The sequence below is a fragment of the Loigolactobacillus zhaoyuanensis genome (assembly GCF_003946385.1).
In the GTDB taxonomy this organism is placed as follows: domain Bacteria; phylum Bacillota; class Bacilli; order Lactobacillales; family Lactobacillaceae; genus Loigolactobacillus; species Loigolactobacillus zhaoyuanensis.
This window is the reverse complement of the sequence record NZ_RHOE01000005.1, coordinates 1-57,671: the sequence shown is the minus strand read 5'-3', so window position 1 is coordinate 57,671 and position 57,671 is coordinate 1. Positions and strand designations below refer to the sequence as shown.

53 protein-coding genes, 3 tRNA genes and 1 pseudogene (1 of these 57 running past the window's edge) are annotated in these 57,671 nt (G+C 42.8%); 1 reads left to right on the top strand and 56 read right to left on the bottom strand.

The window, feature by feature from the left end; all coding sequences use genetic code 11:
- The 56 genes from EKM76_RS02055 to EKM76_RS01775 form a co-directional block, all read right to left on the bottom strand.
- A protein-coding gene (locus EKM76_RS02055; protein WP_125549011.1) for a galactokinase crosses the window boundary here: on the bottom strand, nucleotides 1–114 show its beginning. Its footprint begins 1,053 nt before the window's first position; 114 of the gene's 1,167 nt are visible here — the first part of the coding sequence; it begins with the start codon at nucleotides 112–114; its stop codon lies off the left edge, out of view.
- Between the two features lie 113 nt (nucleotides 115–227).
- Entirely contained in the window at nucleotides 228–1,649 is a 1,422-nt protein-coding gene (locus tag EKM76_RS02050) for a glycoside-pentoside-hexuronide (GPH):cation symporter (RefSeq protein WP_125549010.1), read from the bottom strand.
- 31 nt (nucleotides 1,650–1,680) lie between these two features.
- Nucleotides 1,681–1,923: a hypothetical protein gene (locus tag EKM76_RS02045; RefSeq protein WP_125549009.1), complete on the bottom strand. Its 243-nt coding sequence runs from the start codon at nucleotides 1,921–1,923 to the stop codon at nucleotides 1,681–1,683.
- Nucleotides 1,924–2,212: 289 nt separating this feature from the next.
- A complete protein-coding gene (locus EKM76_RS02040; protein WP_125549008.1) occupies nucleotides 2,213–2,917 on the bottom strand; it encodes an MgtC/SapB family protein in 705 nt (234 codons plus the stop codon).
- A gap of 26 nt (nucleotides 2,918–2,943) precedes the next feature.
- Nucleotides 2,944–3,297 carry a DUF956 family protein gene (locus tag EKM76_RS02035; protein ID WP_125549007.1) on the bottom strand — a complete coding sequence of 118 codons (354 nt, stop codon included), beginning with the start codon at nucleotides 3,295–3,297 and terminating at the stop codon, nucleotides 2,944–2,946.
- Nucleotides 3,298–3,517: 220 nt separating this feature from the next.
- Nucleotides 3,518–3,916 carry a DUF956 family protein gene (locus tag EKM76_RS02030; protein ID WP_125549006.1) on the bottom strand — a complete coding sequence of 133 codons (399 nt, stop codon included), beginning with the start codon at nucleotides 3,914–3,916 and terminating at the stop codon, nucleotides 3,518–3,520.
- 103 nt (nucleotides 3,917–4,019) lie between these two features.
- Nucleotides 4,020–4,952 carry a PTS system mannose/fructose/sorbose family transporter subunit IID gene (locus EKM76_RS02025; protein WP_125549005.1) on the bottom strand — a complete coding sequence of 311 codons (933 nt, stop codon included), beginning with the start codon at nucleotides 4,950–4,952 and terminating at the stop codon, nucleotides 4,020–4,022.
- 19 nt (nucleotides 4,953–4,971) lie between these two features.
- The gene (locus EKM76_RS02020; RefSeq protein WP_125549004.1) at nucleotides 4,972–5,781 is read right to left on the bottom strand and encodes a PTS mannose/fructose/sorbose transporter subunit IIC; all 810 of its coding nucleotides are present in this window, start codon (nucleotides 5,779–5,781) and stop codon (nucleotides 4,972–4,974) included.
- A gap of 28 nt (nucleotides 5,782–5,809) precedes the next feature.
- Nucleotides 5,810–6,781 carry a mannose/fructose/sorbose PTS transporter subunit IIA gene (locus EKM76_RS02015; RefSeq protein ID WP_125549003.1) on the bottom strand — a complete coding sequence of 324 codons (972 nt, stop codon included), beginning with the start codon at nucleotides 6,779–6,781 and terminating at the stop codon, nucleotides 5,810–5,812.
- A gap of 126 nt (nucleotides 6,782–6,907) precedes the next feature.
- The gene (locus EKM76_RS02010) at nucleotides 6,908–7,411 is read right to left on the bottom strand and encodes a PTS system mannose/fructose/N-acetylgalactosamine-transporter subunit IIB (RefSeq protein WP_125549002.1); all 504 of its coding nucleotides are present in this window, start codon (nucleotides 7,409–7,411) and stop codon (nucleotides 6,908–6,910) included.
- A gap of 28 nt (nucleotides 7,412–7,439) precedes the next feature.
- Complete coding sequence (locus EKM76_RS02005) at nucleotides 7,440–7,838, bottom strand: PTS sugar transporter subunit IIA (protein WP_125549001.1); 399 nt, start codon at nucleotides 7,836–7,838, stop codon at nucleotides 7,440–7,442.
- Between the two features lie 294 nt (nucleotides 7,839–8,132).
- On the bottom strand, nucleotides 8,133–10,970 hold the full coding sequence (locus EKM76_RS02000) for a sigma-54-dependent transcriptional regulator (RefSeq protein ID WP_125549000.1): 2,838 nt from the start codon (nucleotides 10,968–10,970) through the stop codon (nucleotides 8,133–8,135).
- A gap of 233 nt (nucleotides 10,971–11,203) precedes the next feature.
- The gene (locus EKM76_RS01995; RefSeq protein WP_125548999.1) at nucleotides 11,204–11,434 is read right to left on the bottom strand and encodes a DUF454 family protein; all 231 of its coding nucleotides are present in this window, start codon (nucleotides 11,432–11,434) and stop codon (nucleotides 11,204–11,206) included.
- A 173-nt stretch (nucleotides 11,435–11,607) separates the two neighbouring features.
- Nucleotides 11,608–12,360: an NADPH-dependent oxidoreductase gene (locus EKM76_RS01990; protein ID WP_125548998.1), complete on the bottom strand. Its 753-nt coding sequence runs from the start codon at nucleotides 12,358–12,360 to the stop codon at nucleotides 11,608–11,610.
- A gap of 140 nt (nucleotides 12,361–12,500) precedes the next feature.
- Nucleotides 12,501–12,585: transfer RNA gene (locus EKM76_RS01985), tRNA-Leu, on the bottom strand.
- A gap of 122 nt (nucleotides 12,586–12,707) precedes the next feature.
- The gene (gene thrB / locus EKM76_RS01980; RefSeq protein ID WP_125548997.1) at nucleotides 12,708–13,577 is read right to left on the bottom strand and encodes a homoserine kinase; all 870 of its coding nucleotides are present in this window, start codon (nucleotides 13,575–13,577) and stop codon (nucleotides 12,708–12,710) included.
- A gap of 147 nt (nucleotides 13,578–13,724) precedes the next feature.
- Nucleotides 13,725–15,002, bottom strand: coding sequence for a homoserine dehydrogenase (locus tag EKM76_RS01975; protein ID WP_125548996.1), 1,278 nt, complete (start codon nucleotides 15,000–15,002; stop codon nucleotides 13,725–13,727).
- Nucleotides 15,003–15,340: 338 nt separating this feature from the next.
- Entirely contained in the window at nucleotides 15,341–15,781 is a 441-nt protein-coding gene (locus EKM76_RS01970) for a SprT family protein (protein ID WP_125548995.1), read from the bottom strand.
- Nucleotides 15,774–17,936, bottom strand: coding sequence for a Tex family protein (locus EKM76_RS01965; protein WP_125548994.1), 2,163 nt, complete (start codon nucleotides 17,934–17,936; stop codon nucleotides 15,774–15,776). Before EKM76_RS01965 ends, EKM76_RS01970 begins: the two co-directional genes overlap by 8 nt.
- A gap of 145 nt (nucleotides 17,937–18,081) precedes the next feature.
- Nucleotides 18,082–18,852: an ABC transporter ATP-binding protein gene (locus EKM76_RS01960; RefSeq protein WP_125548993.1), complete on the bottom strand. Its 771-nt coding sequence runs from the start codon at nucleotides 18,850–18,852 to the stop codon at nucleotides 18,082–18,084.
- Nucleotides 18,845–19,744 carry an ABC transporter permease gene (locus tag EKM76_RS01955; protein ID WP_125548992.1) on the bottom strand — a complete coding sequence of 300 codons (900 nt, stop codon included), beginning with the start codon at nucleotides 19,742–19,744 and terminating at the stop codon, nucleotides 18,845–18,847. Before EKM76_RS01955 ends, EKM76_RS01960 begins: the two co-directional genes overlap by 8 nt.
- A complete protein-coding gene (gene trpX, locus EKM76_RS01950) occupies nucleotides 19,741–20,745 on the bottom strand; it encodes a tryptophan ABC transporter substrate-binding protein (protein ID WP_125548991.1) in 1,005 nt (334 codons plus the stop codon). Before trpX ends, EKM76_RS01955 begins: the two co-directional genes overlap by 4 nt.
- A gap of 356 nt (nucleotides 20,746–21,101) precedes the next feature.
- Nucleotides 21,102–21,542: a hypothetical protein gene (locus EKM76_RS01940; protein ID WP_125548990.1), complete on the bottom strand. Its 441-nt coding sequence runs from the start codon at nucleotides 21,540–21,542 to the stop codon at nucleotides 21,102–21,104.
- Nucleotides 21,543–21,562: 20 nt separating this feature from the next.
- A complete protein-coding gene (locus tag EKM76_RS01935) occupies nucleotides 21,563–24,268 on the bottom strand; it encodes a cation-translocating P-type ATPase (protein ID WP_191986896.1) in 2,706 nt (901 codons plus the stop codon).
- Nucleotides 24,269–24,519: 251 nt separating this feature from the next.
- Entirely contained in the window at nucleotides 24,520–25,347 is an 828-nt protein-coding gene (gene nadE, locus EKM76_RS01930) for an ammonia-dependent NAD(+) synthetase (protein WP_125548988.1), read from the bottom strand.
- Between the two features lie 186 nt (nucleotides 25,348–25,533).
- Nucleotides 25,534–27,000 (bottom strand): nicotinate phosphoribosyltransferase, encoded by a 1,467-nt coding sequence (locus tag EKM76_RS01925; RefSeq protein ID WP_125548987.1) that lies wholly within the window; start codon nucleotides 26,998–27,000, stop codon nucleotides 25,534–25,536.
- A gap of 58 nt (nucleotides 27,001–27,058) precedes the next feature.
- Complete coding sequence (locus tag EKM76_RS01920; RefSeq protein ID WP_125548986.1) at nucleotides 27,059–27,775, bottom strand: glycosyltransferase; 717 nt, start codon at nucleotides 27,773–27,775, stop codon at nucleotides 27,059–27,061.
- Between the two features lie 41 nt (nucleotides 27,776–27,816).
- On the bottom strand, nucleotides 27,817–28,596 hold the full coding sequence (locus tag EKM76_RS01915; protein WP_125548985.1) for a glycosyltransferase family 2 protein: 780 nt from the start codon (nucleotides 28,594–28,596) through the stop codon (nucleotides 27,817–27,819).
- A gap of 226 nt (nucleotides 28,597–28,822) precedes the next feature.
- Nucleotides 28,823–29,947: a UDP-galactopyranose mutase gene (gene glf / locus EKM76_RS01910; RefSeq protein ID WP_125548984.1), complete on the bottom strand. Its 1,125-nt coding sequence runs from the start codon at nucleotides 29,945–29,947 to the stop codon at nucleotides 28,823–28,825.
- Nucleotides 29,948–30,089: 142 nt separating this feature from the next.
- Complete coding sequence (locus tag EKM76_RS01905; RefSeq protein ID WP_125548983.1) at nucleotides 30,090–31,166, bottom strand: EpsG family protein; 1,077 nt, start codon at nucleotides 31,164–31,166, stop codon at nucleotides 30,090–30,092.
- A gap of 12 nt (nucleotides 31,167–31,178) precedes the next feature.
- Complete coding sequence (locus tag EKM76_RS01900; RefSeq protein ID WP_125548982.1) at nucleotides 31,179–31,802, bottom strand: YveK family protein; 624 nt, start codon at nucleotides 31,800–31,802, stop codon at nucleotides 31,179–31,181.
- Between the two features lie 9 nt (nucleotides 31,803–31,811).
- Nucleotides 31,812–33,014: a YveK family protein gene (locus EKM76_RS01895; RefSeq protein WP_125548981.1), complete on the bottom strand. Its 1,203-nt coding sequence runs from the start codon at nucleotides 33,012–33,014 to the stop codon at nucleotides 31,812–31,814.
- A 32-nt stretch (nucleotides 33,015–33,046) separates the two neighbouring features.
- Nucleotides 33,047–33,892, bottom strand: coding sequence for a dTDP-4-dehydrorhamnose reductase (rfbD, locus tag EKM76_RS01890; protein WP_125548980.1), 846 nt, complete (start codon nucleotides 33,890–33,892; stop codon nucleotides 33,047–33,049).
- A 98-nt stretch (nucleotides 33,893–33,990) separates the two neighbouring features.
- Entirely contained in the window at nucleotides 33,991–34,974 is a 984-nt protein-coding gene (gene rfbB, locus EKM76_RS01885; RefSeq protein WP_125548979.1) for a dTDP-glucose 4,6-dehydratase, read from the bottom strand.
- Nucleotides 34,975–35,541, bottom strand: coding sequence for a dTDP-4-dehydrorhamnose 3,5-epimerase (gene rfbC / locus EKM76_RS01880; protein ID WP_125548978.1), 567 nt, complete (start codon nucleotides 35,539–35,541; stop codon nucleotides 34,975–34,977).
- Between the two features lie 144 nt (nucleotides 35,542–35,685).
- Nucleotides 35,686–36,570 carry a glucose-1-phosphate thymidylyltransferase RfbA gene (gene rfbA / locus EKM76_RS01875; protein ID WP_125548977.1) on the bottom strand — a complete coding sequence of 295 codons (885 nt, stop codon included), beginning with the start codon at nucleotides 36,568–36,570 and terminating at the stop codon, nucleotides 35,686–35,688.
- Nucleotides 36,571–36,978: 408 nt separating this feature from the next.
- The gene (locus EKM76_RS01870; RefSeq protein ID WP_125548976.1) at nucleotides 36,979–37,815 is read right to left on the bottom strand and encodes a glycosyltransferase; all 837 of its coding nucleotides are present in this window, start codon (nucleotides 37,813–37,815) and stop codon (nucleotides 36,979–36,981) included.
- Nucleotides 37,816–38,715 carry a glycosyltransferase family 2 protein gene (locus EKM76_RS01865; RefSeq protein WP_125548975.1) on the bottom strand — a complete coding sequence of 300 codons (900 nt, stop codon included), beginning with the start codon at nucleotides 38,713–38,715 and terminating at the stop codon, nucleotides 37,816–37,818. It lies immediately after the preceding gene.
- 138 nt (nucleotides 38,716–38,853) lie between these two features.
- Nucleotides 38,854–40,383 (bottom strand): glucosyltransferase domain-containing protein, encoded by a 1,530-nt coding sequence (locus EKM76_RS01860; protein WP_125548974.1) that lies wholly within the window; start codon nucleotides 40,381–40,383, stop codon nucleotides 38,854–38,856.
- 174 nt (nucleotides 40,384–40,557) lie between these two features.
- On the bottom strand, nucleotides 40,558–41,259 hold the full coding sequence (locus EKM76_RS01855; protein WP_125548973.1) for a GntR family transcriptional regulator: 702 nt from the start codon (nucleotides 41,257–41,259) through the stop codon (nucleotides 40,558–40,560).
- 132 nt (nucleotides 41,260–41,391) lie between these two features.
- Nucleotides 41,392–42,540 (bottom strand): N-acetylglucosamine-6-phosphate deacetylase, encoded by a 1,149-nt coding sequence (gene nagA / locus EKM76_RS01850; RefSeq protein WP_125548972.1) that lies wholly within the window; start codon nucleotides 42,538–42,540, stop codon nucleotides 41,392–41,394.
- A gap of 134 nt (nucleotides 42,541–42,674) precedes the next feature.
- On the bottom strand, nucleotides 42,675–43,475 hold the full coding sequence (gene proC / locus EKM76_RS01845; RefSeq protein WP_125548971.1) for a pyrroline-5-carboxylate reductase: 801 nt from the start codon (nucleotides 43,473–43,475) through the stop codon (nucleotides 42,675–42,677).
- Nucleotides 43,476–43,652: 177 nt separating this feature from the next.
- Nucleotides 43,653–43,724 (bottom strand) — tRNA-Gln (locus EKM76_RS01840).
- 5 nt (nucleotides 43,725–43,729) lie between these two features.
- Nucleotides 43,730–43,810, bottom strand: a tRNA-Tyr gene (locus EKM76_RS01835).
- Between the two features lie 70 nt (nucleotides 43,811–43,880).
- Complete coding sequence (locus EKM76_RS01830; RefSeq protein WP_125548970.1) at nucleotides 43,881–44,708, bottom strand: metallophosphoesterase; 828 nt, start codon at nucleotides 44,706–44,708, stop codon at nucleotides 43,881–43,883.
- Nucleotides 44,709–44,863: 155 nt separating this feature from the next.
- Nucleotides 44,864–46,324: a peptide MFS transporter gene (locus EKM76_RS01825; protein WP_125548969.1), complete on the bottom strand. Its 1,461-nt coding sequence runs from the start codon at nucleotides 46,322–46,324 to the stop codon at nucleotides 44,864–44,866.
- 311 nt (nucleotides 46,325–46,635) lie between these two features.
- Entirely contained in the window at nucleotides 46,636–47,277 is a 642-nt protein-coding gene (locus EKM76_RS01820) for an NAD(P)H-binding protein (protein WP_125548968.1), read from the bottom strand.
- A 122-nt stretch (nucleotides 47,278–47,399) separates the two neighbouring features.
- Nucleotides 47,400–48,620 carry an ABC transporter permease gene (locus tag EKM76_RS01815; protein WP_125549025.1) on the bottom strand — a complete coding sequence of 407 codons (1,221 nt, stop codon included), beginning with the start codon at nucleotides 48,618–48,620 and terminating at the stop codon, nucleotides 47,400–47,402.
- Nucleotides 48,613–49,509: an ABC transporter ATP-binding protein gene (locus EKM76_RS01810; protein ID WP_125548967.1), complete on the bottom strand. Its 897-nt coding sequence runs from the start codon at nucleotides 49,507–49,509 to the stop codon at nucleotides 48,613–48,615. The genes EKM76_RS01815 and EKM76_RS01810 overlap by 8 nt, the downstream gene beginning before the upstream one ends.
- 187 nt (nucleotides 49,510–49,696) lie before the next feature.
- On the bottom strand, nucleotides 49,697–49,990 hold the full coding sequence (locus tag EKM76_RS01805; RefSeq protein ID WP_125548966.1) for a hypothetical protein: 294 nt from the start codon (nucleotides 49,988–49,990) through the stop codon (nucleotides 49,697–49,699).
- Between the two features lie 509 nt (nucleotides 49,991–50,499).
- A complete protein-coding gene (locus EKM76_RS01800; protein ID WP_125548965.1) occupies nucleotides 50,500–50,925 on the bottom strand; it encodes a universal stress protein in 426 nt (141 codons plus the stop codon).
- A 15-nt stretch (nucleotides 50,926–50,940) separates the two neighbouring features.
- Complete coding sequence (locus EKM76_RS01795) at nucleotides 50,941–52,515, bottom strand: Nramp family divalent metal transporter (RefSeq protein ID WP_125548964.1); 1,575 nt, start codon at nucleotides 52,513–52,515, stop codon at nucleotides 50,941–50,943.
- Between the two features lie 344 nt (nucleotides 52,516–52,859).
- Nucleotides 52,860–53,762 (bottom strand): LysR family transcriptional regulator, encoded by a 903-nt coding sequence (locus EKM76_RS01790; RefSeq protein WP_125548963.1) that lies wholly within the window; start codon nucleotides 53,760–53,762, stop codon nucleotides 52,860–52,862.
- Between the two features lie 118 nt (nucleotides 53,763–53,880).
- Nucleotides 53,881–55,650, bottom strand: a complete 1,770-nt coding sequence (locus EKM76_RS01785; RefSeq protein ID WP_125548962.1) for a CocE/NonD family hydrolase — start codon at nucleotides 55,648–55,650, stop codon at nucleotides 53,881–53,883.
- A 213-nt stretch (nucleotides 55,651–55,863) separates the two neighbouring features.
- Nucleotides 55,864–56,583, bottom strand: a complete 720-nt coding sequence (locus EKM76_RS01780; protein WP_125548961.1) for a glycosyltransferase family 2 protein — start codon at nucleotides 56,581–56,583, stop codon at nucleotides 55,864–55,866.
- 22 nt (nucleotides 56,584–56,605) lie between these two features.
- Complete coding sequence (locus EKM76_RS01775; RefSeq protein WP_125548960.1) at nucleotides 56,606–57,193, bottom strand: hypothetical protein; 588 nt, start codon at nucleotides 57,191–57,193, stop codon at nucleotides 56,606–56,608.
- A gap of 283 nt (nucleotides 57,194–57,476) precedes the next feature.
- Between EKM76_RS01775 and EKM76_RS01770 the strand changes: the two are divergent.
- A pseudogene (locus tag EKM76_RS01770) lies at nucleotides 57,477–57,671 on the top strand (IS21 family transposase); the annotation flags it as partial.

Genomic DNA, 57,671 nt, shown 5'->3' with positions numbered 1-57,671 from the left:
GTTATAATCGGTATGTTCACCGATCAAATTGATTCGGCCAGGAGAAAAGAAGACACGTTCTGGTTCAGTTTTAAAGTAAGCTTTGAATTCACTGCGTAAGTCTGTTGCGTTCATGGTAGAACCTCCTAGTTTTACTAAACTTCACTATATCTATGTGGCTAGTATAAAATAAAACGGTTACAAGTACAAGACTTGTATACCTGAAAAACAAATAAATTTATTCACTATTACTTATTCTGCGTTGCTTTTAGCTTGGTTTCTAATTCAGTCACGATCGTCTTATGTTTAGCTTCTGACAATTCAACTTTGAATAGGTAGACTAGCGCGGCAATGATGATCAATACGATCGGCGCAAAAAACATATAACTTCTGAAATTCAGTAACTGTCCCGCACTAATGCTGCTCGGCTTGGCGTTACCGATCATACCTGAATGCACCGCTGCTAAACCGACTACACTGTTGGCGATAGCACCAGCAACCTTATCTAACAATGGTCGTACCGACAAAGTAACGGATTCATTACGCGTACCATTTTTTAACTGACCATATTCAACGCTATCAGTGATCGTCATTAAAGCCGCCAAGAAAATCATTGGGTACGGAAAAAAGAAAATACCAACCGCGATCAAAACTGCAACGACGCTGTGCCCAGCAAGTAAAAAGATAGCGTATCCAATTAACATCAGCACAATACCACCAACATAAATTGCGCGCCGTTTGATCAGTGCGGCTAACGTAGGGAACAACGAAACGGAAACAATCCCTAAAATAGCTGTGATCACGCCAACTAACCAATAAGCATCAGCCCGACCTAGAACGTACTGGAAGTAATAAGCTAGTAGCGAATTAGTGACCACGTAACTTAAAGCAAACAAGAAATAAGAAAGTGACAACCACATGAGTTGATCATTTCTACCTAACACTTTGAAAACATCACGGAAACGTACTTTTTCGACATTATCACGAATCAAGCTCTTTTTTTCTTTAGTACCAAACGCCGTTGCCAATGCGCCTAAGAAAGAAATTAACGCGATCACTACGGCAAATCCGATCCAGCCTGCGTGAGTCTTAGTATCGCCATGAGTACCAGAAAAGTGTTGTGAGAAAAAGACGATCACTGGAAAGATAATGATCGGCACACCTTGGGCCCCTAAGGTAGAACCAAGCCGACCAATTGTGCCGAACTTAGCACGCACCTTGGAATCAACACTTAAAGCCGGTAGCATTGACCAAAACGAAATATCCTTGAATGAATAAAAAATATCTAAAATAACAAATGAAAGTCCGAATAAAACTAAATATAGCACAGGATTTTTCGTGGTTAAGCCACCAAAATCAGTAAAGACAATGACTAACATAATTGAACTGATCGCAGCACCAAGAATCAACCACGGTTTAAATTTACCCCAGCGTGTTTCTGTATTATCAACGGCGCCACCGATCAGTGGATCAAACATGATCTCAACTAACCGGATCCCAGTCATCAATAACGTTACATAACCGATCATGCGCGCATTAAACGCCGCATCGCTAGTATCAAATAGTTGACTCGTAATAAATAGCATCAAGTAAGTACTTAAGGTCTGATAGAATGCATCATGGCCAAACGCACCTAAAGCGTATGAAGTATACTGTTTTGCATGTTTCATTTTCTAAGTCCCCTTTACGTATTATTTTAAATTAATAACGTCGTTCAATGATTTTTTGTAAAATCTCATCACGTTGCGCTTGCTTGGCAACGTCAAATTGTGTTTTCTCTAAATCATTAAAGTCTTGCGCTAACATAAGCGCTTCCAAATTAAGCCGTAATTGACGCTTAATATAAACTAGATCATCTTCTTCGTCTTTTCTGGGACTCCCCGCAAGTACCATCTGGGCGAACTCTTTCGGATCGATGACGATTTTTTCATCTTTTTTTGTCATTAAACATTCTCTCCTATTCCACAGTTAAAGTTATTTACTAACAAAAGTTTGGTGCATCTGTTGTATATGCAAACGATTTCTAAATTATAATCTATTTTTAGTTAAATTTCAATAAAACTTTACTAAAAATATTTATGCACAAAAAAGCCTAGATATCGCTATCCAGGCTAGAGTGAAATATTAAACTGTAAAGCAACTAGTAAACTTATCAACTAAAATTCAAAAGAAATGCTGGCTTAAATTTCAGAAAACACTAATATTTTTTTCATTATTAACTGACGCAAAGCATTTAAATACTGATCAGCCGTACTTTCACAATATCTGGCTGCAACGAAATATCCTCAACAATTTGGGTATATGCCAACTGCCGCGGAACTTTGATTTTATAAATATTAGTGTAGACCACGCCTTGCGCAGATTGTTCAGTATTGAAAGTAACATCGTTGATCTTAATATGTTGCTCAGTAAAATACCGCCGCAAATAATCTTTAGTCACCAACTTATCGCGATACTTAACTTCAATTTTTTTCAACGTATCCACATGGATGATTTTCTGTAAAAACATCAGCACGCTAATGACGACGATCGCGCTGATAATCGCAATTTCATAATAGCCCATCCCAACAGCTAAGCCAAGACCTGCTGTCGCCCACAAGCTAGCAGCAGTGGTCAATCCCAGAATTGAATGATGAGTGACGATGATCGTCCCCGCACCAAGAAAGCCGATCCCACTGACTACCTGAGCAATCAAGCGCGCTTCATCAGCGCGTACCACGCCAGCATACTGTGGAAATGAGCGGGCAAAGTCGATTGCTTGAAAACCGATTTTTTGTTGGATCAGCGCAATGACACAGGCACCAACACAAACTAAAATATGTGTTCGGATGCCCGCTGGCCGATTTTTATACTCACGATCGTAACCGATCACACCAGCGATTACCACCGCCAATAACAAGCGGATCACGATTTCTAAGGTCGTTACTTTAAGTGCCATTTAATTCCTTCTCCCACAATAACTAACTATTTAGTGAAGATCCGTTTGATCGCACTTTTTAAATTAGGCGCCCGCGTTAACTTTTCTGCCCCAATATGATCGCGTATTAAGCGCAAAACTGCCTTAGCATCCTTTGACGCAAAAACGTAACGCACATTACGTGTACTTTGAATCGTGTAGCGCTTCACCTTTTTACCGGAAACTTCAGTGATGACCTGTTCAATTTCGGTCCACGGTAACTGAACAGAATTACGGTGTGCCTGTTTGTTAATGAACTCAAAGCCTTGCTCACCAAGTTGAATTTTACCATATTGTTGCGTGCCTAAAAACAACGTTGCAGTGACCGTTAAGTCAAGTTGCGTATTAATTGATTCGACCATTACTCTACCTCACTTTTTTCTAAACTTATTACTAATAATTATAGCATCTAGGCAACTGACCAGACGGTTGAAAGTAAACATTTAAAAAGTTAAGCGCGCTTGATATCGCGCTTGAACACTGATGAAGCCTTGCAAGTCTAGATTACCTAGGTCCAAAACACCTTCATTACACTAAAATGACGTTACACTCAATTAACGAGCGTAACGTCATTTTAGTAGACTATAGTTTCTTTCCTCGTCGACCGATCCAATTAAACAAACGACCAATACTGCGTTTGATAACATCGAAAAAGCTCAAAGAACGCACCATATGGCTTGGATCAACGTACTCGCGGATTCCGCGGAGTAAAGCCTTTGTTTTTTTAGCTGAAAAGGTATAAGTGCCATTATGCTTCGTGCGCATCGCAAACCGCGGAATCCAGCGTCCCTTAAACATCACCGATGCCAACACGTAATCTAGTTCTGCCCATGGTATCTGGATAAAATCACGCTTGTTACGATCATTAAAAAATTCAAATCCTTTGTCACCGATCATAATTTTGCCGTACTTGGCCGTTCCCATAAAAGATGTTGCATCGACGACTAAATCGACTTTGGTGTTAATTGATTGCACTGCCATCAGCATAACTCCATTTCTTTTTCATATTCTAAAAATACTAGCCACCTATAGTTTAACAAAAAAAGCCCGGGCGTGGAGACCCAGGCTAAGAAAATGCAGTTGATTACATAACGTGTAAGAGATGCAATACAACACCGACAACGAACAAGCCAAGGATAACGATGATTGGAGAAACTTTCTTCTTCAGTAACCACATGCATAAGAAAGTTAACAATAATCCAGCTAACCCTGGAATTAATTGATCCAAGTTGTCTTGCAAAGTTGTAACTTTGAATTTATCTAAAGACATACCAGAAGCTTGTTGCGTCAAAGCTTCTTTGATACCAGCAGAGCCTTTTGGTAATTTAGCCCAATCAATGAAGGCACCTTTAGCTTGTTCAATCGTCGAAACAACTGGGGTGAACTTAACAACAACCCAACGATTGATCAGGGAACCTAAGATGAACATACCTAAGATAGTTGCACCTTTAGTAACCTTTTGTAACAAACCACCAGATAGATCTTCAGAAATTGAAGAACCCGCTTTATAACCAAATTCTTGTGTATACCACATGAAGGCCATACGAATTACATTCCATATAACGAAATACAAGATTGGGCCCATGATGTTCCCACTGATTGCCAAAGATGCAGCTAAGGCACCTAAGATCGGCTTAACTGTGAACCAGAATACTGGATCGCCGACACCAGCCAAAGGACCCATCATACCAACTTTGACCCCTTGAATAGCAACGTCATCGATAGGAGCGCCATTAGCACGTTCTTCTTCAAGTGCCATCGTTACACCAATAATTGGTGAAGCTAGATATGGATGGGTATTGAAGAATTCCATGTGCCGTTTCAATGCAGCAGCACGGTCTTCTTTAGTTGTATAGAGCCGTTTCAATGCTGGAATTAAAGTATAAGTCCAGCCACCATTTTGCATACGTTCGTAGTTCCATGAACCTTGAAGGAAGGTTGAACGCCACCAAACTGAGATACGATCGCCTTTAGTTAAGGCTACTTTTTTTGTTGGTGCAATTTTATTATCTGCCATTTTTTATACGCTCCTTTCGTTAATAGTTATCTATGATATCGCCGAGTGGATCACCAGAGTTTGATGGACCACCATTGCTTGAGCTGCCACTCTTTTCAGAAAGAGCAAGGTAGATCAAGGCCAAGGAGATACCGATAGCACCAAGTCCAATTAATGTTAAGTCTTGAACTGTTGCTAATACGAAACCAATAGCGAAGAATGGCCATACTTCAGCAGTAGCCATCATGTTGATAACCATTGCATAACCTACGGCAACGACCATACCACCACCAATGGACAAGCCATCAGTTAACCAAGTAGGCATAGAGCTTAATAATTCTCTTACAGGACCAGCACCAACTGCTAAGATCAAAGCAGCAGGGATGGCAATACGGATACCTTGCATACAGATAGCGATAAATTGCCAAACTTCGATCCCACGGAAACTACCTTTTTCTGCATAACGGTCCATGATATGAACAATAGCTGTTGCAACTGTACGAGCAAGAATTGTTAATAACAATCCGGCTACGGCCAATGGTACGGCGATGGCAATAGCTGATGAAACGCCAGCTTTACCTTGGCCACCTAATACTAAAATAATTGCGGATGCGACTGCGGCTAAGGCTGCATCGGGTGCAACTGCGGCACCGACGTTAGACCAGCCTAAAGCGATCATCTGTAATGTACCACCTAAGATCATGCAAGGAACTAGATCTCCGGTTACTAAGCCGATTAACGTACATGCAATAACTGGCTGATGGAAATGGAATTCATCTAAAATACCTTCCATACCAGCGAAGAATGCCACGATAATGACTAATATAACTTGAATAAAGTTTAAATCCATGGTTGTTAATCCTCCGTTTCCTTTTTTATTAAGCTTGTTTGCTTAATTCGTCTTGTGCTTTTTTCAGGATATTATCCATGTTTTCTCCTGAATCACCAGGCACTTTACGAACATCAAACTTAATGCCTTTGGCTTTTAACTGCGCAAAAGTATCAATATCTTTTTGATCAAACGCTAACACTTTATTTGGTTGAACTTTACCCACTGAGTGAGCCATTGAACCAATATTAAGTGTATCGAATGGTACGCCACCTTCAACGGCACGCAATGCATCTTCTGGTGTTTCGAATAATAATAGTGCACGTTGACCACCAAAATGCTTGTCATCTTTAGCAATTTTAATCATCTGATCGATTGGCACAACGTGAGCTTTAACCCCAGCTGGTGCCGCTTGTTGAATTAAGTTCTTACGTAGATCATCCTTAGCAACTGAGTCTGAGACGACGATGATCCGTGTTGGATTAACCGACTTGGACCAAGCAGTAGCAATTTGACCATGTAATAAACGAGAATCAACACGAACTAAGACATACTTCAAGCTACCAGGTGAGCCTGCGCTAGCACCTGTTGTAGCAGCTGCTTTGGGTGCTTCGGCTGGTGCCAAATCTTCTGGCTTAACCTTGACCCCGTCTTTAGCTGTTTCGATAATATGCGATGCGATCTCATGCGCACTGTTCATCGAAAGCCGTGATGCATAAGCTTCGATCAACATTGGCAAGTTCAATCCAGCAACGATCGCCCACTTGTCCTTATGTTCTTCAAACAAAGTATTTGTTTGATTGAACGGTGTGCCGCCCCAAAGATCGACTAAGAACAATACTTGGTCTTGATCACTGAAGGACTTGACTGCTGCTTGCGCTTTTGCCTTGAAGTCATCTGGACCTTCGCTGGGCATCAACGTTACAGCTTTGACATCTTCTTGTTCGCCGAAAATCATATTTCCGGATTGCAAGATACCTTCGGCGAATTGGCCATGACTGGCAATAACAATTCCTACCATCTTTTTACCTCCTACTAAATTAAAATAATATAATAAGTGCAAAAGCAGCGGTTACCCACTACTCCTTGACAGGAAAGCCCTGTCAATATTTTTAAAAGTGAAACTAGGTGCACACCTGAGTTTCACCTAAAAACCATTTTTTGGTAGCAGATCGATCAAGTTTTGCTTGCGATCTGCCGGCACCTTTTGCGCGTAAACTTCTAAACCAGCCGTATTATGCAAATAACGCATAGCGTCCGCCTGCACTTGACCAATGGCAACTGAATCGGTGATCATCTTCATATCACTAGAAAAGGCCAAGCTGCCGACATCAACGCCGACTTTAGTCAAGTCAATGCCACCGCCGACCAAGCGCGCCATATCTTCTACCGTTTCCGTCAACAATAACGTTTTAAAAACATCAAAGCGCGGATCATGATAGATTCGAATCATCCTATCAACGGTAATAACGTTGGCGCGAACCCCAGGTGGTGCAGCCTGGGTGATCAGCATTTTGCGCAGTGTATCCTTTGCAACAGTATCAGAGGCAATTAATATCCGATTTGGTTTAACACTTTTGGCCCAGACCGTGGCAATTTGTCCATGTAATAGGCGACTATCGACGCGGGCTAAAACAATCTCCATCGTCATCGTTAATCGTCCCTTCACTAAGGCTTACCTAAAACGCTGTCAGTTCCAAGTGTCGCACTCCTGCCTTTGCCGTTTCCTCAAGATGGGAAACGACTTCAGCAACCGGCTTATCTCTAACTGTATACGCTTCTAAAAGCATTGGCAAGTTTAATCCTGTAATTAGCGCATACTTATCTAAGTTTTCAGCAACAATTCGACTCGCCGCGTTAAATGGTGATCCACCGAAAAGATCGATTAAAAACAGTACTTGATCTGTTTCGTCAAAAGTTGCCAGCACGTCCTTAAACTTTTTCATCAAGTCTTCAGGGCCTTCATTTGGCATGAAAGTTACCGCTCGCACTTTTTCTTGATCCCCAAAAATCATTCTTGAAGATTGAACAACACCTTCAGAAAACTTACCGTGGCTTGCAACAACGATTGCAATCACATTGTCACCTCCAGAATGTTTGAAAAAGCAGTTAGATTTTGACCTGCGTCGCTGTTAAAACCTGCCCGACACAAAATCCGCTTTTTAAAACACGTTTATTCCAAACTAGTTATAAACTAGCCTATAAGACCTCAGCACGACACTAGTACTCATACTTTAGGCTTACACTTATATATAAGCAAATACCGTGCCAACTTTTGTGTATCGCTTACAAATGTCTATACCGCTTGCTTTCAGCGTACAAAAAAAGAAGCGATACACATAATCAACTGTGTATCGCTTCTTAATATTTACTTAAGAAACACTTTTTTGAGCTTGTGTATCAAAAAGTTGCTCAACATAATAAATTTCGTCGTCATTCAACGTTAATTGCAATTGTTCTTGTAAAAGTGTGTTACTGGCTTGAATCCCGTGATAGTAAGGCGACTTTGTGATCAAGGCCCGTTCTGCCGGTTCTGCAGTAACCGTTTGCCGTAACAGAGTCCGTTCCAACGCGCCAGCAACATGTAAAATTAAGCCGATCCGAAAAGTCTCAGTAAAGCTTAATTTTAGTGTATCGCTCAGTGTTTCAGCGTATCGCCACAGAATATCGATCAACTTATGTGGATTTAAATAAAGAAAGTAATCTTTCATATAAGACTCACATAATTCTTTAGTCAAATTAGGCGTGGTCGCCTGCAGATCATCTTGATCCATTTCCGCAACCACCCGTTCAAAGAAATCATGACCATCGTCCTGAATCAAACGATCCAGCGCCACAAATGGCACTTTCAAGTCCGGGTTAACGATGCCGGTAGTCGCTATGATCCGATATTCCTGACTTAATTGATACAATGTTTGTTTCATATTAACGACTGAAATTGGGATCACAGTCACATCGTCGATCAGCTGATCGATCAATTGTTGCTCGATCATTTTTTGGATCCGTACCGCAGTTCCTTTACCAGTCGAACAAATTGCCACCACTGCTCGCGGCAATTGTTGTTTGACGGAGTCTACTGCCAATGCTTCAACCGCTGGTAGCGTATCAACATTAACTTTAGAGTAACCGTGAAATTCCTTTAGCTCATGGGCAATAATGCTCAGGTCATTATCGATCATCTCTGTTTTTCGGACTGCTTCAAGTACGATCGCCGTCGTCACCATATCAATGGTTTCTACTTTGATCCCAGTTTCCTTATAAATTCGCTGAGAAAAGGTGGATAATGAGCCCATATCAACTAATAAAATAACCCCGTTGCCGTTATCTGCTTGGCGAACTCGGTCGACAATACCTTGATAGGCAGTCTGTGGGCTCATTTCGATCGGCATATCATAGGCTAATAAGTTATTGGCTGACAATAATTTATTGACCACCTGAACCATTGAAGATGCGGTACTACCACCATGTGCCGCCACGACAACACCGACTTTGCCAGCTACTTTGACGGAGCGCAATGACGCCAACAAAATCGTTAAATAGTAAACTTCCGATTTAGGAATCGGTACGTTATAGTGGGTCTCTAATTCTTGTTTGATCATATACGCAGCTTCTAATTCCTTGGGATAGTCGGCCACCATTTCTTTCAGATCCTCACTGATATTACGCACCAGCTTACCTGACTGCAGTCGTTTAACGAAGGAACTAATATGCAAACTGACCGCATAGACGAAATTCTGTTTAAAAGTATAGCCTAACAACTGCTGCACCTTACCCTGAATTTCTTTAGTCAAATCGATAATATCTTGATCAACGATTTCAGCCAACTTGTTATCAGCCTGTTCATCGATCGCCGACTCACGATAGAAAGATTTAAGATGTAAATTAATATCGGTGGTGATGAAATTATTGATATGCTCCTGATCCAAGCCTTCTGACTTAAGAATTGCTGCCTTGTCACCGATAATTTCGTACAGATTATAGGGCAACTCATAAGCATCTTGTTGCAATGTAGCTGAGGTCTGATCCGGACCGATCACCATTACTGGCTCCAATAATTTAGTCACTTCTCCAAGATCATCGCGGTTAGAAGCCAGCGTGGCGATCCCAGATTGAATACTAGCCGGTAGATCTTCCGCCGTGATCATGATCGAATCGTCCGATTGCATATGTCGCAAAAAGCCTTGCGCACAGACCAACTGAATATTGGACTTCAACTGACCCACATTTCCGTAAGTAACACTGCCTAGCAAAGCTTTGACCACATCTTCGCTGATCTGTACCTGCTTATGGATCCGATTGGCTTCCAAGGAAAATAGTGACTGCAACAACTGCAGCCGTTCCTTAGCGGGCCGCTGATTAAACGACGGCAGCTGAATCGTCACTGGAATTCGCCGGACAAAAGTAGCCAACAAGCTACTTTCCGGATTTTCCGTTGTCGCACAAACCAGACGCACATTGGCATGATGGGTTTTGGCTGTTTCTCCTAAGCGACTGTAGGTCCCATGATCCATGAAGTAGAAAATCATTTCCTGGCCTTCTGGCGGCAGGCGATGAACTTCATCCAAAAAGAGCATGCCGCCTTCTGCTTCCTGGATCAAGCCGTCTTTATCCTCGTTAGCACCGGTAAACGCACCCTTAGTATAGCCAAATAAATGCGACATCAGTAACTCAGGATTATGGGCATAATCAGCACAATTAAAAGTGATCAACGGTTGTTGTGTATCGATGATCTGATGAACTGTTGAAAACTGATACATTCCGTGAACGAAAAAAGTTTTCCCCGAACCAGTCGGACCAATGATCAGCGTGTTCAACCCCTTGGGCGGATAGAGCATCGCCGCTTTGGCTTGCTCAACTTGATTCTTCAAGCTGCTGTGGGCGCCGATCATTTTATCAAAAAAGTCAGTCGGGATAGTAACTGCTGGCTGCATTTTCTTGGCAATAGCAGGTTGTGGTGCAATATCCGTCGTAGTTGCTGGCTTTTGCAACGCCAATTCAGCAGTCAGATAACGTACTGGCCGTCCAGCAATTTTAGTCAACTGACCAGTCCGCACCAAATCGTTCAACGCCTTCGACACATTTGGCCGCACGATTTCTAAATCAGCCACCAATTGCTTAGTCGTAACGCCTGCTCCCTGCGCGACCTCATCAGCTGTCAATTGCTGTGAAAGCTGTACCACTCGTTGATAGATTCGCTCAATTCGTTTCACTTTTTTGCTCCTTTTTTACTGCCTTAACCGCTCATCACTCGCTATTTCTAGTGTATCACACATTGATACACAAGCAAATGAGTAGCTAAAAAACCAGCCGTCAAACCTAACTTTTACGTTAAGGTTGCCGGCTGGTTTGCGGTACTATAATATTCAATTGTCTTTATAAATCACGCCTAAGCGGCTTTTATTTATTTTTTTAACAAGGAAGGCGCACGAAAAAATCTGTATACTTATTTGATCAACCAGCCAGCTAACTTCGGCTGCTTAGCTTGTAGCCAGCGCATTGGCCCTGTTTTTAATAACCACAGCTTAAATCGTGGTGATAGCTTTTCAATACTGATCAAGGCTAAAATCAAAAACGGAATACCGGGGATGATCGGGAAAACCAATCCCACTACACCTAATAGTAGGGATGTAAAGGCACTAAAGCTCCAGAAAATCTTAATTAATAAAAATGTCATTCGCACCAGCCTCCTTGGGCAATCATCATAACAGGTTTCGTTGCAAGTTACTAGTAATCGGCTCAAATATAGTGGTTAAGTTATTCTAACGTTTTCTCTGTATTAGTCAATTAATTGCAGCGAAGCGGGCCGAAATCACTGATCAGTAGCAAGTGAGTGGCTGGTTTATTGTATTATTCCAACAAGAACCCCTGTCGGTGCAGTACCGTCAACATTTCTGCCCGTTTTTCTGGTTGCAAAGCGAGTCGAGCTTTTACTTGGTTAGTAAACGTATCAACGCGCCGGTTAGTATCGCGTAGGTCATAATATTGATGCACCACAGCATCATACTCAGCAAGCTGTGGCCGCAATGGTGCTGGTAACTGATACGTATTTTCAAAATGGACGAAACGTTCAGGCAAGCGTGGTTTTAATTGTGGTTTCTGGTCGGGCCAGCCGATCGCCAAGCCCAATACAGGAAAGGTAAGCTGCGGTAGTGCCAAAATATCGATCAACTGCTGGGTATCATTTAAAATGCTACCGAGGATCACGGTCCCCAAGCCAAGACTTTCCGCTGCAACTTCGGTGTTTTGTACTGCCAAAGTAGTATCCGACCAAGCCTGCAAAAAACGATCCGTGCCGCCTAAATGATTTTCTGTTTTGCCCATCTCCGCACCGATCTGTTGGTCGCGATGTTGATCAGCTACAAAAACAAATAAATGTCCGTTAGCCGCTACATATGGCTGCTTCGCAATCGCTGCAATTTGTTCCTTCTTGGCTGGATCAGTCACGCTGATCACACTGAAAGCTTGCTGGAAATTAGAGGTCGCGGTGTGCCGCGCTACAGAAACCAACTGTTCAATAATCGCTGGCGCCACCGGCTGTTTAGTGAAGGCGCGAATTGTTCGATGATCAAGTTGCTGTTCAATTGTTGATTTTGCTGTCATATTGGGGGCCTGCTTTCTTTTATATGCCTTTGTGCTATCCCACTTATTATAGCGCAATCACCGCTCGCTAAGACCACAAAAAAACGTCATTGCCAAAACCTGCTAAAGGTTTCAACAACAACGTTTTAAAAGTGATTTTATGCGGCTGACTGGACTTGAACCAGCATGGGAAAAATTTCCCACTAGATCCTTAATCTAGCGCGTCTGCCATTCCGCCACAGCCGCAAATAACCAACTGTTACATTCTAGCAAAAAAACCGCAGCTACGCAACGGTTTTCACTAATTTCTAATCTTCAATTAAATAGCCAACATAAAAAAGTCGGTGCTGTCCACAATACTTTTGCTATTAAGCTTCAACCATTAGACCAGCTGGTGCGACCGCTAAATTGAGCCAATGACCAGCTAGGGGCAATTGTTGCAACTCATCGAGGATCTCTTCTGCTTCTGCAGGCGGTACCATACTGATCACCGTTGGCCCGGCACCACTTAGATATGTGCCACACGCTCCGGCATCACGAGCACGATCACGGATCTGTTCCAGATGGGGGACTAACGTTTCACGATAAGTTTCATGGAATTGATCGCGCTCCATCATCCGCCCAGCTAATTCCAGATCACCGCGTAATACCGCCGCCACCAATACATTGGCCGCCGAACTCGTTGCCACTGCCGCCCGCAGCGATACTTTTTCTGGTAAAATTGCTCGACTGGCACTGGTCAATAACTCCGCATCAGGAATGAAGGTCAACGCCCGTGCCGCTGGAAATGGAGCACTGATCGCGTCCGCTTCTACATCATCGTAAGTTGCTGTAACGAAGCCACCATAAATTGCGGGCGCCACATTATCGGGATGCCCTTCTAATTTAACTGCGATCTGCAACTTATCATATTGGGTTAAATCTAAATCACCGAGCTGATTGGCTAATTCGATTCCCGCAATGATCGCCGATGAACTACTACCTAACCCCCGCGCCAATGGAATCTCTGAACGCATGATCAAGCGGTGTGGTTCCAAATCAGGAATGAGCGCCAACGCCGTTTTAATAATGAGATTATGTTCATCACTAGGCACATCCGCACCCATTTCATGTTCGATCAACCAATCTGCTCGCGTTTCAGCAATCGTCACCGTTAAATATAGTTCCAATGCAATGCCGATCGAATCAAATCCAGGACCGAGATTAGCGCTTGTTGCCGGTACTCGAATCGTTGTCATCACTAGATTCCCCCTCTACTTCATAAATTGGTTATTGATTAGCAATCGAATATAATTCGCGTTAACGACTACCACCTATTCGAACGCAAACGTAAGTTCCCATTGCGCTGATTATCTGTTATAGTCGTAGCTAAGCACACGAAAGCACTACAGAACTTTGTAGGTTGAAATCACGTTAATACTCTCCAACTTAGCAATCGCAGTTGTGATTTTTTTTAATTGTGCCAAGTTGATTTCATGAGTGATCATGATCACATGAGCAAAGTCGCCATCATTAGAAGTTTGGCTTAATTGTTTGAAACTTGCTTTAACCTCTGACATTATTTTGGTCAGCATCAGCATTTGACCAGGAATATCGCGCATTTCTAGGGCAAAATAGTACGCTGACTTGACTGCATCTGCTGGTGCTAAGGCCGCGCCTTGCCGATAGGTGTTAAAGGTATTGCCAGTGATGCCGATGCCAATATCCTTGGTCACCGAAATAATATCACTAAGGACACTGTTAGCGGTTGGTAGTTCCCCCGCGCCAGGACCATAGAACATCGTTTCGCCGACCGCTGCACCCTTAACCACCACTGCATTATTTTCGTTTTGCACTGCCGCTAATGGATTTTCATTTGGCACTAACACTGGCCCAACCGAAACGTTGATTTCCCCGTCAATTTGTTTGGCAGCACCAATTAATTTGATGGTATAGCCCAGACTCTGTGCCTGTGCAATATCTTCTGAGCGAATCTTGTCGATCCCCTCAACCGCAATATCAGCTAAGGTCAAATTCATCCCAAAAGCAAACTGAGTCAGAATAATCATTTTGTAGGCGGCATCGATCCCAGCCACATCATTAGTTGGATCACTTTCCGCAAAGCCTAACTCCTGAGCTGATTTCAAAGCTGCTGCGTAACTAACTTTTTTCTGATTCATTTGCGTCAAAATATAATTAGTCGTGCCATTAACAATCCCACTGACCTCTAAAATCTGATCCGCCGCAAAACTGTTAACGATTGTGCGCAAAATTGGAATACCACCGGCAACACTAGCTTCATACATTAGATCGCGCTGCTTCTGTTGCGCAATATCAACGAGCCGCGCCCCTTTTTGGGCAATTAGATCCTTATTGGCAGTGACAACATGCTTGCCGGCACGTAATAATTGTTCAATATAACTTTCTGCTGGATCGATGGTACCCATGACTTCAACAACGATTTGTACCGCTGCATCTTGTACCATATCGGCAATATCAGTCGTTACAGGAATATCTGGCAACTCAACGGTCCGCTTCTTGGTTGGATCATGGACCACGACTCGTTTGATCACCAACTCACGGCCGGTGATCGCGGAAATTTTATCTTTATTATCTTGTAATAGCCGAACTACGCCACTACCGACAGTGCCTAAACCAAGTAAACCAATACCTATTTGTCGCATTTTTGTATCCTCCCTATTTCACAATTAAGGTTATTTATTAGCTAAACCCCGCTAATAAATTTCCTATGTTACAGGCGGTGTCCATTCAACTAAGGTAAAGTACACCAAGTTGAAACATGGCCCTATTTCACAATTAAGGTTATTTATTAGCTAAGCCCCGCTAATAAATTTCCGATGTTACAGACGGTGTCCATTCAACTACTACTCCGTAAATACAGTGAGCTATTTGTAAAAATCACAAATAGCTTTTGATGCTACGGACGTTGTCTATTCTTGTGGCAAAGTTCATGCCGCAAGAAACATAGCACGGCGAAGTGCGCCAAGTTGAAACATGGCCTTTATGCTAATAATTTTAGTCGACTGCCACATTTACCACAGCCATAGCGCTGCAGATTTAACCGGCGCTGCCGCAAATAAGTTTGCCCACATTGCTGACACTGATAACGCCATTGAACTTTAGTATTAGCCAGCGCTGGTGCGTAGCGACTACCACCAACTGCCGCCAGCCACTGCTTAAAGTCATGATCACGATGCCGGTAGCCCCCGCCGGCCAGATGCAAATGATAATGACAAAGTTCATGTTTGACGATCCCCAGCAAAATTGACTTATCATTATCTTCCACGAAACGTGGGTTAATGTCAATATGATGGTCCTCTAAATGATAGCGGCCGCCAGTGGTTTTTAAGCGCCGATTAAAATTCGCTTGATGATTAAATTCCCGCTGGAAATATTTTTGTGACACCTGCTGGATATATTGGGTTAGTTCTAAATCAGTCATTTTCTCGCGGCGGAACCATCGTTAATTGTACTCGCTCACGCTGCTGCTCAACTGACAGCACCCAAACGTGGACAATGTCCCCAACCGCAACCACCTCACTTGGATTCTTGACAAAACGATCCGCTAATTGCGAAATGTGAACTAAGCCATCATGTTTAACGCCGATATCAACAAAAGCGCCAAAATCAATGACATTGCGGACCGTGCCTTCCAATGCCATTCCTGGTTTCAGATCTGCAATCGATAAGACATCAGTCCGCAACAGTGGCTGAGCATAATCATCCCGTAGGTCACGGCCTGGTTTGCGTAAACCATTGACGATATCCTGCAACGTTACCAGTCCAACATCTAATTCAGCAGCCAGTTCTGGCGTTGCATTGATTTTTTCTACCTTAGCAGTGCCAACCGCAGCTAAAGTTAGCTCAAATTTAGCTAACACTTGCTTAGCGACAGCGTAACTTTCTGGATGAATATCAGTGTTATCCAAAATATTTTTACCGGCAATGATCCTTAAGAAACCAACCGCCTGTTCAAAAGCTTTCGGACCTAACCGCGGTACCTTTTTCAATTCCTGACGTTTGGTAAAATTACCCTGTTCATTACGGTAAGTCACAATATTGTGGGCCGTCGTCTTACTTAATCCAGAAATATGTTCCAGTAACTCAGGACTAGCTGTATTTAAATTGACCCCGACACTATTGACCACGTCTTCGATCACAATATCCAACTGTGCACCCAGCTTTTTCTGTGGCACATCATGCTGATACTGACCGACACCAACTGCCTTGGGATCAATTTTGATCAGCTCGGCCAATGGGTCTTGCAACCGTCGCGCAATACTAACTGCACTACGCTCTTCAACGCCAAAGTCGGGAAACTCTGCCCGGGCAACGTCACTAGCTGAGTAGACACTGGCGCCGGCTTCATTAACGATCACATAATAAGCTTTACGTGACAATGTTTTTAGCACATCAGCCACAAATTGTTCTGATTCACGACTAGCAGTGCCGTTACCAATGGCGATCATATCGACCTGATTTTTCTCAATAAATTTCTTAAAGAGCCCTGCAGCAGCTGCTCGTTTATCAGCTGGCGCCGGATGATGCGGATAAATCACCAATTTATCAAGAAACTTACCGGTCGCATCGACAACGGCTAATTTACAACCAGTCCGAAATGCCGGGTCAAAGCCCATAACTACGCGACCTTTTAACGGTGCCTGTAACAATAAATTACGCAAGTTCGCACCGAAGACCGCGATTGCCTGATCGGCTGCCTGATCAGTTAGATTAGTTCGAATTTCCCGTTCAATAGCTGGTCCGATAAAGCGTTTATAGGCATCCGCAATTGCCGCTTGCACGTAAGCCACCGCTGGGCCCTGCTGTTGACGAATAATTGCTTGCTCTAAATGCCATAAAATCGGCCGTGTTTCGATAGCCAAGCCCGCCTTTAGAATCCCGGCCTTTTCGCCACGATTAACGGCCAAAACCCGATGCGACACCATTTTAGCTAGTGGCTCCGCAAAGTCATAATAAATCGAATAAACTTGCTTTTCATCCAGCGTTTTATCCTTAGCTTGGGCCGTAAACTGAGCATGCTTGGTCGTATATTGGCGCACCCACTCACGGAAGGTCGCATTGTCGCTAAACTCTTCCGCCAAAATTTCATGAACGCCAGCCAACACATCATCAGCAGTCGCTAACTTTTTGTCTGGCGCGATAAATTGCTGCGCTTTAGCAACAATATCGGCTTGCGGGAAGCTTAATAACCAGGCCGCTAATGGCGCTAAACCATTTTCCCGAGCAATCGTTGCCTTAGTCCGCCGCTTTTGCTTGTAAGGTAAATATAGATCCTCAACTTGCTGCAGTTTAGTGGCTTTCTGGATCTGCTGCTGCAATTGTGGTGTTAACTTTTCTTGTTCTTGAATACTTTTAATGACTTCATTCTGACGTTCGACTAAATTAAGTTGGTAATTATAGGTCGTTTCAATGGCACGAATCTGAACTTCATCTAAATTTTCTGTAACTTCTTTACGGTAACGAGCCACAAACGGCACCGTATTACCATCAGTTAATAATTGTAGTGTACTTTTAATTTGTCGTGCTTGATATTCTGGTAAACGTTCAATCGTTCGTTGTAAAATTTCGTTATCCATATCGATCCTCATTCTCTAATTGACTTAGCTTCTATTATACGTAGCAAATTCGATAAATACCAGCATACAAAAAAAGAGTTAGCCCGGTGATGCAGGACTAACTCTTACTCGATTTTGCTACATTGTTATTCTGCGCTATCTGAATCTAGCTCAACGTTTCATCAAAGAATTCATACAACTGCTCACGAGTTAATTTTTGCTTTTCGGCAGCATTAAAATCAGCTTCGATCCGGCCATCATCGATAACGATCAGCCGATTGCCATAGGCTAAAGCGTCCTCTAAATGGTGAGTGATCATCAAGCAAGTCTGATTGCTCTGCGTGATGCGTTGTTGTGTGTAATGCATTAATTGTTCGCTGGTTTTCGGATCCAGCGCTGCCGTGTGTTCATCCAATAACAAAATATCCGGCGTTGTCATTGTCGCCATTAACAAACTCAATGCTTGCCGTTGGCCGCCCGATAAATTACCAGTCGGTGTATCCAAATGATCTTCCAGGCCGTTACCAATTTCAGCCGCCATTTCATGAAAGTGAGCACGATTTTGCCGTAGCTTACGTAATTTCAAGGTCCGGCGTTGGCCGCGTTGCTGCGCCAATAATAAATTTTCCGCCACCGTCATTCGTGGTGCGGTACCCATTTTGGGATCTTGGAATACACGGCTCAAGTGTTGCGCCCGCCGTTCTTCGTTATCCCGACTGATATCACGTTCCTTGAGCAATACTTGTCCAGCAGCCGGTTGCAAGTTGCCGGCAATCGTGTTGAACAAAGTCGTTTTACCGGCACCATTCGTTCCAAGCACCGTAACAAAATCACCACGATTGATCGTTAAGTTGAGTTGCTTAAGAATTTGGCGTTCTTCATTGCCAGTATTGACCGTCACAATAATATCTTTTAATTGTAGAATTGGCTCACTCATGCCGTGTCACCCCGTTTCGCATTAATTTTTGTACGTGGAATTTTTTTTGTAAGGTTGGCAACATAAGGGCTAACGCCAAAACAATTGCCGAGATCAGCTTTAAGTCGTCGGTGTTGAAACCTAATTGCAATACGATCAACAAAACAAAACGATACAAGATGCTGCCCAGAATTACGGCAACTAGGCGTTGATTCATGGTTAACTCGCCAAAGGCCACTTCGCCGATAATAATTGAAGCCAAGCCGATGACGATGACGCCGATACCCATACTAACATCGGCGTAACCATTACTTTGCGCCATCAATGCGCCAGAAATACCGATAAAACCGTTGGAAACCATCAAACCCATGATCGTCATACCGTCAGTTTTAATACCTAGCGAGCGCGCCATAGTCACATTGTCGCCGGTCGCAATAAACGCTTGACCAAGCTCAGTTTGTAAGAAATAGCCTAACAAAACCAAGGTCACCACTACGAACAAGAAACCAACCACAACGCCATCAAAATATTGTGGCAACTGAGTTAAGAATTTGGCTTTGAACAATGTGTTTTCATTTAACAAAGAAACGTTGGCTTTACCCATTACCCGCAAGTTGATCGAGTATAGCGCGGTCATAACCAAGATCCCCGCTAGTAAAATCGGAATCTTACCTTTGGTATAAAGTAACCCGGTCGCTAAACCAGCTAACATCCCAGCGACAAAAGCCAGTAGCGTTGCCAGTAATGGCGACATGCCATGCGTGATCGCCGTAACGGCTACGGCAGCGCCGAATGGAAAAGTCCCTTCAACGGTCATATCAGGAAAATTCAGTACGCGGAAAGTCAGAAACAAGCCGACGCCGAGGATCCCCCACATTAATCCCTGACCGATTGCTGATGTAATTAGACTCATTTGTAAACCTCCCCTTTCTGTTGTGCTTCTTTTTGTAAATGCGCTGGAATCTTGATACCCAGTAAATCGGCTTCTTTTTGGTTTAAAATAAGATCACCTTTGGCAATAATTTTAATTGGCGTGGTGGCTGGGGTTGATTTACCTTCCAGTACATCAGCCGCCATATTACCAGTTGCAACACCTAACTCATACTGATTGATACCGTATGTCGCTAGGCCACCATCCTTCACCATTGTGCCTGCTGGTGGAAAAACAGGGATCCTAGCAGCGTTGGTATTTTTCACCAAGGTCTGCATCGCACTGGCAATTGTATTATCGGTCGGCACGTAGACAGCCTTAACTTGGCGCGCCATGGTTTGTGCAACTTGGTCAACATCATTTGAATTAGATACAGTAAACTCTTTAACCGTGAAACCGTACTTAGGTGCGATTTTGCGGACGACCTTGACCTCGGCTTGGGCCGATGGGTCACTGGAAGTGTACATCACACCTAAGACTTTCACATCGGGTAAAAGTTCGCGAATTAATTTCAACTGATCCGCAGTGGGTGTCCGGTTAGAAACACCGGTGATGTTATGCCCTGGATGCGCGTTGTTAGCGACCAAGCCAGCCGATTTGGGATTAGAAATTGCGCCGAGGATCAACGGAGTCGTTTTATCCGTGTTGGCAATTGCCTGTGCTGCTGGCGTTGCGATCCCAATGTTCAAGTCAGTGCCTTCATTTTGAAAACGTTCGGCGATCGATTTTAGATTACTCTGATCACCTTCTGCGTTTTTAAAATCAATTTTAGCGGTTTTACCATCTGTAAAGCCGCGCTTACGCAACTGATCGATCGTCCCGCGACGAATATCATCTAATGCCGGATGCGACATCGTCTGCAAGATACCGATCGTTGGTTTTTTCACTGCTTGTGGCTTAGCTTGTTTAACGCCGCCTTCTTGGAAAAATGCAAAACCGAGAAAAACCAGCAACAAACCGATAAACGTTAACATGCGTTTCATGTAGAACCCCCCTAAATTTTTCAAGAAAAAAAGCAATCACCAATTTGGGGTGATTGCTTAAAAGTAAACAAAAACCCACATAGATTATCTATGTGGGCATAAAGAACAGCAAACCAACATAGATACGATCATCTGACAGATCGTATCTACACGACGGTCTGTCTACAGTTGGCTTTGCCACCAGGCATTGTTTAATTGTAGACGACGTTGTTGCATTGCTGTTCCTCTTTTCTCGATTTGAATTAAATTGAGTATAGCTTTATTGACCTAGCTTTGTCAAATCTATTTTTAATCTTTTTCACATTTAAAACAATAAAAAGGCGCAGGACACGTAATCCCACGCCTTTGATCACTAATTATCTTAAAATCTGTGACAATCGCGCAATTTGTTTGTTCATTGCTAACGAACTATCGTCTTGTTGCTTTTCTGCTGCCGTAAACGCAGCTGTATCAATGGTGTGTGCCGTTGCATCAACGCTAGCCGCCATTTGTGCGCAACCGGCCACGTAGTCGGTGTACGCTGCTAGTAGCAAATGATGAATGCCCATCGCTTTAGCAATTGGTCGCACTGCTTTAACTTCCGCCAAATTTTTTTGATAGGCGGCAACACCTTGGTCAAAGTTTGCTTTAATACTGCCCCATTGATCATTGCTAATGTCACCAACTGTATCGGTGGCAATAGCTTCTTTCAATAGTTCATAATCGCCATTTAAATCAGTGGTCAATTGCTCTGTCGTTTCGAGCATTTGATCAATGACCTGTGCATAATGCACCATAACTTGTTGTGCTTTTACCATGTTAGTTCAACCTCTTTAGTTTATTTATTCATACCCATACGTCGTTGAACGAATTTCACGATTTCCACAATGATCACGATCGAGAATGAACTGCCTAATACAGTGGCCCATTGATGCCAATCAAGTGGTGTTACGTGGAATAATTGGTTGAAACCAGGAATCAAAATTGTCGCTGCCATCAAGACAGTTGACGCTAAGATCGCCCAGTTAAACGAATGATTTGAAAAAATATTTTTGTGGAAAATTGTGCCATAAATCGACTTCACGTTAAAGGCATGGAAGAGCTGGATCAAGCCCAGCGTCGCAAACGCCATGGTTAGCGCATCAGCATGTGCCAAGCTACCATTAGCATGGACAGGATAAGTGATACCGATCCAATAAACCAACAGCGTGATCGCACCTTCTAGTATCCCTTGATAAATAATCGATTGACTGAGGCCACCCGATAAGAAGTTCGACTTACGCCCACGCGGCCTGCGTTTCATAATGTCGCGTTCCATGGGTTCAACACCTAAAGCAATTGCCGGGAACGTATCAGTGACTAAGTTGATCCATAGAATTTGTACGGGTGCTAGAATTTGCCAACCAAGAATGGTCATCATGAATAAGGTCAAAACTTCACCTAAGTTAGCTGACAGCAAGTACTGAATTGCTTTTTGAATATTAGCGAAGACTTTCCGCCCTTCTTCGACCGCCACGACGATCGTAGAAAAGTTATCATCAGCCAGCACCATGTCAGAGGCATTCTTTGAGACTTCTGTGCCGGTGATCCCCATGCCGATACCAATATCAGCGGATTTCAATGCAGGCGCATCATTAACGCCATCACCAGTCATCGCCACAACTTTACCACGTTTTTGCCAAGCCTTAACGATTCGTACCTTATGTTCAGGTGCAACTCGTGCGTAAACGGAGTAATCGCCGACACGTTTGGCAAATTCTTCATCGCTCATGTCGTCAAGTTCGTTCCCACTGATAATTGCTGCTTCATCATGGTCACCAATAATACCTAAACGTTTTGCGATGGCTTCGGCTGTATCGCGGTGATCACCAGTGATCATCATTGGCCGAATACCTGCTTCTTTGGCTTCACGTACCGCGCCAGCAACTTCAGGTCGTTCTGGATCGATCATCCCGATTAAACCAGTAAAGATCAACTCTTGTTCGACTGTATCGGTGTCAATTTTAGCCGGAAGTTCAGTGACAACTTTATAGGCCATCCCTAAAACACGCAAGGCTTGGCGCGCCAATTGTGTATTTGTGCTTAGAATCAAGTCACGCTCAGTATCGTCCATTGGTTTTACGGTATTGTCGACTTCATATTGCGTTGCCCGCATCAATAACTGATCAGGCGCACCCTTTGTGGCAATCAAATAACGACCATCATCCAATTCGTGGATCGTAGTCATTAATTTACGTTCTGAATCAAACGGTACTTCATCGACCCGCGGTAACTGCTTCAGTAACGCCGCCACGTCCAATTTATGAGCTAAACCAAACTGAACAAGCGCAGTTTCGGTAGGATCACCGAGTAATTTGCCTTCTTTATCCATTTTAGTATCGTTAGCTAGCGTCATGACCTGCACAGTCATATCGTTTAGGTCAGCCTTGCTCTCGCTGGCGGTAGTCAATTGATTATTAGTAAATAAACGCTCAACAGTCATTTTGTTTTGCGTTAAAGTTCCTGTTTTATCAGAAGCAATAATGTCAGTACTACCTAAGGTTTCTACCGCTGGTAATTTACGGACAATGGCATTACGTTTGGCCATCCGCTTGGTACCTAGCGCCAAAGTAACGGTAACGATTGCTGGTAATCCTTCTGGAATCGCTGCTACAGCTAAAGAAATAGCCGTTAACAACATGTTCAGCAAGGTCTCACGTTGATTCAACATCCCCAGTGCAAAAATCAGGACTGATAAGAATAAAATCAACCAAGTCAGCGTTTTACCTAATGAATTTAAGTTTTCTTGTAAAGGTGTTTTAGTTTCATCAGTTTGGTTCAGCATGCCGGCAATACGACCCACTTCGGTCTGCATCCCCGTTGCGATCACAACCCCAGTTCCACGGCCATTCGTGATATTACTATTCATGAACGCCATATTGGTTTGATCACCAAGACTGATTTTTTCATCCGGCTGTAGATCTAACGACGCCGTTTGCTTTTCCACCGGTACCGATTCACCAGTTAATGCAGCTTCTTCGATACGCAAAGTCTGCGCGGAAATTAGTCGTAGATCAGCTGGCACCACATCGCCCGCTTCCAATAAGACAATATCGCCTGGCACCACGTCTTCACTTTTGATCGTGATCAATTCACCATCACGACGGACGTGAGCCATTGGTGCAGACATATCTTTCAGTGCATCGATGGCGGCTTCAGCTTGGACTTCCTGGAACACGCCGAAAACAGCATTCAAAATAACAACCAATAGGATAATGACGGCATCAGCGATTTCACCACTAAAGCCGGCCACGATCGCGGCAACTAATAAGACAGCGATCATGAAATCCTTAAATTGATCAATAAAACGTTCAATGATCGTTTTGCGACGTTTAGCAACTAAGCTATTGGCGCCGCCCTCGGTTAAGCGTTTGTTAGCCTCCGCCTTGGTCAAACCTTGTTGCTCGGTGGTGTGCAGCGTTGCTTGTACCTCTGCAGTCGTTGTGCTGTAGAACTTTTTCTCTTGGGCCAAACTTGATTCCCCCTTTTGATCGATTCGCAGCATACAAAAAGTGAGGCCCATGTATGTTGCATAAACACACATAAGTCTCACTTTTTAAGATAACACCAGAAAAATCGATTGACTTTCCTTGTTGACGACGTTATCACGAAGTATCCGACAAGCACTCAAAATTTGAGTCAGTTAGCACCACAAATTGTAGCACAACTAATTTAGCCGCAACTTCGCAAGTTACTCCCCTATGATTTAAGCCTAGTATAACTGATTATTTATTGAATGTACAAGAAAAAAACCGGTTAGTGCCAAAAATTATCAAAAATTGTAATTGGTAGATGTCGTTTATGCGCTGTTTTTAAATACCAGCTTTCAATTTTTTCAGCAGCAGCTGGCGCCACATCTTTACCTTCAAGGTAATCGTCGATATCATCATACCGCACACCTAGCGCTACTTCGTCAGGTAATGCAGGTCGATCTTCTTCCAAATCAGCGGTCGGTACTTTTAAATAAAGATGTTCCGGCGCGCCTAACGCTTCAAGCAGCTGCTTACCTTGCCGTTTATCCAACCGGTAGAGTGGCACTAGATCCGCACCACCATCACCAAATTTCGTATAGAATCCAGTGATCGATTCTGCCGAATGATCAGTTCCCAGCACAACCCCTTGACGTGCGCCGGCAATGCCGTATTGGGCGATCATTCGCTGGCGAGCTTTAATATTACCTTTGTTAAAATCATTGATCGTTAATTGATTCGCTTCTAAAGCCGCCACCGTTGCGTCAACAGCTGGCTTGATATCGACCCGCTGCGTTTCATCCGCTTGTATAAAGTCGATCGCTGCCATGGCATCACTTTCGTCAGCTTGTTCCCCATATGGCAAACGAACCGCAATAAAACGATAGGCATCATCACCGGTTTCAGTGCGAATTTCTGCTGCCGCCATTTGGCCCAAGCGGCCAGCCAATGTAGAATCTTGGCCGCCAGAAATCCCCAACACTAACGTTTTAACAAAGGGATATTTCTTCAAATAATTTTTGAGAAAATCAACACTTTTACGAATTTCAACTTGCGGATCAATAATTGCTTGGGTTTTCATTGCCGCAATAATTTCTGTTTGTAACGGGCGCATAGGCTCACTCCTAGTCATATTTTAAATTTTTAACGGCGCTTGGCCTTACATGATCACTGGCAACACCGGGCGTTACACTATGCTTTCAGTATACCACGCCGTAAACCAGGGTGCCGCAATGATACTACCTTACAAAACACCAAAAAACGCCACAGAATCAGCTGATCCTGCGGCGTTCATTCACTACTAAAGTTGCTTACCACTAACTTGTTGGCGCACTTGACCAATGATTTTCATTTTATGATCATACAATTTTTGCGATAAGTCGACCGGATAATCTTGTGGGTTTAAATCCCGCTTGTATTCATCCCACAAAGACTCCAGCATTGCCGCAGAGTAACGGCGAATTTCTGGTAGCTCAGGTAGGTCATAAACTAACTGACCATCCTTATAAATTGTCCGCAATAATGGCCGCGCATTGAAGTTGGAAATCGTTTTGTTGATGTAAGTGTAGTTAGGGTGGAACATATACAGTGCTTTTTCCGCCAAGGGGTCTTCGTCCCAAATGGTGACATAGTCGCCTTCTGACTTGCCATCATCCTTTTTGGTGATCCGCCAAACTTGTTTCTTACCTGGTGTGGAAACTTTGATCGCGTTGCTGGACAATTTCACTGTATCCTGCATTTCACCATTTTCATCTTCGATAGCGACTAACTTGTACACCGCACCCAGTGCTGGCTGGTCATAAGCGGTGATCAGATGTGTACCGACACCCCAAACATCAATTTTAGCGTGCTGCATTTTTAGATTTTGGATCGTTTTTTCGTCAAGATCATTCGACGCATAAACTTTAGCCTCAGGGTAACCAGCTTCGTCTAGTTGCTGACGCACACGCTTGGAAATATACGCCATATCACCGGAATCGATGCGCACACCTAAGAAATTGATTTTGTCACCCATTTCGTTGGCCACTTTAATCGCATTAGGTACACCACTTTTCAACGTGTCGTAGGTATCGACTAGAAAAACACAATCCTTGTGCGTCTCGGCGTAGGCTTTGAAGCCGCGATAATCGCTGCGATAAGCTTGAACCAATGAATGCGCATGTGTACCGCTGACTGGGATGCCAAAAATTTTACCGGCGCGTACATTACTGGTCGCGTCAAAACCACCAATATAGGCGGCACGGGTACCCCAAATTGCGGCGTCCATTTCTTGAGCGCGGCGCGTACCAAATTCCATCACACTATCCGTGCCAACAACCGAGCGGATCCGTGCGGCCTTAGTGGCGATCAAAGTTTGATAATTGATCACATTTAATAGCGCTGTTTCAACTAATTGACAGTCGGCCAATGGTCCTTCGACCTGTAAAATCGGCTCATTATTGAAGACTAAATCGCCCTCAACTGCCGAACGAATCGTACCAGTGAATTTAAAATTCTTCAAGTAAGTTAAGAATTCTTCGGGATAGTCCTCAGCTTCTCGTAAATAAGCGATGTCTGAATCCGTGAAAGAAAGTTGTTGAATAAAACGAACGACATGTTCCAAACCCGCAAAAATCGCGTAACCATTGCCAAATGGCATCTCACGGAAGTAGCATTCAAAAACTGACTGCCGGTTGTGAATTCCTTCTTGCCAATAGGTTAACATCATATTGATTTGGTATAAATCGGTATGCAGTGTGTAACTGTCATCCGGATATAGTTTTGTCATCATCAGTCTCCACTTTTAGTTTTAATGATAGTTTAGCATTTTTGTTCCCTAGTTGCGACTATTTACGGGATAATTGTCGATAAGCGCACCACATTCGCCAGCGGCCTTGCAACATCTCAGTAAAGCGCCGCCGCTGCATACCAGTTACGTTATCACCGTGGCGAACGTAGGCCATCAACGGTTGCGGTAGCACCGCCATTTTCATATGTTCATGCCGGGCCACTAAGAAAAGCCACTGATCATGCATTTCGATTCGTTCCGGAAATGGTAGCGCGCGCTGCAATAGTCGCTGACTGACCGCCATCATTGCGCCAGTATAGCCATTCTTCAGTAAATTACTACCTACCGTTTGCGGTAACTGGTTATGATTGTATTGATTCCATGAAGCGGCGATCTGTTGCTCATCTTGATCAACAACAACGCCATCATGAACGATCAAATCAGCCTTTTGCTGTTGAAAAGCAGTAACGACTTGTGCAACCTTATCGTCAAACCAAACGTCATCTTGATCGGCTAAAAAAACAAGTTCGCCTTGCGCTTGTTTTAGCGCGCGGGCAAAACTTTTGATTGGGCCCTGATTTTGTGAATTGATCAATAGCCGCACCTGAACTGAACTATTGCTGACTAAGTCTTTGATCATCGCCACCGTTTGATCTGTTGAATGATCATCGACGATCACCACTTCATCCTGAGCGGATAACTGCATCAAAATCGACTGTAGCTGTCGGGCCACTGTTTGAGCGCCATTATAAGTTGCCATACAAACTGAAAGCATTGCGCACCTCTCCTTCAATTAAGGTAGTTTAAGCCACCAAGCTAGAAAAACCGCCAACCCCATTTATTAAAATAACGGTACATTGAGGTCAGAAATAACTTAAAACCACGGCTGCTTTTGTGCGAATCGCGGGCATAGTAATGGATCACTGGCGCGTCGGGCAGGTAAAAAATCTGGCCGCCAGCTTGATTGATCCGCATACACAAGTCGTTGTCCTCAAAATACATAAAGAAACGCTCGTCAAAGCCGCCGATCTGCCGCAAGATACTGGTTCGTAAAAACATGAAGGCCCCAGAACCAAAACGAATCTGCTGCCGCTCATCGCTAAGATCACGACATTCATAACGTGCAATTCGCTTAGCAAATAAGCGTTTAACAAAATTGAAGCGGACAAAGCGCAATAAATAGTCGAACACATCTAACTTATAGCGGATCAAATATTGAACTTGCCCATCAGGATCAGTAATTTTCGGCGTGATCATACTAACCGCCGGCTGTGAAGCAAGATAATCATACATGGTCACGAAACTAGTGCGATCAATTAAAATATCCGGATTACAGCAGACAAAATAATCAGTTTTACTTTGGACTAAATTAACATTATGGCCGTAACCAAAGCCGTGATTATCATCAGCTGCAGTAATAATTACTTGTTCGGATGCCAACGCTTGCAGTTTTTCAACATAAGCCGGTGCCGAATGATTATCAAAAATCCGCAACGTCACTGGATAATGCGCCAATACCTCTGATTTAAAACGCGCGACTGCTTCAAAAATATGCGCGCTATTATAGGTTACAATACTAACCGTTACTGGTGCCATTCACTTCACCTCCCAGCTTCAAAATAAGGGCCAAAAAGCAACCGAGTGCCCTTTAGCCCTTTGTTAAATTTAGAAAATTTCACAGTAACGACCTACGCCGCATTAAAATCCTAGCACTCCACTAAAATAGTTTCCTGCAATAGTTATTCACTAAACATATTTTGAAACTATTTTTTTCAAGTCAGAACTAAACGTGGCCGAAAAGCTAAACGCCCGTTTAGACCGACTAGTCTTCTGCCCCAAATTCGCGGGTAACAACTTTTTGCGCGGCTTCGATCACTTGATCCATGTTGTAGTATTTATACTGACCTAAGCGACCACCGAAAATGACATTAGGCTGAGTTGTCGCTAGTTCACGATACTGTTTGAATAGCCCGTTATTGCGCTTATCGTTAACTGGATAATAAGGCTCATCACCACGTTGCCAATTTTCCGGATATTCGCGAGTAATGATGGTTTTATTTTTATCACCTTTACCGAATTCAAAATGCTTATGCTCAATGATTCGTGTATAAGGCGTTTCAGCATCGGTGTAATTGACCACCGCGTTGCCTTGATAATTATCGACATCTAATTCTTCTTCTTCAAAACGTAGGCCACGGTATTCCAGCTCGCCAAGTTGGTAATTAAAGAATTGATCGATCATCCCAGTGAACACCACGCGCGGATAATCCGCCAAATAGCTGTCTTTATTGGCAAAGAAATCTTGATTCAATTCAACGTCGATCAAAGGATCTGCTAATAACTTTTCAACGATCTGGGTATAGCCACCAATGGGGATGCCTTGGTAAGTGTCATTGAAATAGTTGTTGTCATAAATATAACGCACTGGTAACCGGCGAATAATAAACGCTGGTAATTCAGTTGCTTTCCGACCCCATTGTTTTTCAGTATAACCCTTGATCAGTTTCTCGTAAATATCAGTACCGATCAACGAGATTGCCTGCTCTTCCAAGTTTTCTGGCTTTTTATCGCCTAAAACTTTGCGCTGTTCGTCAATTTTAGCCTTGGCTTCAGCCGGTGTGATCACGCCCCACATTTTATTGAATGTGTTCATGTTAAACGGCATGTTATACAACTCGCCCTTATAGTTGGCTACTGGTTCGTTGGTATAACGATTAAATTCAGCAAATTGTTGAACAAAATCCCAAGTTTTTTTAATACTAGTGTGGAAAATATGTGCGCCAAATTTGTGCACTTGGATACCAGCTTGTTCTTCTGTGTAAATATGACCGGAAATGTGATCGTCCTTCTCGATCACTTTGACCCGCTTGCCGCGTTTAGCAGCTTCATAAGCGAAAGTGGCGCCAAATAAGCCAGCACCAACAACTAAATAATCATAATCTTTCATATTAACTTCCTTTCGGTTAAACCTAGCACTTGTTAAGTAGCGATTTTTAATTAATTGAACTTCATTTCGATATTAGCGTGTGTCATCGTAAACTGATCAGCACATACCGTGCAATAAGTATTTTAGCATAAGCAATCCTATTTTAGCCACCCAAGAGCCAGTTAGCGGTAAACGCCGGTATGATCGTATCATGTAGTAACGGCACTATTTCAAAATAGACCACCGCCAAAAAATAGATCCCGAAGGCACCACTATACAACCAGCGTAAATAATGACGGCGCGGCAATGCGTCAAGTGTCGTCAGAAAAGCAACCACCGTAAAGGGAATCACATTCCGTAACGCGCGGGCAAACGAAAATTCATAGGTATACATGGGCATGGTCAAAACACCAACGACGATAAACGTGAACGTTAACCAAATAATTTGTCGTTGGCGTGGCGTTAATAGCTGACGCTCCGTTAAGTAACGATAGCTGAAGTAAGTGAAAGCCAAATCAAACATACTGAATAACCAAAATGGTAAATAACCGAGCCGGACTTTTTGCACAAAATAAAGTGATAAATGGCTAAGATGCAAATGACCCAGTAATTGTAGCAATCCTTGCGCCAATTGCGGTACCATCACCACAACTGATAATAGAAAGACAACACTAAGCAAACTAATTTTCCATAAATTATGCTCATCAAAATAGTACAACGGAATGACTAATAAATATAAAACGCCTAGTACTTGAAAGCTAGCACCCAATAATACAAAAAGTGTAAATAGCGCTAAATTACGGTATGTTTTTTCCAACAAAAAATGGCTGGCGTACACTAAGAGCGCCATCATCATAAAGTTACGTAGCTGAATAACATCCAAGAAAAACGGATAACAGAAATAAAGTGCCATAAAGCCAGCTGTATGCGGTGTTAACTTTTGAATTCCCCGATATAAAATGATCAAGAAAATCGCCGCTAAAACTAGCCGAAATTGCTGATAATCGAATCCTAATAATGCGCCGATTCGGGTCAGCACACGATAACCAGGCTCGCCATACGGGATATGTGCGTTATAGAGCCACTGATAAGTAAAAAAATCAGCGTTATTTGTGTTGGCGCCCATCAAAACGATCATGCAGGCCAAAAACAGCCACTCAAACCAGCGGTGTTTGCGCTGGCGGAAACTGGCTACAAGATTCATCAGGTAAGTGATCGTTGTCGTTGCTAATAAATACACGCTATCCCAACCTTACTTTGCTGCCGAACGACGCTGCCACAGCTCACGTACAAAAATCCAGAGAAAGCCGAGCAACATACCTGCAAACATAAATTTCAACATAATTTCACTCCTTGAGATCGTCGTTATCTGGCGGTCTGCGCTGGTTGCGCGCACTAATACCTGACTATTTTGTAACTGGTAGCGCTTAGTAAATTGTTGTACCGCTACTTTGGCTGCAATGTTCGCCCCTTTGATTGCGGTGGTCCGTTTATGGCTGGTTGCGTTGATCTGGATCAAGCCAGAGTTATGTGGCATCTCCACCATAATCGCACCAGGCTGATCAAAGTCAGCAGCCAAATCAGCTTTTTTAAGCGCCCGCCGTACTGCTTTATCCGTTGTCGGTGCTTTGAAATTATCGCTGAATAACTGCGTTAGCTCGCTACCATTGGAGTAACGAACATACTTAGTCGTCCCAATTTGCTGATGACGTACTTTAGTTAAACTGATCAACGCCTGACTGTGATATAGTGGCGCACTTTGCGGATGCCATGTAACACTAACACCAAAACCGAGAACCCCAAAAACAATGGCGTTAAGCACGACCACTTTAAATAAATGAACTAATTGCTTTAACGTTGTACTTGGCTGTGTCATCTAACCACCTCAATTACCAAAATACAAAACGACATTCACTGGCGTTGTTGACTGTGACTGTTGTTGTAACTGATAGGCCGCCTTTTTAGTGGTAACGCCTTGTTGCAGCAACAATAAACGAGCAGCAGCTAAATGCAACGCTAATTGTTGGTTGCCCACAATTTCTGCGCCTGCCGCAACAAAGATGATCCGCTGAAAATCGCCTTTCAATCGTGCTAGGCTACGTTCAAATTCTGCTAGCGTCAACAAAGTTGGTGTAGCTGGTGACTGTGGTAATCGTGCTACTGTACCGCCTTGATAATCCGCCGGCGTGGTCGCTACAGCAAATTGCTGTAACATCGCCGTATCTGTAGCTAGATCAACTAGCAACACACGATCACCAGCAGCTGCATATTGTTGTGCTAAAGCCTGCACAGCCGCCGTTAGCTCTGAACTCGCATTAGGCAATTGTGCAACTAAAATCTGCGCGTGTGGGGTTGCAATATCCAATGTATTACGCACAGTAGCTAATTCAATAGCGGTGGGTTGTTGGGTCAAAATAAGTGGTGTCGCCGCCAAAGTTGACGCCACAAAATAACGGCTACGAATCCGTCGATCTAAAATTTCAACCACACAACCACTGGCTAAGCCTAAAATAATTGCCGCGATCACCAAAATAGCGATCCGTTTTATTGGTAACTTTTGGATGGCTAACACTTGATTAACTCGCGGTTGAGTGACTACCTTGCCACGACCTAGACCCATGATTGGTTTTACATTTTGACTGGCCACTTGAGCGTAAACCTGAGCAATTTGCTTGGCTGTTACTCGCTTGTCCGTGGTCACATTGATCTCAATTAAAGAATTGTTATTATTGGTATGTGCGTCGACCATTTTTTCCAACGCCGACAACGATAATTTAATGCCTTGCTGCGCTAACTTCGTTCTTACTGGTCGCGCGATCAAGTCAGTCCCTACCACGTCAGCAAAAGTCGTCACATACTGCGGATTAACGGTTTGCTCCAAGACCACCTGCTGCTTACTTTCAGGTAAAGTCAATAGAACTTGGCTCGTTGCTGTATATTTAGGCGCTGCTGTTGGTGTCGCACGGCCTAAATGTAAGACAAAGAAACCGCCGACCAGCACTACTAGAGCCACTATAATTTCGATTAATAATCGTCGGTGCAAGACATTACTGATCTCGCGCCAACTAATTTTTTTACTTTCTAACATAGACTCACCTTTTCAAAGTGTTGTTGATTGCACTAAGCATTGATTTCTTGCATGAAAGCCGCTAATGCTTCTTGCCAAGTCGGTAATTTAAAACCAGTTGCCTTAGTTTTACTTAGATCAAGAATTGAATGCCGTGGCCGCCAAGCTTTTTGGGGGTATTCAGCAGAGGTCACCGGACTAACGGTTACCGCCTTATCCTTAAGAATTGCTTGGGCAAACTGATACCAGTTACAACTATTATCATTGGATAGATGGTAGATGCCGTAGTCCAGTTGATGATCCAGCGTAAAGGTCATAAATTCAGCCAAGGTCCGTGTCCATGATGGTCGACCGAATTGATCATTGACCACCGTTAATTGATCGTAAGTTTTAGCCAAATTCAACATGGTGTAGACGAAGTTTTTACCATATTCGCCGTAAACCCATGAGGTGCGAATAATGTAATATTTATCCGCCAACCGTTGCACTGCTTGTTCGCCTTCATATTTGGCGCGACCATACTCATTGCGCGGCGCTGGTTGTGCGTCAACGGTATATTCAGCATCCTGATCCCCCGCAAAAACATAGTCAGTACTAATATAAACCACGATCGCGCCGACTTGGTTAGCAGCCGCCGCAATATTGGCCGTGCCATCAACGTTAACTTTTTGATTGACTGCTTTACCTGGTGCTTCTTCAGCGGCATCAACTGCCGTAAAAGCTGCACAATGATAAACAACTTGTGGCTTGAAATCAGTAAAATAAGCCCTAACTGCTGCTTCGTCAGTAATGTCTAGTTCCTTACTGTCAGTTGCCCGATATTCAGTTTCACGTGCATCTAATAAGTGGCGTAATTCAGTACCAAGCTGCCCATTAGCGCCGGTAATTAAAATTCGCATAATTAACGCTCCTCGCTCTACTTCATTTTATGTACGAAAAAAGCAAGGCAAATGTCCCCGCTAGCGGATGTCGCATGTGTTCCACTTGCCCCGCTCCACTACTTCAATCCAGCGCGCGCCTTCAATGGCTGCCACCAAGCTTCGTTATCTTCGAACCATTTGATGGTTTTCACGATCCCAGTGTCAAACGTATATTCAGGTGCCCAGCCGAGTTCAGTTTCGATTTTCTTCGGATCAATGGCGTACCGCCGATCATGACCTAAACGATCAGCCACATACTTAATCCGTGAATCTGGTAAGTCTAAAGCTTCAATGATCCGATGGACGATCTGGTTGTTGGTCCGTTCGTTATGACCGCCAACGTTATAAACTTCGCCCTTTTTACCTTCGCGGAAAACAAGGTCGATGGCGCGGCAATGATCGGTGACGTATAACCAGTCACGAATATTCTTGCCATCACCATAAATCGGCAAGTCTTTACCTTCCATCCCGTTAGAAACCATCAATGGGATCAACTTTTCTGGAAATTGGTAAGGCCCGTAGTTGTTGGAACAACGGGTGATATTCACGTTTAAGCCATAAGTTTCGTAATAAGCGCGGACGATCATGTCGGCGGACGCTTTACTGGCAGAGTAAGGCGAATTAGGCTGTAGTGGTGAGGTTTCTTCGAAGTAGCCTTCTGCACCTAACGTGCCATAAACTTCGTCCGTCGATACTTGTAGATATTTAGTGATGTTTTCTTTTTTAGCCACGTCTAACAACGCTAGCGTACCTTGGACGTTGGTTTCGATGAACACTTCTGGGTGCAAGATGGAACGATCCACATGAGATTCAGCGGCAAAATTGATAATGCCATCAATTTTGAATTCATGAACTAAATGGGTCACCAACTCACGATTGGTAATATTACCGTGGACAAAGTGATGCCGTGGTTCGTCCTTTAAATCATCTAAATTATGGCTATTGCCCGCATAGGTCAATAAGTCTAAGTTGACGATCGTATCTTCAGGATGAGCAGTCAACATATAATGGACAAAATTAGCGCCGATAAAGCCGGCACCACCGGTAACAAGCAAGTTCATTTATTTTGCCTCCCAAGTAAAGTTCAGTTCTGCGTCCTTCAATTGCGGATGGTGTTGATCCTTTTCAGACAAAACTAAATGATCCAACGGCATTGGCCAAACGACACCAATATCAGGATCGTTATAAGCGATGCCCCGATCCGCTTTTGGTTCGTAGTAGCCGTCAACTTTGTAAGCGACGTTCACATTAGGGGTCAAAGTAACAAAACCGTGAGCAAAACCTTTTGGCACTAACAATTGGCGATGGTTATATTCGCTTAAAATATAGCCTTCCCATTGGCCAAATGTTGGTGAACCCTTACGAACGTCCACCAAAACATCGTAGATCACACCGGTAATTGCCCGCAACAACTTGGTTTGCGCATATGGGGCTAATTGGTAATGTAAGCCGCGTAGCACACCGGGTTCAATTGATAGTGATTGGTTATCTTGGTTAAAGTCATTGTCGATCCCAGCAGCGATAAATTTATTCTTCGTGTAAGTTTCAGTGAAAAAGCCGCGATGATCGCCGAATACATCGGTCTCAACAATGCGGACATCTTGTAAGTTTGTTTTTAATACATTCATTGTTTATCTCCCTATCTTTTGCGGAAACGTGTTTGGAAAAGCAGCTTCCTGCGCCTAGCTACGTAAGCCAAACGCATCAGTACATGCTGCTTATTGTCTTACTAGGCTAGTGCTCAGAAGCTGAACGCTTTTTCAAAACACTCTCTAGCCTAAGTAATCTAGTTGGTCTGTGGCTAAGCGGATCATGTACTGGCCGTACTCGGTTTTCTTTAATGGCTGCGCCAATTCCAATAATTTATCTTTAGTGATATAACCCATCCGGTAGGCGATTTCTTCTAAGCATGCCACTTCAAGGTTTTGGCGGGTTTGGATGGTTTCGATGAAGCTAGACGCTTGCTGCAACGAAGCGTGGGTGCCGGTATCCAACCAAGCAAAACCACGTCCCATTAATTGAACGTCTAATTGACCGCGGCGCAAATATTCCTTATTCACGTCGGTGATCTCCAATTCGCCACGTGGAGAAGGTTTAATGTTCTTAGCGATCTCAACCACTTGATTATCATAGAAATACAAGCCAGTTACCGCGTAGTTACTAGCCGGATGTTCCGGCTTTTCGACGATCGAAATCGCGTGCTGATTTTCATCAAAATCAACAACACCGAAACGTTCTGGATCATTAACGTGATAACCAAAAACCGTTGCGCCCACTTCTTTAGCCGCTGCTTGTTGCAACATTTTGGACAAGCCGCCACCATAGAAAATATTATCACCTAAAATCAAACAAACGGAATCGCCAGCAATAAAGTCTTCAGCCAGAATAAAAGCCTCAGCCAAACCATTGGGCTGTTCTTGGACTTTGTATGAAATATTCAATCCTAATTCATGTCCATCGTCGAATAACTCTTCAAAGCGCGGCGTATCTTTCGGTGTGGAAATAATACAAATGTCCTGAATACCGGCCAACATTAAACTGGACAGCGGATAATAGATCATCGGCTTATCATAGACGGGAATCAATTGTTTTGAAATTGCCCTTGTGACCGGGTACAAACGAGTGCCCGAGCCACCTGCTAGAATGATACCTTTCATTTGGAGGTTCCTCCTACTCAAAATTAGGGATTAATTTCTGTTGCCAGAAATCTTTGTTTTCCTGTACGGATGTCCTTCCTCGCTAAGTTGATAAATCAACAAGTCGGACAGGCTCCTACTCAAAATTAGGGATTAATTTCTGTTGCCAGAAATCTTTGTTTTCCTGTACGGATGCGACTTTCTACTCGGCCGGTTGCGCCAGTAGAAATCGACAGCGGGAAGTACGTTATTACTTAGCTAAAGCGCACTAACAATTTATTCTGGCTGTTAGTGTTGCTAGAAACGAGCGCCAGCGTCCTTCCTCACTAAGTTGATAAATCAACAAGTTGGATAGATTCCTACTCAAAATTAGACCGCGCTAACCTTCAATATTTTACCACAAAATAAGCGTATGCAAAAAAACAGTTCTTATTTCGGTTGATGCCCAAAGATAAATTTTAATAGATAGGCTGCTTTTGGCAAGTCATGTTTGAGTAATAACTGACTGGAAAAACGTAAAATCAAATGATATCGATAATGCAATTCGCTAATTTTTTGATATTGGTGATAATAACGCCATTCCGCAGTAATAATACTCCGGTAACGCGGCATTTTAATTTGTTGTGTATTCATTACTGACAATTCATGCTGTAAAACACTGGATAATACCTGAACAGTCCCCTGATGCTGATCAATTTGATAAAATAACCAATTATCTAAAAAATCTAATTGAAAATCCTGGCTAAAGCCGCCAAGTTGGCTCAAAAAGTCAACTTGGATCATCGCTGCCGAGTTAATTGCTAAAGCATGCTGCTGCTGACCAAGCGCCAAAGGTATAACCTTAAACGGTGACCGAATATCACGTGGTGACATTAAAACACCAGCAGCTTCAATTTGCGGAACAATTGCCTGTTCTACTGCCGATTGCGTTACCTGCTGCCACAATTGATCAATAAAATCCGCAGTTAAGGATGTATCTTGATCCAATAGCCACAAAAATTGGCTTTTATTTTCCTGGGCTTTTTTTAAACCAAAGTTATAAGCAGTTGCGATACCTAAATTACGTGAATCGTGATGATACTCAAAATCTGGTAACCAGCCTAATTGTTCAGTTGTGTGTGGTTGGGGAGAATTATCATAGAGCACAAAATGAGTTTGTTCCAATAATTTCTGTGTTGTTGGGCCACTACTCTGTGCCAGCGACTGTAACGTTATTGCTGTCTGTAGTTCGGTTTGATAAAAAACAACAACTGCAGTTAATTGCACTCAATTCACCTCATTTGATTTTATTTTTCGAACTTTAGGCTGAAAATGTTTGCCCGCTGACCAGCCACGAATAATAATGCTGATTTTACGCCAACGTTGCGGTTGCTTACTAAACAAGACTTGTAATAGCTTAACAAAATTACGGTAAGATTCCTTAAACACACCTTTGCGGCCATCAGTAACACGTTCTAAATAATACTTATTTCGGAAATAATAATAATAGAGCGGTAATCGACCAGCGTTATCCGTTAAAATATCCGGCTCACGACCGCCTTTAGTTTTGTGGAGAACGTTAGCAGCCAACACCATGTATGCTGGTGCAAAGTGGGTTAAACGCCGAGTAAACTCAATATCATCAAACCAGATAAAGAACTCAGGAATCGACAAACCAACTACAGCTACAGCGGCACGCGGTACCAATAGAGAAACAAATGAACCAGATGCCAGCTGAATTAGACCATTTGCTGATTTAGCCGACCAACTCTTAACTGTTTCAGGTACATTATTAGGTGTTCCATCCATTAATCGCACATTTGAGCTCAGAAAACCAAATTGTCCATTCAACGATTCGGCTGCAGCCACTAATTTAGCCAGTGCGTTGGTATCCGGAATAGTATCATCATCCATTAACCAGACTAAATCGCTGGTTGTATCGTTAAAACCGCGCTGTAGACCAAGTGTAAAACCACCGGAACCACCAAGATTCTTAGATAAATTAACTACTTGTAGCCGTGAATCGGCCAGCCCAGCTAAATAATCTGCAGTTTTATCTGTGCTATTATTATTGATCACTAATAATTTAGTCACTGAATAAGTTTGCGCGAGCACCGCAGCAATACTTTCTTTCAATAAGGTTAGACGATTATAAGTCACAATCACTGCGGTCACTTGTGTATTCATTTATTTTCTACCTTTCAAAACTATATTTTTAGGCACAAAAACCAGTCAACCAATACTACTATTTATTGTATGGAAATTAGTCTGCAATTACAGCCATTCTCTTTAAAATTAACGAATTATTCAATATTTAGTTCTACATCATTTTAGTTTCACAATAATAGTGTTATCGACAACCTTTATCGAACCCTTAGCAGGATACTCCGGCATATTATCGGCATTAGGCTCTAAGTTTAAAAATTCGTCATGTGTCATTGCTTGATACTGAATCCCCATAGTCTGCATGATTTTCAATATATTTATTGTTGAAGCATAGCTGTCACCCGTAAATTGACCAAACTGGAACATTGATAGTCCAAGCATATCACTCGTCAGTATAAGTGATGACTGCGATGGCCAAACACCTACAAACATTAATTTATAGTTTTCTGGATGATTCAAGCCCAAATTATCGATACTAGTTGTTATTCGTTCAATTTTACGCTGATCTTCTTCATATTTCATTTGATCGGCAAATAATAAATTTGTTGTTAAATTAACTTGACTAAAAGTGTAAAAAGCAGTTATCCCAATAAGCACTATTTTGCCAATTCTTTTAGTGAAATATAAACTATCCACAAATACAACAATTGCCACGACAAATGGATATACCGGTACCAAGGTACGCGCATTCGGTGCTTTACCGGCTACGAAAATCATGATAAAGATCGATAAAAATAATGTGCATAACGCGATAAAAAAACTAAGTTTAGACTTCAAATGACGCAAGTATTGAATTATAAGTACAAACAAGCTTAAGATTAAACTCACCAATAAAAGATAATTATAGATTAGATCCCCTTTAGCCGGAAAGATAACTACCTTTAAGCCCCCCAGTAAATGTAATAAAACTGTTTTAAAAGGCATTGTTCCCCATAAAGACTGATCCCTCAAATATGAAGATGCTGGGACATTATAATAATTTTGAATCACTTTATTTAAGACAAAGTACCCTATTAAACTAGTAAAGAGGATCATTATGTATGGCGTTACTAACTTTAATAAGTTTCGTATACTAACAATGGAATCTCCTATTTGGTTTCGATAAATGATCAATAAGCTAACAAACGAAACCAAAGCAACATAATACAATATAAATGATTGATATACAGTTAGCGCAAATATTAAACATGCGGTTGCAAACAAATTCTGAATCGTGAAATTTCTAGTTGTTTGAAAAGTTAAAATAACGGATAACGTAGTAACGATCATCATTAAGGAAAATTCAAAATTCTGTAAAACAAAATAATATTGATAAACAAATAGTTGGCTGGTAATAAACAAACTGGGTATAATAAAAATTTTAGTTGTTGAATAATGCTCTCCTAAAACCCGGTACACTAGATAACAAATCATTAAACTAGTCAAAATTAAACAAGCAAAACTCAATACATTTAGTAAATACACATTAGTATAACCACCAAATAATAACCGTTTTAGTAGAACCATTCCTGGACGATCAATTGCTATCCAATGGCGTAACGTTTCAGAATAATTAGTCATTAGTTGGATTGTATCCATAGCATAGTTTGTATTGAACATTTTTATTCCGTAAACAACGATTCCTACGAATAAAGTGTATACAATTAATAAAGAATTTGATTTACTGAACCTTTTAATATTTCTAAACACTACAAAACTCCCCTAACCCGCGTTTGCCTAAAAGCCCCAACACTACACAATAATAATGCCACTTTTTTCAAAATATCTTATTCATATTATATAACAGATGTAGAACTAATAATATAAAACATATTTCCCCATACAAAAAGCCGCCAACCAGCACCGATGCCAGTTAGCGGTTCCTTAGCGCTCTAGATAAAATTCAAAGCGACTACCTACATATTGGGTGCGCACGTATTCAAAAGGTGTGCCACTCTTTAAAAAGGATAGCTGGCGCAAGCGCATGATTGGGTCACCGCGTTTGATATCCAGGAGCTCCGCGATTCGTTCGGAAGCAAGCTGTGCAGTGACGGTTTGTTGGGCCCCGCCTAGCGTCAAATCAGCTTTGCGTTCTAAGGTGCGATACAGTGAGCTCGTGATCTCTGACTTGCTAAATTTACGGACCAGCGCCTCGGGTACAGTCGCCACCTCAAAGCTGATCGGCACATCATCCGCGTAACGAATCCGTTCCATCCGCAAAACCTGTGCATCTTCAGCTAACTCCAGCTTTTCTTTTTCCGATAAAGAGGGGCTAGCTACATGGTACGAAACGGTTTTACTGGACGGCGTTTTTCCTTGAGCTAGCATGATATCGGTAAAACTAGTCACGCCGGACATTTTTTCTTGAACCTTTTGATTGGCTACATAGGTTCCGGCACCGACACGTCGCTCCAAGATACCTTCGTCAACCAGCGTTTGAATGGCTTGACGCAAGGTCATTCGACTAACGCCAAAGGTAACTGATAGTTCGCGCTCGGAGGGAATACGGTCGCCGACGGCCCATTTACCAGCCTCAATATCGCGTTTAATTGAATTATGGATTTGAATATAAACAGGTGATTCCATGAAGCGCCTCCTTTTTGAAGCGATTTTCTCATAAATAATATAGCCTAAAATTGCGATAAAACGCAACTATTTACTTATAGAAACAGAGTTCGATATTAGCTCACGAACTCTGTTGGCGTTACTTTGAAATTTTTAGTCAGCGTTACGGACAAAATGACGCCCGTAGCTGTAAGTTTCTAATAAGTTAGCTGCGTTGTCGATCAAGTTCAAGTCAGCGTCTTTACCAACGGCAATGCCACCCTTGCTTTCCAAACCGAATTCATTAGCTTGGTTAACTGAACTCATCAAGACGGCATCATATAGATCAGCGTCAGTGAATTTCATGGCGTTCTTGAATGCATCTGGGAATTCCAAAACAGAACCAGCCAAAGTACCATCAGCTAAACGAGCTTGCTTGTCTTTAACGAAGACTTTTTGACCGCCAAGTTCGCTTTCACCTTCAGGCATCCCTTTGGAACGCATGGAATCAGTCACAAGTTCGACACGTTCTGGGCCTTTTTGGTCAAAGGCTAATTGCAACATGTCAGGGACAATGTGGAAACCATCCATGATCAATTCAGCATACATGTTATTTTCTAACATAACATGGCCTGTAACACCGGGTTCGCGATGCTTGAATTCGCGTTGTGCGTTATACAAATGCGTTGCATGGCTTGCTTTACTGGTCAACAATTGTTCACGTGTAGCATTACTATGACCAACAGCAGGAACAATATTGTGGGCTAAGCAGTAATCCTCAAATTCTTTAGCGTGATCGTCTTCTGGTGCGTAAGTGATCAATTTAACCAAACCGCCAGCCAATTCGTTCCAGTGGTCTAGTAACTTAGGATCTGGATCCTTAATGTATTCTTCTGGTTGGGCGCCTTTATATTTAGCTGAAATAAATGGACCTTCCAAATGAACCCCTTTGATAACTGGATTACGATCAGCTGCTTCCTTAACACCGCGCATTGCTTTTTCAATGTTAGCATTCGATTGCGTCATCGTTGTAGCAAAATAAGTGGTGATCCCTTCGTTTTTGGTCATTTTTTTGACCATTGCATCGATTTCATCAGGATTACCGTCCATGGCGTCGAAACCATAGCCACCGTGACTGTGAACGTCGATGAATCCAGGAATAATCGTCTTGCCAGTCGCCAAGATCACTTCATCACCCGGATAGTTTTTGAAATCGTCCATCGAACCAACTGCTAAAATCTTGTCGTCAAAACGAACGAAGCCATCATCAATAATATCGTCACCTGTATAAATCGTGGCGTGCTTCAACACTTTTACACTCATTGATTATTCCACCTTTTCATAAAAAAATCAGACTTAAGCAAGCTGGTCAAAACACACGTTCAAATGAACCAACTATGACTTAATTAATAAGTTCATTATAATCGGTATAGACCAAAACTGCAAGGGGCTGATGCTTAAGCTTCATTTTCTTTGGCGATCGTAGCGTCAATACCCTTGACCACTGCCGTCATCAAACCAGCCTCTTCCATTGCCAATAAACCAGCTACGGTCGTGCCACCAGGTGAAGAAACTTGATCGATCAGTGCCCACGGATTGGTATCACTGGCAGCCACATTAGCAGCGCTACCTAGCACGGTTTGCGCAGCAATCTTTGTGGCTACAGCTTTATCGAGGCCGTATTTAACACCAGCGCGGGATAAAGCATCGATAAATAAATAAGCGTAAGCTGGTGCGCTACCAGCTAAAGCACCAAAAACTGCGAAATCTTTTTCCGCTAAAGGTGTGATATCGCCTAAGGCTTGGAAAAGTTGTTCAATCTGCGTCAAATCAGCCGCTCGTGTCGCCTCGCCTGTGACCAAAGCCGTCATCCCCTGCCCGATCGCCACATTAACGTTAGGCATTGCGCGAATAATGCTCAGACTAGTGCTATCCAAGTTTTCTTGTAGCTGGGCCAACGAAACGCCACCGGCAACCGAAACAACGATCGGCTGCTTAGCATCAAACTCAGCCTGCAGATCAGCGACCACCGCCAAGGTTTGCTTAGCTGGTACCGCCAAAATGACGATATCCGACTGTTTAACCAACGCTGCATTACTAGGCATTGCCGTCAAACTATGCTCCGCTGCAAAGGGTCCATAGCTACTTTTGTGGGCGCTATGAACTAAAATATCACTAGGCGCCAAATATTTTTGCTGGCATAAACCGATCATAATTGCTTGCGCCATATGTCCCGCGCCGATAAACCCAATTTTCATAATGAAACCTGCCTTTTCTAGTTATTAATCTCGTCCGTTAATAGTCTTAGCTTGAGCCTAGCCAAAATTTGTAGCGCTGTCAAGAGCAGTCGTACCGAAATTAATTTATAGCATAGAACATAAAAAAGCAACGACAATTGACGTCGTTGCTTTCAGTCTGAATTCGATTAAATTTTACTGGGATAGCTGGATTCGAACCAGCGCATGACAGAGTCAAAGTCTGTTGCCTTACCGCTTGGCTATATCCCAATCAATGGAGGAGAGTGGATTCGAACCACCGAACCCGAAGGAGCGGATTTACAGTCCGCCGCGTTTAGCCACTTCGCTACTCCTCCAAATGTTTTTCAACAGTAAATATTTTATCGAAAAACAGGCTTGATTGCAAGCTTTTTTTAATCTATGCAGCTATTTCAGCTCTAACGTCTGTAGACAAGCGCGCCATTCACTGATGAAATCCGTACCAAAACGCCACTCGCGCCGTCGTTCAGTACCATAACCAACTGGTCGGCAAAAATAAGTTGTGCCGTTGATCTGTCGTGGTGGATATTTAAAATGTGTATGGCCGAATAAAGCCGCCGTAACTTGGTAGCGCGTCAGCAATGCGCCTAAACGCGGTGAACCCATCACCGCATTCGCCATTTCCCAAAATGGTTGCTGCGGATTATGCGCAATGTACCCTTCCTGCGGTACAAAATGGGTCATATAAATAACTTTTTTGTGCAGCGCAGCGGCCTGCTGTAATTTGGCCGCAGTATCCGCCAACACTAAATCCATCCGCGCAATATCGCTCATTGGTTGTGTGATCGCGCCATCGATCCAAAACGCTTTTTTCCAGCGCATAAAATCAGCACTGTTTTTATTCGGCACTTGCGCAAATTGATAGTCATACCAACCATTATTACCGATCAAAACGTAATCAGTAGCGGGGAAACTGATCATTTTTTGATGCGCGTACTGTGGAATCATTGGGCTTTGCAGCTCATTGAAGTCAGCACCACGCACCATATCGTGATTACCAGCAATGAAGAAAACTCGACACTGTGGCTGCAACTGTTGCGCGATTTTTTCGACAAAAGCAACACTCTGGGTAAAATCGTTAAATAGATCGCCGGCAATCAAATAATCAGTGTAGCCATGGGTCAATAAATAGTCAACTTGCTGTGCCATCACCGTTGCGACTTCTAGCTGATTAACGTCGAAATGGTTATCACTGGTCATGGCAATTTTGCGCATGCCGGCACCCCCCTAACTTATATAGCAAAAACGCGCTTAAAAAGGTGGATTCCTGCGCCTTTTCAAACACTCTGACCAAATAAAAAATGTGTCAGGCTAAGCCTAACACATTCTCTAAAAACTTGTCTAAAAGACCGACTTATTTACACTTGATTTTAATTGATACCTTCCATTAACTTCTTGATCCGTGGCACCATGAAGCCTAACAAAATACCAAAGACAACGGTGATGATCCCGATAACAGCAAAGTAGGTCACTTGGTTATCTGGAGTGTATAAGCGGACAACTTGAGCATTAATTGCTTGTGCAGCTGCATCGCCTAAGAACCACATACTCATCATCTGTGACTGGAACGCTTTTGGCGCTAGCTTAGTCGTCGCGGATAAACCAACTGGTGAGATCAACATTTCACCAATTTCCACAATGGCCCAGCTAAGGACTAACCATAAAGCGCTGACCCGCGCCTGACCAAACAAGACGACTGGGATGACCATGACTAGGAAGGAAGCCCCAGCAAACAGCAAGCCATAAGCAAATTTAGCAGGTGTTGATGGTTGCCGTTTACCTAATTTGATCCAGAACCAAGCGAAAATTGGCCCGTAAAGGATGATAAATAATGGATTTAATGACTGGAACCATGATGGCAATAATGTAATAAAGCCAAGATTTAAAATCGTCTGATCTTTAGCAAATAAAGCTAAAACGACTGAACCTTGTTCTTCAATTGACCAGAATAACACACTGGCAATAAACAACGGTACATAGGCCCAAACTCGTGAACGTTCAACTTTAGTTGTTTTCCGACTGGAAAGCATCATGATGAAGTAACCAATTGGTAGTAAGACACCAAGAATACTGAATACTAAAATAACATTGGTGATGTTAAATACTCCGGCAAAGGCCATTAAACCGAAAATAACGATCGCGACAATAATGATTGCTGCAATTTTCCGAATTAAACCGGCTTTTTCGTCTTCCGTAACAGGATCACCAGGGCGATCACTGGATGGATTTAAGTTTTTACCACCACGCCAGTATTGGATCAGGCCGAAGAACATCCCAACTGCAGCCAAGGAGAAGCCTAGATGATAGTTGACTTGCTGGCCGATCGAACCAACCACATAGGGTGCCAGCAACGAACCAGCATTGATCCCCATAACAAAGATCGTAAAACCTGAATCACGACGGACGTCGTCTTCAGTGTATAAAGTACCGACCATTTCAGAAACGTTAGGTTTCAGTAACCCAGTCCCTAAAACGATTAAAGCAATCGAACCATAAAGTGCGCCCTGCCCAAATGGCATGGCTAACACAATATGCCCGATCATGATCAGCACGCCACCCCAGAAAACAGTGCGCCGACTGCCGAGCAAACGATCAGCGATAAAGCCACCGATAACACTGGACATGTAAACCAGTGAGCCATAGATCGACATGATCGAAGCCCCAGTAGCTTGGTCAAAGCCTAAGCCACCGCGTTTAACGGTATCGATCAGATAGAAGACCAGCAGTGCCCGCATACCATAGTAACTGAATCGTTCCCAGAACTCGGTAAAGAATAGTGTCATTAAGCCACGAGGCTGGCCCAAGAAGGTTTTTTCCTCTTTGTTATTCAATTTGAACTTCCTTTCACCATTTACTTAATCTCATTAATTTCTTAACTGTAAACACATACTAACTATAGTCACCCAACTAAGTTCCTTAAATATGTACCCATTTACATTAAAGCCGATGATAATTCAGTGAGAAATTCACATCCCTTACACATTAAAGTTGTTACATAGTGGCCATTATAATGCAAAGTAGTAAACAGCGTCAATTGAACATCGCCTTTTTCTTATATAAATACAAATTTCCCGTATATTTTGGATAAAAAAAAGAATTTACAGCGTTAACTGTAAATTCATGATCATTATAAGTTTATTTTTTAGTACCATTCAGGTTTGTCGCCATCTGTATTCGGTTTATTGACGCCAACTGATTGGCGCACAGCCTGACTTGGATCTTGAACTAATTTAACCACCAAAGCGGCGATACTTTTACGCGACACTTCTGTTCCTTTAAAGGGGTCACCTTTTTGGGTCGTCTCGTAATCAATTTCGTCCTTGTTGGATAACCAGGCTGGTCGAATAATGGTGTAATCAATAGCCGCCGCTTCGATCACTTTAGCCGCAGCCGCATAAGTTTGCAAATAGCCACCATCTAGCATCTGATGATTCCATTTACCAAACGCGCCAGGAACTTCATCATAAATACCTAATGTAGAGATCCAGATCAACCGCTGAACGCCAGTTTGTTGCATAGCAGCGACAACCTTGGCCGCCTGCTCTTCGATGTCAGCGCCAGCCAAATTAGCGTAGACAATATCTTGTCCCTGCATTGCCGCCACCAACTGATCTTGCTGTGTGGCATCACCAGCGATCACTTTTTCCCGACTACCATCAACATTACCTAAACGTTCTGGCCGCCGCAAAAATAAAGTAAGTTGTGCCTCTGTGTCGGTCAACAATTGCTGCTCAGCTAGACGGGCAATTTTGCCTGCTGCGCCTAGGATCAATACATTACTCATGATATCCTTCCCTTCTTTAACGCTACGTCTTAACTGTAATACTAATAATTACATTTAGCAATTAAAGTGACGGAAAGTTTTAAGACCGTTCAAATTTTTGCGGCAACGGTTGCCGATTTTAATTACCGATAACTGATACCGCGTTTGAAACTTTTCCAGAAGCTGGTGTCATCGGTCTGCAGCATTAAGCCTTCATAGATACCGCCGATATAACGGATCAGTAGCAAAATACTCGCTAACAAAATAGCTAACGAACCCACAACGGCCCAACCACTGACGCTTTGATCGATGATCCGTAGTGGCATAAAGTAAGACGAGAAAAACGGTACGTAAGATAGAATTTTAACCACGAGCACATCAGCGTTATTTTGGAATGGAAAAGTCGCGAAAAACGCGATCATACTCAGGTAAGTCGCAGGTTGAGCTGCTTTGGACGCATCCTCGGCTTTGGCCACTAATGCGCCGCTAAATGCCGCTAAAATCGTGTACAGAACAACGCCGAGCAATAGATAGACTAGGTTAACACTGAATAGATTACCCAACACTTTATTGATCAGATCCTGATTGTTAGCCACAAGCTCCTTGCTGATCGAAACTCGTTGTGCTACTAAATAACTGCTCCAACCGCCGACAACATAGACGACTAATTGAGTCATGATCACTAACAATACGCCGAGGATCTTACCCAGAAAATATTTGCTGGCAGTCGTGCTGGAAAAAATGATCTCCATGATTTTAGTGCCTTTTTCTGACGCAATTTCCGTGGCCGTAATTGATGAATAAGTAATCAAAATCATGTAGACCAGCAATACCATGACCCAAAACGAGATCAACCGCGCGATTTTATCGCTGCCAGTCTTTTTATGAACGATTTGTTTAAATTGCGGTTGTTGCTGCAAAGCTTGTGCTTGCGCAGTACTTAATTTCGCATTGGCTAAGTTCAATTGCTGCTGTTGCTGCGCTAAAAGTACATCGACCTGCGCCTTGAGGCCATTAGCTAGTGATTGGCCGCCACGATAGGTTGCGGTCACTTGCTGCGCATCACTTTTTAAAACTAAATAACCGGCGATCTGGTTAGCCTTAACCGCTTTTTTAGCGGCGCTAGTAGAATGAATATCGGCCTTAACATCACTTTTATTTTGCCGAATGAATTGTTTTCTCAAGCTGGATCGATCCGCGATCACGGCAATGCGCTGACTATCTTGCCCTGAAGTCCCACTTAAATAGCCAATACCAACGGTTAAACCCAGCATAACAAACGGCGCCAACACTAAGATCAAAAAGCTCCACGACTTGATTTGCCGCAGGTAAGTCTCCATAGTAATGATCCATAATTTACGCATTCGTTTCACCGACTTTCATCCGGAAAATTTCATCTAATGTTGGTGCTTGTTGACTGAACTCTTCAATATAGTGACCCTGTGTTAATTGCTGGAAGATCTCCGGTCCTGCTGCCGGATCGGCTAACTGCAATAAATACCGTTGTGGTGCCAACTGAGTGACTTTGACCACCTGTGGTAATTGTTCCAGGCGTGCTTGCACCCAATCTGTAGTTACAAACAGATGGGTCTTGCCAAATTGATTGCGCACTTCGTCTAAACGCCCGCTTAACGCTACATGACCAGCTTTAAGCATGATCAAGTGATCGCACAAGGCTTCAACGTTGCCCATATCATGACTGGAAAAAATAATTGCGGCGCCCTGTTTTTTAGCGGCAAAAATTGCTTGCTCCAGCAAATCGACATTCACCGGGTCCAAGCCACTAAATGGCTCGTCTAAAATTAATAACTTAGGCTGATGGATCAAGGTGCAGATCAATTGGATTTTCTGTTGATTACCTTTGGACAAATCTTTTATTTTATCGGTACGCTTGCCTTTGACGGCAAACTTAGCCAACCAGTCATCGATCTGCGGTTTGATCTCCTTGGCTGATTTGTTTTTCAGGCGCGCTAAATAAACGATCTGCTGCTCAACAGTTAATTTCGGCATCAAACTACGCTCTTCTGGCAAGTAGCCGATCTCATCAAATACCGACTCAGTAATTGGTTGATCATGCCACCTAATCTGACCGCTATACTTCAAAAAACCCAAAATACTGTGAAAAGTAGTCGACTTACCGGCGCCATTTTGACCGATCAAGCCCATGATCTCACCTGGCTGAATCGTGAAACTAACATCATTCAGTGCTTGTAGCGGGCCAAAGCTCTTGGATAAGTGTTCAATCGCTAACATAAAATCCTCCCATTATTTAATCCCATTAACAACATCTTATTATTGATTATACCGGATGTTGTCCTTAAAAAGCGATAGCGCTTTATTTTTTAAATGAAGCTATACAAAAAAAGAATGTCTTGCCCGCTAATAGTCGCGATAAAGGCATTCTCTTCATCCCAAGTTGGGCATTCAACCCTGCTCAGGCCTAAAATGGCGCAAAATATATTATTGCCATAATAATAACAATGAGTGCAGCAATGAAAACGTAGCGCTGTTGCTTTTTTTGTTGCTTAGAAAATAGTTTGATTTTGAATAAAGCACGTTCTTCTTCAGTGACTTGTTGCCAGATGTCTTCGGTTATCAGCGCACGTTGATAAAAAAAGATACTTATAAGTAAAACTAGTATTAAAAAAAGCAACTCGGTCACGATCGCAGCTGTTTTATGATTCATCCAGAAAAAATATACTTGCAGCGTTAACACGCAAATCAAAATTAACATCAGCATCGTTGTTCGCCGGGTTAAAGAATAATATTTGGCTGATTGATCGGCTAAAAAAGCCTGCCGTCTGGATTGGTCGACAAACCGTTCACGCGGTGTCATATTGCTGTTTCTGTTACGCATTTTATTCGCCTTAGCAAAACGTGTTGCTGCAATCAAAAAATTGATAAAGGCGATGAAGAAAAGGATAAAAATAATTGTTCTAAAAATTAGAGCCACATTCTTTCTTTTTTTAATAATTCACTTAGTATCTTTTTTGCAGCTATTCGGTTTAATCGCCGCTAACTTAGATGAATAGTCGAATTTATCTACCATCCCTGATCAGTGATCACTTCATAATAAAGAACAATTCTCGGAAAAATATTTAGCAGCAATTCTTATTATACCGTATCAATTATTAATTTTTAGCAAACTTCTAATTATTGTGCCCCACAAACTGAAATAGTGAAAAGATACAAGATAAAATCAAGTATCCAAAAAAATTGATCACTAGTTTAGCTATAAAATTATTAGCGGATGACTAATACCGAAATTGGAGCATATTTAGCCATGTAGGCCGCTTGGCTCCCAAGGTGCTTCGCTAATCCTTCTTTCGCTTCCGAACCCACGATTAGTAAATCGGGCTCAATGTGGGGAATAACTTCCTTCACGATTACTTCCCCTGGCTCGCCCTCGGCAACAACGGTGTTTACCCTTTCGATTCCGGCTTCGCGGGCTTGTCGTTGATAATCGCGCACATGTTGCTCTAATTCAGCCCGCTCACCATGAACGTAATCCTTATTCAAAGCCTGATAAACATTCATTTCTTCACTTTCTAAGACGGATACGATCACTAATTCAGCTTGATCTTGTTTTGCTTGATCGACAGCATATTTAAACGCCAATAAAGCATCTTGTGAATCATCAACGCCAACTAAAATTCTTGAAAATTTCATAAACTCATTCCTCCTCTACCCTTTACTAGCAGCTACTTTGGCAGCATATCTTTTATTGCCGCGGTAAAGATCATAAACGGTCCAAGCTAATAAGGCTAACACCGCCGCAATCAAAACATAAGCAATATTGTCGGCTAAGAACAACTCATTTTTAGTCACCGTATTACCAAAGAAACCTTCAATTTGTCCCGGTAAGCCAATCAAATTTAGATAGGTCAACCCAATCACTGAGACCCAGCCTAACACTTTCACCCACAGCACATTCTTAAAACGTTTGCCCATCTCTACTTGGCTATCCGTGATCATTAACAACGGCAACATAGAGAACGGCAAGGCAAAGGCCAGAAAGACTTGCGAGTTGTTCATTAAGGTGTTTAACGCAGTATGTTCGTCGATAGCGCTCTGACTACTGGTCATCATGACGCAGATCAAAACTGGAATCACCGATATCACTCGCGTAACTAAACGGCGTAACCATAGCGGCATCCGCAAATGTACAAAACCTTCCATAATAACCTGACCCGTTAAGGTGCCAGTAATGGTTGCATTTTGCCCTGAAGCTAGTAACGCAACTGCGAATAGGGTTGATAAAATTCCTGAACGCGCCACATCGATCAGAACACTATTACTCAAAGTTGACGTATCCGATAACGCTTGAAATAATCCGAAAAACGATGGGTCCTTAACTGCGCCTGTTTTGAAAACTGCAACGCCCATGATCAACAGTAATGCGTTGACAAAGAAAGCTGCGGTTAACTGAATATTAGAATCCCAAGTCGCAAAACGAACCGTCCGTGCCACATCCTTTTCATCATTATGGTCAATTTTACGGGTTTGTGAAATTGCTGAATGTAGGTATAAATTATGCGGCATAACCGTCGCGCCAATAATACCTAGTGAACCAGTCAATGGTGAATAGCCACCAGCCGACTTAGCACTAGAAAAAGTTTCCGCTCTTGGGATCAAGCCAGCGAAGACGCCACCCCAATCAGGATTCGATAACGCAACTTGATAAACAAACACCAGTAAAATGACTAAAATCAAACAGACCACGATTGCTTCAATTTTACGAAATCCAATTTTCGTTAATAATAGCAATAATAAAACATCTAATACTGTAATGAAGACAGCAATCATCAGGGGTATATGAAATAGTAAATATAAGGCGATCGCGGCCCCAATAACTTCGGCAATGTCGGTTGCCATGATGGCTAATTCTGTCAGTATCCAAAGCACGATTCCCAGCGTTTTACTGGTCCGCGCGCGAATAGCTTGAGCGAGATCCATCTGACTCACAATACCAAGTTTAGCTGCCATGTATTGCAGCAACATCGCAATTAAACTTGACATTAAGATGATCGACATCAATAAATACTGGAAATTCTGGCCGCCAGTAATCGAGGTCGACCAATTGCCTGGATCCATGTAACCGACAGCAACTAAGGCCCCCGGTCCAGAATACATGAATAAAGTTTTTAGAAATCCCTTTCCCTTTGGCACTTCGACTGTGCCATTGATTTCCTCCAATGAAGGACCGTTCGCGTACTCAATCAGTTTGTGCTTGTGCGGTGTTGTTTCGCTTTTTCCCATACTACTTCACACCTTTCCGGCCGCTGATCTTTTGATCCTATGGGCCACGGCATAGTATACGCTTTATTATATAAATTAAACAATTTTTTAGGCTTACCAAATATTTTATATGTTTATTACTATTTATAAATATAATAATATAATAAAAATATCCATTGATATGAAATTATTGTCCACTAGTTTGTATCAATTTTAGGACAAGGAGTTGCATTCATTGCGGCTAGTTATTATCAGAAAAAATAAAAAAAGAGGTTCAAGTAATTAATCATTACTTGAACCTCTTTTTAACTGGTCATAATTTGCACAGTCTGCATTATTATGTGCAGATTATACGTAAAGCCTGTTCACTGCGCTGGTGCACCATGTTTGAGAAATTCATATAAGTCGTGCAGTAACTGACTATCGTTATTTTTATTGATCACACTGACAATATTTTGATCATGGCTGATGTCCGCCAAGTCGGTGATTTTGATATGATACTTTGCGGCCAGCGTGCCATCATTCATCCCTGAATATAAGAAAGCTAAGCCCTTGCCGACCGACACCATGGATAAACCTTCATCAAGATCTTTGACATAATAGTTGGCTCTTAAGTTGAAGCCATTTTTCAGTCCTTGATTGATGACATAATCAACGATCACCGGTGACTGCTGGCGTTCAAGTAGGATAAACGTTTCCTGTTTTAAATCGGCAAAGCGGATTTTATGCTGCTGATTGAGCCGGTGCTGGATCGGCAAGGCGATCTGTAAATGATTTTCCATGAATAGCACCTGCTCAATCTCGTGGTTGGCTTGGAAATAAGAAGACAAGCCAAATACCAAATCATAGCGGCCGTCGGACAGCCCATCAGCCAAATTCAGCGGTGTATCTTGTGTCATTAAGAATTGCACATTAGTATGTTCGGCCTTGAAGTGGTCCAACATTTCATACATACCGCCAAGATTGAAGTTCGGTAGATAGCCAACTTTTAAGATCACCGCTTGCTCCGTTGGCTGTTCGTCAAACATATGGGCTAAATGATCAACTCGCCGTAAAACATCAGTGGTTTCAACCAGAAATTTTTCGCCGGCACCGGATAGTTTTAAATCGTGGCTTTGGCGAATAAATAATACGACCCCTAATTCAGTTTCTAATTCTTGAATGTGTCGACTTAATGTCGGTTGCGAAATGAACAACTTTTCCGCTGCCTTGGTAAAACTTTTCTCCGTGGCAACTTCCACAAAATATTCTAGCGTCGATAGCTTCATAAATATAGCTCCGTTCAAAAAAATATGTTTACAGTAACTTTAGCACAAAGTCACTGTAAACATACTAGTTCGGTCCTATTTATTTGGCGTAAATGTGCTTAAAATCTAAACGCTTTTTTTAGACACTCTGTGTTGTCATTAATGGTAATTGGAGATATGAGGCGTATTCGCCGCCGGTATGAAGGGTGTGTACGCCCTTGTTATCAACTTGGCCGCCTGGCGTTCCTGGCATCACGCCACCGAGTTCGTCCTTTGAGCTAACGACAACTCGTAAGGTCTCGCCGGCTTTGTAGGATAAACCGATCGTACTCAAGACGATATCCAATGAAACGACTTCGCCTTTTTCAAGTTTTTCAACGCGATCAAAGGTATAAGCGGGAATCTCGTCGGTTGCAACCTTATCATCTAGGTGACGCATTGAAGCACGTAAACGACCCCAAGCACCCTTATAACGTAGTGCTGATGCGCCTTCTTGCGTGAAGTCTTGCAAGGCAGCACCGTGGTTAGGCACGACAAATTCGCTTAAAACATTGCCACGAGCGTCCAACTTCTGTACCCAAACGAAGACATCCATATCGTTGTAGCCGTCAACTTCCATGAAGAGTTTTGCCTTAGGATAACCGACAAATTCGGTATCTTGGTCAAAAGTCATTTGGAATGAAGCGCGGCCTGGTAGGCCACCAGCAACGTATTTAACTGGGAAATCTTTTGCTTCAGGCTGTGCTTGTAAGGCACGGGTCATGCCGTTCATGTAGTACCGGGTATTTTGGCTACCAGCTGGTGGGAACGCTGCAGCGGGAATATCAGTCTGGTTATGACCTTCAAAGTCAATGACAGAATAACGAACCGTTGGTGTATCAGGCCAATTATTGTCTTTACCGAGCAAGTAGTAATCAAAGAAACGGCGTAATTCTTCAGTGTTAGCTTCGTCATAATAATATGGCCATTCTTGACGATCATGGATTCGTAGCCATCTTTCTTTGGAGCCTAACGTCCGCCATGAACGGAAAGTCCCCATGGTGTGTAACGTATTGGAATAGCTGGCGATCACAAAAGCAGGTACGGTGATTTCTTCAGGATGAGCCACTTTATCTTGCCAAATATCAGCTGTTGCTAAAGGCTCAGCATGTAATTCTTTGGTCAAATCTTCACGTTTAGCACCAGTTGCACTAACATGGTTAACTGCCAAGCGTTCGATAAAGTTTTCATCAGGAATACCACCAATATAAGCTAAATCGCGGTAGCCATCAGCTAAACCTTCAGTTGGGTTGATACAAGTCAAATGTGGTGGCTTAGCCGCAGCAATGTACCATTGTGAAAAAGCCAAGTATGATGTACCAGTCAAGGCAGTTTTACCGTTAGACCATGATTGAGCAGCTAACCATTCAATCAAGTCGTAGCCATCTTCAGCTTCTTGTGAACCAAGCATGGTTGTATCGCCTTCACTATGGGCAATACCACGCATGTCAGGGTTACAAACCGCATAGCCATGTTCAACCCAGTAAGCTGGATCTGGTGCTTCAAATTTAGTTAAACCAGAGTTCCAGGCTTCGCCCATACCGAGCATGTTGAACAAATTAACATAGCGTGGTGCCGTACCAGCACTCTTACCATAAGGACTCCAAGCAATCAATGTTGGAACTTTTTCGCCAGTTGTTGGCAGATAAATATCAGTATATATAGTGACGCCATCGCGTAATTTAACCGGGACGTCTTTTAACATTTTAATATCGCAAGCTAACGGCTTGAAGCCTGCCGCGATTTGTTGACCCTTTTTCAAAATAACTTCTTTAGTTTCGAAGGGGCTAAACACACCATGTTCGACACCATTGTCGATGTAGTCGAAGGATGGGCTAAATTTCATTTTTTCAGTAATCTTTACAGTCATTCTTATTACCTCCAATTAAATATGATTCACTTTCTTGAGCTCCTTAAGTATATAAGCCCCAATTACGGAAGTACAATCGCATTTTTGGATAGTCAATTTTTGCATAGCTGTGTTATTCAAAAAATAAATAACGCTGAACTTTAAAGTAAGTTAGACGCATTAAAAATAAAAAAAACCGGCACTAAGCCGATCTTTTCCGCAATATTGTGCTCACTATTCAATAAATCGCCGTAAGTCATAAATATGATCAAAAACCCGATTTTCTTCACGTCTATCGCTACGATCAGTCATGTGCAAGGTACTATTGGGTCGATTACGCTTAGTATACAAAACGTGTGGCAAATAAACGTATTTACCAGGCGTGTGCGCCACAAAGGAGGCGGTAAACAGGTAATCTTCCGCCAAATGTAAGGATTCATCAAAAGTTAAATTTACGGCCTTGATTGCAGCAGCGCGAAATGCTTTATTCCAAACATACCCGCCAACTTCAGAGCCATGTTGTGTAACTTGGTCAAACATTGATGCTTGATCCAATTCGATAAAAGAATCAGCTTGAGTGATCGGCCGACGATACCACTCGTAACCAACGGCTGCCATAACAGCATCCTGATCTAACCCCTGACTCAGGGCTTCAACAAAAGTAGGCGCAATCAAGTCATCACCATCAATAAAAGCAATGCCAGCGCCAGTTGCATGACTTAATCCGTAATTTCGCGCTACAGAAACCCCATTGTGTTCTAATTGAATCGCATAAAAATTAGGAATACCTTTGACAAATTGACTAATCTGCGTGGCCGTTTTATCAGTTGAACCATCATCGACCAACCACAATTCAAAATCAACCGTTTGCTTGGCCAAATTTTGTAGCAATGCATTCACATATGGACCCAGATTATAGGTTGGTACTACGACTGATATTTTCATAGTCGTCAGCGCACCTTTCTTTTCAGATGCTTTAATTCATAGCCGAAAGTGGCGGTTGTTGCCCCGCAACGTTTAGTGCTATTCTTACTAAAACCTGCTTGTCATTCGTTAATGGCAGGCCGTCCAAATAAAGCTCACGATGCCTACCTGGAGCAGCCAATTGATAGCCTGCTTTGGTAACAGTCTGTTGTAATTCAGCAATCATTACTTGAGTCACAGGACCGTTAGTAATGATTTGACTTTCGGTGCCTTCCGCCAATTGCTCGAAATCAACCGGCTGAGATAATTCAATTTGCTTTAAGGCTTGTTCATAGATAGCTTCACTGATAAACAAGGGTTGTTTGAGCCAAATTTTAAATTCGTCATCGTGCCACACTGCTTGGACCGGATAAGGTCGATAAGCTTTAAAACCTGGAATCACAATACCGGCTGTAGCGCCCGCGCTGATTATTTTTGCCAATTTGACTACCGCTTCCGCCTTTGCCAGAAAAGTTGGATCCGCAGTGCGTTTTGGCGCAGTACCACTTGTAGTTAGATAACTTCGTTCAGTCAGTTTCACAAAACTTACCTGAGCCTGCCGACTGTATTCCGCTTGCTCCATTGCTTCCCAATCAAACATTTCAAACGCCTCCTCGATGCCAACGAACAGCCAATATGGTAACTAATTTGATTCAAAGTATAGCGCGTTTTTCTAGAATAGCTACTAAAGCGATTTCAATCCATTAGAAAACCGCTATTGTTTAACCCGCCTTTCGCTAACGATCATTGAAAATAACATAAGAAAGTCGACTAATAGCTGTAAACGGCAGTTATAAAATGTAGGAAAAGGGCGGTGAGAAATTGTCGGTTTTCCTACATTTTTTGATACCATTAATCACATCTTAATCGGGGAGGTTAGTGATGTGAGACACGACATTAGAGAAGGAGTGAAACGTTACGTGGATAATGATATCGAACCCAATTATGCCGCTTTAAGCCGACAATATGACGTTGACTATCGCACTGCCAAGAAAGCTTATCAAGAAGTAAAGGAAGGTGACGCCAAGCCACAGAAACCGAAAAAGCAACGCCCTAGCCTGCTTGATCCCTATCGTGAT

What these genes read in the sequence shown, in the direction of transcription:
- EKM76_RS02050 (WP_125549010.1), bottom strand. Translation starts at nt 1,649, where the DNA reads ATGAAACATGCAAAACAGTATACTTCATACGCTTTAGGTGCGTTTGGC.
- EKM76_RS02045 (WP_125549009.1), bottom strand. Translation starts at nt 1,923, where the DNA reads ATGACAAAAAAAGATGAAAAAATCGTCATCGATCCGAAAGAGTTCGCC.
- EKM76_RS02040 (WP_125549008.1), bottom strand. Translation starts at nt 2,917, where the DNA reads ATGGCACTTAAAGTAACGACCTTAGAAATCGTGATCCGCTTGTTATTG.
- EKM76_RS02035 (WP_125549007.1), bottom strand. Translation starts at nt 3,297, where the DNA reads ATGGTCGAATCAATTAATACGCAACTTGACTTAACGGTCACTGCAACG.
- EKM76_RS02030 (WP_125549006.1), bottom strand. Translation starts at nt 3,916, where the DNA reads ATGGCAGTGCAATCAATTAACACCAAAGTCGATTTAGTCGTCGATGCA.
- EKM76_RS02025 (WP_125549005.1), bottom strand. Translation starts at nt 4,952, where the DNA reads ATGGCAGATAATAAAATTGCACCAACAAAAAAAGTAGCCTTAACTAAA.
- EKM76_RS02020 (WP_125549004.1), bottom strand. Translation starts at nt 5,781, where the DNA reads ATGGATTTAAACTTTATTCAAGTTATATTAGTCATTATCGTGGCATTC.
- EKM76_RS02015 (WP_125549003.1), bottom strand. Translation starts at nt 6,781, where the DNA reads ATGGTAGGAATTGTTATTGCCAGTCATGGCCAATTCGCCGAAGGTATC.
- EKM76_RS02010 (WP_125549002.1), bottom strand. Translation starts at nt 7,411, where the DNA reads ATGACGATGGAGATTGTTTTAGCCCGCGTCGATAGTCGCCTATTACAT.
- EKM76_RS01995 (WP_125548999.1), bottom strand. Translation starts at nt 11,434, where the DNA reads ATGACATTTTTATTAATTAAGATTTTCTGGAGCTTTAGTGCCTTTACA.
- EKM76_RS01990 (WP_125548998.1), bottom strand. Translation starts at nt 12,360, where the DNA reads ATGACAGCAAAATCAACAATTGAACAGCAACTTGATCATCGAACAATT.
- thrB (WP_125548997.1), bottom strand. Translation starts at nt 13,577, where the DNA reads ATGACAACGATTCGAGTACCGGCAACAAGCGCTAATCTCGGTCCTGGA.
- EKM76_RS01975 (WP_125548996.1), bottom strand. Translation starts at nt 15,002, where the DNA reads ATGCGACAAATAGGTATTGGTTTACTTGGTTTAGGCACTGTCGGTAGT.
- EKM76_RS01970 (WP_125548995.1), bottom strand. Translation starts at nt 15,781, where the DNA reads ATGACTGATTTAGAACTAACCCAATATATCCAGCAGGTGTCACAAAAA.
- EKM76_RS01965 (WP_125548994.1), bottom strand. Translation starts at nt 17,936, where the DNA reads ATGGATAACGAAATTTTACAACGAACGATTGAACGTTTACCAGAATAT.
- EKM76_RS01960 (WP_125548993.1), bottom strand. Translation starts at nt 18,852, where the DNA reads ATGAGTGAGCCAATTCTACAATTAAAAGATATTATTGTGACGGTCAAT.
- EKM76_RS01955 (WP_125548992.1), bottom strand. Translation starts at nt 19,744, where the DNA reads ATGAGTCTAATTACATCAGCAATCGGTCAGGGATTAATGTGGGGGATC.
- trpX (WP_125548991.1), bottom strand. Translation starts at nt 20,745, where the DNA reads ATGAAACGCATGTTAACGTTTATCGGTTTGTTGCTGGTTTTTCTCGGT.
- EKM76_RS01940 (WP_125548990.1), bottom strand. Translation starts at nt 21,542, where the DNA reads ATGGTAAAAGCACAACAAGTTATGGTGCATTATGCACAGGTCATTGAT.
- EKM76_RS01935 (WP_191986896.1), bottom strand. Translation starts at nt 24,268, where the DNA reads ATGCTGCGAATCGATCAAAAGGGGGAATCAAGTTTGGCCCAAGAGAAA.
- nadE (WP_125548988.1), bottom strand. Translation starts at nt 25,347, where the DNA reads ATGCGCCCGTTACAAACAGAAATTATTGCGGCAATGAAAACCCAAGCA.
- EKM76_RS01925 (WP_125548987.1), bottom strand. Translation starts at nt 27,000, where the DNA reads ATGACAAAACTATATCCGGATGACAGTTACACACTGCATACCGATTTA.
- EKM76_RS01920 (WP_125548986.1), bottom strand. Translation starts at nt 27,775, where the DNA reads ATGCTTTCAGTTTGTATGGCAACTTATAATGGCGCTCAAACAGTGGCC.
- EKM76_RS01915 (WP_125548985.1), bottom strand. Translation starts at nt 28,596, where the DNA reads ATGGCACCAGTAACGGTTAGTATTGTAACCTATAATAGCGCGCATATT.
- glf (WP_125548984.1), bottom strand. Translation starts at nt 29,947, where the DNA reads ATGAAAGATTATGATTATTTAGTTGTTGGTGCTGGCTTATTTGGCGCC.
- EKM76_RS01900 (WP_125548982.1), bottom strand. Translation starts at nt 31,802, where the DNA reads ATGACACAGCCAAGTACAACGTTAAAGCAATTAGTTCATTTATTTAAA.
- EKM76_RS01895 (WP_125548981.1), bottom strand. Translation starts at nt 33,014, where the DNA reads ATGTTAGAAAGTAAAAAAATTAGTTGGCGCGAGATCAGTAATGTCTTG.
- rfbD (WP_125548980.1), bottom strand. Translation starts at nt 33,892, where the DNA reads ATGCGAATTTTAATTACCGGCGCTAATGGGCAGCTTGGTACTGAATTA.
- rfbB (WP_125548979.1), bottom strand. Translation starts at nt 34,974, where the DNA reads ATGAACTTGCTTGTTACCGGTGGTGCCGGCTTTATCGGCGCTAATTTT.
- rfbC (WP_125548978.1), bottom strand. Translation starts at nt 35,541, where the DNA reads ATGAATGTATTAAAAACAAACTTACAAGATGTCCGCATTGTTGAGACC.
- rfbA (WP_125548977.1), bottom strand. Translation starts at nt 36,570, where the DNA reads ATGAAAGGTATCATTCTAGCAGGTGGCTCGGGCACTCGTTTGTACCCG.
- EKM76_RS01865 (WP_125548975.1), bottom strand. Translation starts at nt 38,715, where the DNA reads ATGAATACACAAGTGACCGCAGTGATTGTGACTTATAATCGTCTAACC.
- EKM76_RS01855 (WP_125548973.1), bottom strand. Translation starts at nt 41,259, where the DNA reads ATGGAATCACCTGTTTATATTCAAATCCATAATTCAATTAAACGCGAT.
- nagA (WP_125548972.1), bottom strand. Translation starts at nt 42,540, where the DNA reads ATGAGTGTAAAAGTGTTGAAGCACGCCACGATTTATACAGGTGACGAT.
- proC (WP_125548971.1), bottom strand. Translation starts at nt 43,475, where the DNA reads ATGAAAATTGGGTTTATCGGCGCGGGACATATGGCGCAAGCAATTATG.
- EKM76_RS01830 (WP_125548970.1), bottom strand. Translation starts at nt 44,708, where the DNA reads ATGCGCAAAATTGCCATGACCAGTGATAACCATTTCGACGTTAATCAG.
- EKM76_RS01820 (WP_125548968.1), bottom strand. Translation starts at nt 47,277, where the DNA reads ATGAGTAATGTATTGATCCTAGGCGCAGCAGGCAAAATTGCCCGTCTA.
- EKM76_RS01815 (WP_125549025.1), bottom strand. Translation starts at nt 48,620, where the DNA reads ATGCGTAAATTATGGATCATTACTATGGAGACTTACCTGCGGCAAATC.
- EKM76_RS01810 (WP_125548967.1), bottom strand. Translation starts at nt 49,509, where the DNA reads ATGTTAGCGATTGAACACTTATCCAAGAGCTTTGGCCCGCTACAAGCA.
- EKM76_RS01805 (WP_125548966.1), bottom strand. Translation starts at nt 49,990, where the DNA reads ATGTTAATTTTGATTTGCGTGTTAACGCTGCAAGTATATTTTTTCTGG.
- EKM76_RS01800 (WP_125548965.1), bottom strand. Translation starts at nt 50,925, where the DNA reads ATGAAATTTTCAAGAATTTTAGTTGGCGTTGATGATTCACAAGATGCT.
- EKM76_RS01795 (WP_125548964.1), bottom strand. Translation starts at nt 52,515, where the DNA reads ATGGGAAAAAGCGAAACAACACCGCACAAGCACAAACTGATTGAGTAC.
- EKM76_RS01790 (WP_125548963.1), bottom strand. Translation starts at nt 53,762, where the DNA reads ATGAAGCTATCGACGCTAGAATATTTTGTGGAAGTTGCCACGGAGAAA.
- EKM76_RS01785 (WP_125548962.1), bottom strand. Translation starts at nt 55,650, where the DNA reads ATGACTGTAAAGATTACTGAAAAAATGAAATTTAGCCCATCCTTCGAC.
- EKM76_RS01775 (WP_125548960.1), bottom strand. Translation starts at nt 57,193, where the DNA reads ATGTTTGATTGGGAAGCAATGGAGCAAGCGGAATACAGTCGGCAGGCT.